The sequence below is a fragment of the Micromonospora sp. NPDC023966 genome (assembly GCF_040639095.1).
Taxonomy (GTDB): Bacteria; Actinomycetota; Actinomycetes; order Mycobacteriales; family Micromonosporaceae; genus Micromonospora.
In genome coordinates this window covers 57,026-112,026 of record NZ_JBEZZJ010000002.1, presented here as the reverse complement: position 1 = coordinate 112,026, position 55,001 = coordinate 57,026, and the positions used below count along the sequence as shown (strand labels likewise).

The following is a 55,001-nucleotide window of genomic DNA, read 5'->3' as shown; positions in this document are numbered from 1 at the left end:
CGGCGGCATGCGGACCGCCTTCTTCGACCAGCGGGACGCCCAGTACCGTCCCGGCCCGGACGCGGTGCTCAACGAGCCGGCCGACACCGCCGCCGCGGTCATGTTCGCCCTCTCCCAGCCGGCCGGGTGCGCCGTACGCGAGATGGTGGTCTGCGCCGAGCAGGAGTCCTCGTACCCGTGATCCTGGTGCTGCGGGCGCTCGGGGTCGGCGACCTGGCCACCGCCGTCCCGGCGCTGCGTGGCCTGCGCGCCGGACTCCCGGGCCGGGAGCTGGTGCTGGCCGCGCCGGCCTGGCTGGCCCCGCTGGCCGAGCTGACCGGGGTGGTCGACCGGGTGCTGCTCACCCCCGGGCTGACCGGCCGGCCGGTGTGGTCCGGCCGGCCGCCGGAGGTGGCGGTCAACCTGCACGGGCGGGGGCCGCAGTCGCACCGGATGCTCGCCGCCACCCGGCCGGGCCGGCTGCTCGCCCACCGCAACGCCGAGGCCGGGCACCTCGCCGGTCCGGCGTGGGACGACGACGAGCACGAGGTGCGCCGCTGGTGCCGGCTGCTGCACTGGTACGGCCTCCCGGCCGACCCCGGTGACCTGGCGCTGCGCCGCCCGCCCGCCGCCGCCGTCCCGGCCGGGGCCACGGTGCTGCACCCCGGCAGCAAGATCCCCGCGAAGCGCTGGCCGGCCGACCGCTTCGCCGCGCTGGCCCGGACCCTCACCGCCGGGGGACACCGGGTGGTGCTCACCGGCTCGGCCGACGAGCGGGACCTGGCCGCCCGGGTGGCCCGGGACGCGGGGCTGCCGCCGGACGCGGTGCTGGCCGGCCGGACCGGCCTGGCCGAGCTGGCCGCGCTGGTGGCCGACGCCCGGCTGGTGGTCAGCGGCGACACCGGGGTAGCCCACCTTGCCACCGGCTACGGCACCGCCTCGGTGGTGCTCTTCGGGCCGGTGCGGCCGGCGCACTGGGGCCCGCCGCCCGACCGCCCCCGACACCGGGTGCTCGGGGTCACCGACCGCGACGGGATCGACCGGGATTGGCCTGGTCGCGGTGGGGTAGGAACCCACCCGACGTTGGCGGCCATCACGGTCGACGAGGTGGTGACCGCCGTGGACGAGGCGGAACGGGCGGTGCGGGTCTCCGGTGCGATTGCGGCGTAGTGATCCGGGCAGGCCGGGGTACGGACGCCGGCGGCGCGGCAAGGGCTGGCTCTTCGTCGACGCGAAGGGCGAGCCGGTGCGCGACCCCGACGAGCTGGCCCGGCTGGGCGAGCTGGTCATCCCGCCGGCGTGGCAGGACGTGTGGATCTCGCCGTACCCGAACGGCCACATCCAGGCCACCGGGATCGACGCGGCCGGGCGCAAGCAGTACCTCTACCACCCGAAGTGGCGGGAGAAACGGGACGAGGCGAAGTTCGACCACGTGCTGGAGGTGGCCCACCGGCTGCCCGTGCTGCGCGACCGGGTCGAGCACGACCTGGCGCTGCGGGGCCTGCGGCGGGAGCGGGTCCTGGCCACCGTCGCCCGGCTGCTCGACATGGGCATGTTCCGGGTCGGCAGCGACCAGTACGCCACCGGCGAGGACGCCACCTTCGGCGTCTCCACCCTGCGCCCGGAGCACGCCCGCTCGCGCGGCGGCTGCGTGGTCTTCGAGTTCCCCGCGAAGGGCGGCATCGAGCAGGTCCGCCGGATCGAGGACCCGGAGTTGTGCCGGGTGCTGACCAACCTGCGCCGCCGGCGGCGGGCCGAGGAGCGCCTGTTCGGCTACTGGGACGGCGGGACCTGGCGGGACGTGCGCAGCGACGAGGTCAACGACTACCTGCGCGACGCCAGCGGCGGGGAGATGACCGCCAAGGACTTCCGTACCTGGCACGCCACCGTGCTGGCCGCCACCGAGCTGGCCGCGGTCGGCCCGCAGCGTTCCACGACGGCCCGCCGGCGGGCGGTGGTGGCGGTGATGCGCTCGGTCGCCGAGCTGCTCGGCAACACCCCCACGGTGGCCCGGACGTCCTACGTGGACCCGCGGGTGGTCGATCTCTACCACGACGGGGTGCTGGTTCCGGTGGAGCCGGACATGCCGCGCGAGGCGGTGGAGAAGGCCGTGCTCGTGCTGCTGGAGGAGGAGACGGCCTGACCGGCCCCGTCGTCAGTCCTGGGGGGAAGCACGGCGGGGCCGGAAACCGGTGTGGCCCGTCGGAGGGCCACCGGGCGGCCGCCCGCGGCGGAACTCGCCGCGGGCGCCTCGCCACGGCCCCCCGATACCAGTGGGCCGCGCCGGTCGCCCGGCTGGCCCGTACTCAGTATGTCCGGCCGGAGTTGACTGCGGACGCCGCCGTGTTGACGATCCGTGCCGCTTCCAGGTGACGCGCCCGGTACGCCTGCGGGGTCTCCCCGTACGCGGCCCGGAACGCCCGGCTGAAGTGGGCCTTGTCCCGGAAGCCCCAGCGCCCGGCGACGAGCTGGATCGGCCGGTCGGCCAGCGCCGGGTCCGCGAGGTCCCGGCGGCACCGCTCCAGCCGCTCGTCCCGGATGTACGCCGCCACGGTGGTCTCCTCGGCCTCGAAGAGCCGGTGCAGGGACCGGACCGAGACGTGGTGCGCGTCGGCGATGGACTGCGGGCTCAGCGCGACGTCGCCGAGGTGCTGGCGGACGTGCGAGCGCACCTGGGCCAGCAGGGCCCGGCGGCGTACCTCGGTGGGCACCGCGTCCTCGGAGACCAGGTGCCGGCCCAGCATGGTGGACACCAGGTCCAGCCCGACGCCGGCCAGCCGCTCCGCGTCCGCCGCGTGGTACTGCTCGGGATGGGCGGTGAGCCGGATGAGGTAGTCGCCGAGCAGGGCCCCGATCCCCTCGTCGCCGGACATGCGGCCGGCGAACAGGGGAGCGAGCCGGCGACTCGGCAGCGGCAGCGACTCGTACGGGATGAAGGCCACGATGGAGCTGACCGGCTGGTCCTCATCGACGCCATGGTGGCTGATCTCCTGGGGACGGGCGCAGTCGTAGAACGTGAAGTCGCCGGGGCGGCAGATGCCGCGCTGCCCCTCCTGGTCGGTGATTCCAGTGCCGGCGAGGGTCAGCGCGAGCACGTAGTAGTCCGCGTCGGAGCGCTGGATCAGCTTCCGGGTCCGGACCGCGTCGAGCGGGGGGTAGCGGTGGCGGACGAGCTGGAGGGGACCCAGGTCGAGGAACTCCATCCGCGCCACGAAGTTGTCGGCGTGCTCGGTGCGGACCCGCATGAGCCCGGGCGTGTGGGCGAGCATGTCCAGCCACAGCCCGAAGCGGTCGGCGGCGGGCACCTGCTCCGTGTCGAAGACCTGCCGCTTCAGTGCTGTGTCCATGCCCGACCCCCGTGGTTCGTCTCGCCTCGTGAAGCAGGACGCCTCATCAAGCAGGACACCCCACGAGGCCGGGAGTTGGCACCCGTGGGGCGTGACATTTCCGTCATTGACGGACGTGACATCTTCTGTTAACAGTCCGGTCAGTCGTTGAGCACGTGCGCGAGCCGGTCGCGGAAGCGCCGCTCCGAGTCGGTCACCACGTCGCCGCCGAGCCCCAGGATGCCGCCGGTGGGGGCGGCGCCCACCACCTGCTCGGCGATCTCCACCAGCCAGTGCCGGTAGGCGCCGGCCTGCCCCTCGTCGACCTTGCCGGCGAGCAGCGCCGACGCCTGCCCGGCCCGGCCCAGCACGTCCTCGATCATCGCCTGCGGGTCGTCCGGGGTGATGACCGGCAGCTCCGCGCCGGTCTCGGGGTCGCCCACCCGGACCACGACCTCCCCGGCGACGGCGGCCACCAGCGGGCTGGCCGACTCGCGGCCCGCGGCGATGGTCTCCAGCCCGGCGGCGTTCTCGGCCATGGTGCGCCGGGTGCCGTCGGACTCGGCCGCGGCCGCCGCGGTCAGGACCGCCTGCGGCAGCCCGACCAGCAGCCCCCACTCGTCGTCGGAGAAACCGAACTCGGTGTACGCCGGCTGCTCGATCACGATCAAGCCCCTTTCGCGGTGGTCGTCGTTGTCGACGGGCGCCGCTGCCACGGCGCCCGGGTCAGGCTAGTCCAGCTCCAGCAGGCCCTGTTCGGACACCACGCGGACGGACAGCGTCTTGTAGCCCACCTCGTCGAAGAGCACGGTCATCCGGTCCTCCTCGTAGCTGAGCAACAGGCCGGCGCCCCACTCAGGGTGCCGGATCTGGCTGTGCACCGGGAACGGCCCGACCGCGCCGTCCCCGGCGACGCTGGTGCCGGCGTGGCAGTTGTCGCAGTGCCCGCAGACCTCGCTCATCTGCTCGCCGAAGTACGCCAGCAGCGCCTGCCCCCGGCAGCCGGTGGTCTCCGCGAAGGCGCGCATCATGTCGGTGCGCGACCGGGTCACCGTCTGCTGCCGCTCCGCCTCGGCCAGCGCGGCTCGGCCGGACTCGCCGGCGGGCGGGGCGTACCGGGGGGCGGCGATCCGCTGCCGGGCGCGGGGCTCGGCGGCGCCCACCTGCTCCAGCAGGGACAGGTACTGGCCGAGCTTGCGCGGCCCGAGGCCGGTCAGCTCCCGCAGCTCCTTCTTGGTCCGGGCCTGCTTGCGCAGCAGGGCGGCGAGTTCCGCCAGCTCCTTCTCGTCGGGCAGGCCGCCGCTGAAGTAGCGCTGGAGACCCACGTCCTCGGCGCGCCAGAGCAGCAGCACCCGGGCGGGCGCGCCGTCCCGGCCGGCCCGGCCGATCTCCTGGAAGTAGCTGTCCGGCGAGTCGGGCAGCGCCATGTGCACCACCCAGGCGATGTTCGGCTTGTCGATGCCCATGCCGAACGCCGAGGTGGCCACCATGATCGGCACCTCGTCGGCGAGGAACGCCTCGTGCAGCTCGTTGCGTGCGCCGGCCGGCATCCCGCCGTGGTAGTGCTTCGCCGGGTAGCCGGCGTCGGTGAGCCGCTCGGCCAGTTCCTCGGCCGCCCGCCGGGTCGGCACGTAGATGATGCCCGGCCGCTTGTCGTCCCGGAGCAGCGCGATCAGCCGCCGCCACCGGTAGTCGTCGGTGGGGCAGTGCGCCACCTCGAGGAAGAGGTTGGGGCGGTCCAGCCCGGACACCACCACCTCGGGGTCGCGCAGCCGCAGCCGGGCGACGATGTCGTCGCGGACCGGCGGGGAGGCGGTGGCGGTCAGCGCCACCACCGGCGGCCGGCCGATCCCCTCGATCAGGTGGCCGAGCGCCAGGTAGTCCGGGCGGAAGTCGTGCCCCCAGGCGGAGATGCAGTGCGCCTCGTCGATCGCGACCAGCGCCGGCTTGAGCGCGCGGACCTCGGCCAGCCGGTCCGGGTTGCTCAGCGCCTCCGGGGTGATGAACAGGAACTCGGCGTGGCCCGACCGGATCTCCTCGATCGCCTCGGCCTGCTGGGCCGCCGTCTCGTCCGAGCTGATCCGGACCGCCCGCAGCTCGGGGCGTTGCCGCTCGTTGAGCGCGGCGATCTGGTCCTGCTGGAGGGCGAGCAGCGGGGAGATGACCACCGTGGGGCCCGGGATCAGGCTGGCCGGGATCTGGTAGATCGCCGACTTGCCCGCGCCGGTGGGGAGCACCACCAGGGCGTCGCGGCGCTTCATGACCGCGCGCATGGCGGCCAGCTGGTTGGGCCGGAGGGCGGTCCAGCCGAAGAGGCTCTTCGCCGCGCGGCGCAGGGTCGTGGAGTGCGTGGTCAGTCTCATCAGTGGCCGCAGGTACCCCTGGCGATCACCGCCGAAACCGGACCGCGCCGGCTCAGCGCAGCCGGGGCAGCACCTCACGCTGGTAGAGGTCGAACAGGCCCTGCCAGTGCGGGCCGACGTTGGCCACGTAGATCTCGTCGAAGCCGGCCTTGGCGTACTTGTCGATCATCTCCAGGTGGGCGTCGGCGTCCCGGCCGCAGACGAACGACTCCTTCATCATCTCCGGCTTGACCAGCTGCGCGGCCTGCTCGAAGTGGCGCGGTGAGGGGAGCACCTGGGACAGCTCGCCCGGCACGCCGGCGTTGGGCCACCGCTCGTACGCGATCCGCGCGCCCTCATCCTCGCTGTCGGCGTAGGCGGCCTTGAACCCGGCCTGGCAGGGCCTGGCGCCGCCGGAGTCGCGAAACCGGCGGACCATGTCGGCGTCGGGCATGGTGCTGATGTAGCCGTCGCCGATCCGGCCGGCCAACTCGATCGACTTCGGGCCGAAGCCGGAGACGTAGATCGGCGGGGGAGTGTCCGGCCGGGTGTAGATCCGGGCGTGCTCGACCGTGTAGTGCCGGCCGTGGTGGTTGACGAAGTCGCCGGCCCACAGCGCCCGGATCACCTCGACCGCCTCCTCCAGCATCTCCAGCCGGACGTCGGTCTGCGGCCACGGGTCGCCGAAGATGTGCTCGTTCAGCGCCTCGCCGCTGCCCACCCCGAGCACGAACCGCCCGGAGTGCAGCACCGCGCTGGTCGCCGCGGCTTGGGCGATCACCGCGGGATGGATGCGGACGGTCGGGCAGGTGACCGCGGTGGTCACCGGCAACCGGCAGACCTGGCTGAGGGCCCCGATGGTCGACCAGACGAAGGGGCTCTGACCCTGCGCGTCGACCCAGGGGTGGTAGTGGTCGGAGATCCACAGTGCCTCGAAGCCGGCCCGCTCGGCGCCGCGCGCCTGCTCCAGCAGCTCCGCCGGGGTGAACTCCTCGCTGGACAGGAAGTAGCCGATCTTCATCGTTCCCCCTCGCCGCGTCCGGGTGCCGGGCGCACGCACGGACAACGACAGCCCTACCCCCGGGAGACGGGATCCGAACGCGGCGGCTAGCGGCGGAACATCGCGCGGATGGCGATCAGCAGGAACAGGCCGCCGACCACCAGGCCGAGCAGGCGTACGCCGGGGATGTCCGCGGCGCTGGTGGCGTCGGCGAGCAGCGCGGGATGCATGGTCGCACTCTCCCACGGGCCGCGCGGCGGTGCCAGCCGCTAACAGTAAGGATTGTTGACTATTTCGGGACACGGTGTGACCATGGCAGCACCGCCGGGGCGGCGGGCCGTGGGGAAGACGGGGGTACGACAGCGCATGAGCGAGCGGATCGTGGGAGCGACCGGAGACCTGGCGGCCCTGGCCGCCGCCGTCCTGCAACCCGGGTTCGTCGGCACCACACCGCCGCCGTGGGTCTGCCGCTGGCTCGGCGAGGGGCTCGGGTCCGTGGTCCTCTTCGCCCGCAACGTCGTCGACCACGAGCAGGTCGCCGCGCTGACCGCGAACCTGCGCGCCGAGCGGCCCGACGTGATCGTGGCCATCGACGAGGAGGCCGGGGACGTCACCCGGATCGAGTCCGCCCGGGGCAGCTCCCGGCCCGGCAACTTCGCCCTCGGCGCGGTCGACGATCCGGCCCTGACCGAGGAGGTGGCCCGCGACCTGGGCGCCGAGCTGGCCGCGGTGGGCGTCACGCTGAACTACGCCCCGGACGCCGATGTCAACTCGAACCCGGAGAACCCGGTGATCGGGGTCCGCTCGTTCGGCGCCGACCCGGCCCTGGTCGCCCGGCACACCGCCGCCTGGGTCCGCGGCCTGCAGGCCGGCGGGGTGGCGGCCTGCGCCAAGCACTTCCCCGGGCACGGCGACACCCGGGTCGACTCCCACCACGACCTGCCCCGCATCGGCGGGGACCGGGCCCGGCTGGACGCGGTCGAGCTGGCCCCGTTCCGGGCCGCGGTGACGGCCGGGGCGCAGGCGGTGATGACCGGGCACCTGCTGGTGCCGGCGCTGGACCCGGAGCTGCCGGCCACCCTCAGCCCGCGCATCCTTGGCCGCCTGCTCCGCGAGGAGCTGGGGTTCGGCGGCGTGGTGGTGACCGACGCCGTGGAGATGCGGGCGGTCGCCGACCGGTACGGCTTCGCCGGTGCGGCGGTCCGCGCGATCGCCGCCGGGGCGGACGCGATCTGCGTGGGCGGGGAGCGGGCCACCGAGGCCGACGCCCGCGAGCTGCGGGACGCCATCGTGGCCGCCGTGCTCGCCGGTGAGCTGCCGGAGGAGCGGCTGGCCGAGGCGGCCAAGCGGGTCGGGCTGCTGGCCGCCTGGACGGTCGCCGCTCGGGCCGGCCGGTCCGCCGCCCGGCCCGGCGACGCCGGCTCGGCGATCGGGCTGGCCGCCGCGCGCCGGGCCCTGCGGGTGGTCGCCACCACGGGCGGGCTGCTGCCGCTGGCCGGCCCGGCGCACGTGGTGGAGTTCGCCCCGCCGCACAACCTGGCCATCGGTGACGAGACCCCGTGGGGGATCGCCGCGCCCCTGACCGACCTGGCGCCCGGCACCACGACCGCCCGATACGCCCGCGAGGAGGTCCCCGCCGACCCGTCCGCCGGCACGGCCGGCCGCCCGCTGGTGCTGGTGGTGCGGGACCTGCACCGGCACGACTGGATGCGGGACGCGGTGTCCCGCGCCCTGGCCGCCCGCCCGGACGCGGTGGTGGTCGAGCTGGGCGTGCCCGAGCTGGTCACCGGCGCGGTGCACGTGGCCACCCATGGCGCGACCCGGGCCGCCGCCGTCGCCGCGGCCGAACTGCTCGCGGGCGCCCGCTGACCCGGCCCGGTCCGGGTCGACGCCGGCCCGGTCAGGGCTCGGGGACCACCAGGTCGGCGTAGTCGGGGTGGCGCTGGATGAACGCTGCCATGAACTGGCACTGCGTCGCGATCCGGTCGCCCCGCTCGCGGATCTGGTCCAGGGTGCCCTTGATCAGCGCCGAGCCCACCCCCATGTTCCGGTAGCGGTCGTCCACCTCGGTGTGCGTGAAGACCAGCACCTCCCCGCGGGGCACGTACTCGGTGAACCCGGCGAGCGCGTCGTCGACCAGGATCTCGAAGCGGTGCTTCGCGGGGTTCTCCTCGACCAGGAAGCTCACCGGGCCATTCTCTCCCCGGCGGCGGCCAGCCGGTCCAGTTCGGCCAGCAAGCGGTCCACCTCCTCGCCGGTGTTGTAGTGGTAGACGCTGGCCCGGACCGCGCCGCCGCTGTCCCGCAGGCCCATCGTCCGGAAGTACTCGTAGGCGTAGTAGTCGCCGGAGGAGAGGCAGACGCCGGCCGCGCCGAGCGCCGCCGCGGTCTCCGCCGGCGTCGAGCCGGCCACCCGGAACGACACCGTGGGGCAGCGCCGGGCCGGCGAGCCGAAGACGGTGACGAAGGGGCGGGCGGCCAGCCCGGCGAGCAGCCGCTCGAACACGGTCTCCTCGTGCGCCTGGGCGGCGGCCAGCCCGGCCCGGACCCGGTCCCGGCGGCTGCCGGTCGCGGCCGGGTCGAGGGTGGCCAGGTGGTCCACGGCCGCGACCACCCCGGCCAGCAGCGGGAAGCTGGGGGTGCCGTACTCGAACCGGTCCGGGACCGCGTCGGAGGAGGGCAGCAGCTTCGCCGGGCGCAGCGCCGCCCAGCGGGCCGGGTCGGCGGCCATCGCCGCCAGGTGCGGCCCGGACCACTTGTAGGCGCTGGTGACCAGGAAGTCCGCGCCGAGCGAGGCCAGGTCGGTGGGGCCGTGCGGCACCGCGTGCACCCCGTCCACGCAGACCAGCGCGCCGGCCGCGTGCGCCGTCTTGGCGATCGCCGCCACGTCCGGCGCGGTGCCGATCGCGTTGCTGCCGGCGGTCACCGCGACCAGCCGGGTGCGCTCGGTGACCAGGTCGGCGTACTGGCCGGCGGGCAGTTCGCCGGTCGCCGGGTCGAACTCGGCCCAGCGCACCGTCGCCCCGGCGGCCTCGGCCGCCTGCACCCACGGCCGGACGTTGGCGTCGTGGTCAAGCCGGGAGACCACCACCTCGTCGCCGGGCCGCCAGGCCGCGCCGAGCGTCCGGGCCAGGGTGTACGTCAGCGCCGTGGCGCTCGGGCCCAGGACCACGCCGCCCGGTTCCGCGCCGAGCAGATCGGCCACCGCGGCGCGGGCCGCGGCGACCAGGTCCAGCGACCGCCGGCCCGGGACGAACGCGGTGCTCCGGTTTCCGGTGGCGGCGGTCATCGCGGCGGTGACCGCCTCGATCACCGGCCGGGCGGTCTGGGTGCCGCCGGCGCCGTCGAAGTGGGCGAAGCCCTCGGTCAGGGCGGGGTAGGCGGCCCGGGTGCGGGCGATGTCGAAGGGCATGCCGGGACCCTAACCCGTCCCGGGACGATCACCGGTGGGTGGCGGGGTGGCCGTCGTCTCGTACCCTTGGCCGGGTGACGAACCGACGCGTTTCCCCCTCGCTGACCCCCACCCGCCGAGCCGCCGGCCTGCTCGCCGGCCTCGCCCTCGGCGTCGCGCTGCTGGCCGGCTGCAGCTCGGAGAACGCCTCCACCGACTGCGGCCTGGACGCCTGCACGGTCACCTTCGACCGCGGCGTCGACGCCAGCGCCACCATCCTCGGGGTCGAGGCGAAGCTGGTCGGGGCCGAGGGTGACCAGGTCACCGTGGAGGTGGCCGGGGAGCAGCTCTCGCTCACCGTCGGTCAGCAGGCCGCCCAGGCCGGCGGCTTCTCGGTGACCCTGGACAGCGTCACCGACCAGCAGGTCGTCATCCGGGTGGCGCGCGACCCGAACAGCTGATCCACCGCGCCGGGCGGCGGCGGCCGACGTTTGGAAATCTTGACACCGGGAGATTGAGGCGCCATGTCTCTCACCCGGAACGCCGGAGCCACCGCCGCCCAGGCCGCGAACAGCAGGTGGCTCGAACTGTTGACCCGGGCCGGCTTCATCGGCTACGGGATCGTGCACCTCCTCTTCGCCTGGCTGGCCTTGCAGATCGCCTTCGGCAGGTCCGGGGAGGAGGGCAACCAGAACGGCGCTCTGCGCACCCTCGGTGCCCAGCCGATGGGCAAGTTCCTCCTGGTCGCCATGGCCATCGGGCTCTTCGCCATGGCGATCTGGCAGGCGTTCGAGGCGGTCATCGGCCACCGCTTCCTGCGCGGCCGGGAGAAGCTCTTCGAGCGGATCGCCTCCGTCGTCCGCGTGATCGTCTTCGTCTGGCTGGGCTGGACCGCGATCAAGGTCGTCCAGGACGCCAGCAGCAACGCCGCCGACCGGCAGCAGCAGCTCTCCGAGAAGCTGATGGCCTCCGAGGGCGGCCGGTGGCTGGTCGGGCTGGCCGGGCTGGTGCTCGCCGCGGTCGGCATCGGCATGGTCATCTACGGGCTGAAGAAGAAGTTCGAGCGCAACCTCAAGACCGGTGAGATGAGCCCGAAGACGCACACCCTGACCCGCCGCCTCGGCATGGCCGGGTACGCCGCCCGGGGCGCCGTTTTCGCCATCGCCGGCCTGCTGATCGTGGTGGCCGCCGTGAAGTACGACCCGGAGAAGGCCCGCGGCCTGGACGCCGCCCTGCGCACCCTCCGGGACCAGTCGTACGGGCAGGTGCTGCTGACGCTGATGGCGCTCGGCATCGCCGCCTTCGGCGTCTACTGCTTCCTCCAGTCGCGCTATCGCCGGGTGTGATCCTGGTCGATACGCGGTAGTCCGGGCACCATTGGGCCTTTGCCCGATTCCGCCCGGGCGGAGGGAGAGAAAGAAACGTGCAGACCTACCTCGTGACGGCCGTCGCCGCGCTCGCCGCGGCGGCGGTCGCGCTGTTGCTGGTCGAGGTGGTGCACCGGGTCACCCGCCGGCTCGGCCGCCGCTCGCTGCTGATGACGGAGCTGACCGACCACTCGCACCGCTCGTTCCAGGTGGCCGCGACCGTGCTGGCCGTGCAGCTCGCGGTCCGGTTCACCACCGGGTACGCGATCGGCAGCCCCTGGCGGAAGCTCGTCCTGCACGCCCTGGTGCTCGCCCTGATCGCCGCCACCGCCTGGCTGGTCGCCTCGCTGCTGGTGGTGGCGGAGGACACCGCGCTGGCCCGGTTCCGGGTGGACGTGCCGAACAACCGGCACGCCCGGCGGGTGCGTACGCAGGTGGTGCTGCTGCGCCGGCTGACCATCGCGGTGATCGTGGTGCTCGCCCTCGGCGTGATGCTGATGACCTTCCCGGCCGTCCGCGGCATCGGCGCCGGCGTGCTGACCAGCGCCGGTGTGGTCGGTGTGGTCGCCGCGCTGGCCGCGCAGAGCCTGCTGGGCAACGTCTTCGCCGGCCTCCAGCTCGCCTTCAGCGACGCGGTACGCCTGGACGACGTGGTGGTGGTCGAGGGGGAGTGGGGCCGGGTCGAGGAGCTGACCCTCAGCTACGTGGTCGTGCAGATCTGGGACGACCGTCGGCTGATCCTGCCTACCTCCTACTTCACCAGCACCCCGTTCCAGAACTGGACCCGGACCGAGGCGGCCGTGCTCGGCACCGCCGAGTTCGACCTGGACTGGGCCATCCCGGTGCAGGCCATGCGCGAGGAGCTGCGCCGGCTCTGCGAGAGCACCGAGCTGTGGGACGGCCGGGTCTGCGTGCTCCAGGTGACCGATGCCACCGGCGGCCTGGTCAAGGTCCGCGCCCTGGTCAGCGCCGCCGACGCTGGCAGCCTGTGGGACCTGCGCTGCCTGGTCCGCGAGCACCTGGTCGCCTGGGTCCGCGACCAGCGCCCGACCGCCCTGCCCCGGCTGCGCGCCGAGGTGGGCGACACGGCCGGCCCGCTGCCCTGGCAGGCGCCGCAGCCGCGCCGGACGGCCCGCCGGCGACCCGACACCGAGGTGCCCGACGACGCCCGCGTCTTCGGCGGCAGCGACGACGGCGAGGCCCGCAGCGAGGTGTTCGTGGGCCGGGAGGAACACGCCGAGGCCCGTCGCTGACCCGTACCCCGTATCGGAGCCCCCGGCCGCCCCTGCGGTGCCGGGGGCTCGGCGCGTCGCCGCTACGTGACCTCGGGCCTGGCCGGCCCGTTGCACCCGCCGGATGCCAGTGGATTCGCGGCATGTCGGGCCGGCTGCGTTTGATCGGCCCGTTATGGGGGACCTGCTGCGCACGCCCCGGTTCCGGCCGCCGTCCGGCGGCCGGGCCAGGAGATGGTGCGCGGCCGGGCCGACCGGCCGCTCCGCGCAGGATTGACGGGCGGCGACTCCGGGCATACAGCGCGGTGATGATGAAAGGAGGACAGCATGGCTGACGTCGCGAGTCGCAGCACGTCCCGGACCGGGCAGGAGCCGTCCACCGCGGAACTGGTGCAGCGGGCCACCGAGCAGGTCACCCGCCTGGTGCGGGACGAACTGGCGCTGGCCCGGGCGGAACTGACCCAGAAGGGCAAGCACGCCGGGATCGGGATCGGTCTGTTCGGCGGCGGCGGGGTGATGGCCCTCTACGGCGCCGGCGCGCTGGTCGCCACGGTGATCCTGCTGCTGGACCTGGTCATGCCGGCCTGGCTGGCGGCGCTGATCGTGGCGGTGGGGCTCTTCCTGCTCGCCGGGATCCTGGCGCTCGTCGGCAAGAAGCAGGTCAGCCGTGCCGTCCCGCCGGTGCCGGAGGCGACGGTCCGCAGCGTCCGGGCGGACGTCGACACCGTCACCGCCGCGGTGAAGGACGGGAGGCGGGGATGACCGGCAACGGAACCGGGGACGTGGCGGCGCTCCGGGAGGAGATCCGCCGGACCCGGGTGGAGCTGGGTGAGACGATGGAGCTGCTCGCCGCCCGGGCCGACGTCAAGACCCTGGTCCGGCACTCCGCCGACCAGGCGAAGGCGCGGCTCCGCCAGCAGGCGGCGCTGACCGTGGCCCGGGTGCGCGGGCAGGCGGCGGAGAAGGCCCGGCGGGTCCGGGCGCAGGCGTACGAGAAGGGTGGGGCGGTCGGGCGCAACCCGGTGCCGTGGGCGGCCGTGGCGGCCGGTGCCATGGCCACCGCGGTGGTGCTGCTGATCCTCCGGGGGAGGCGCAGGTGAGAAGGGGCATCGGACGGGCGGCCTACAAGCCGGCCGGCGTGCTGATGGGTCTGGCCGCCGGTACGGTCGCCGGGGTCATCTTCCGGCAGGTCTGGAAGATGACGGCGGGCGACGGCGAGGCGCCCAGCGCCACCGACGAGGACCGCCGCTGGGGCGAGATCCTGGCCGCCGCGGCGTTGCAGGGGGCGATCTTCGCGGTCGTCCGGGCCGCCGTGGACCGGGGCGGGGCGGTCGGCGTACGCCGGCTCACCGGCCACTGGCCCGACTGAGTCATACGCACGAAAGGCCCCTTTCCACCTTGATGGACAGGGGCCTTTCGCATGGCCCGTACGGCCCAGCCAGTGGATCTACCGCAACCGTCAGGTCACATGTCGGAGAATTTCGTCCGGTAGGCTGTGCGAAGTTTTTGCGTACGTGGTTTGCTGTCTCACGCTGTTGAGAGACGCGTGGGTTGAGAGAAGTCTCCTTCACCGGGGGCCGCCTCAGGCACCGCTGCTCGAAAACGGCCAATCGGCCGCACGGCGTGCTCGGCCGCCAGTTTTAGAAGGAGATACACATGGCGCAGGGAACCGTGAAGTGGTTCAACGCTGACAAGGGCTTCGGCTTCATCACCGTCGACGGCGGGGGTGCTGACGTGTTCGTCCACTTCTCGGCCATCCAGTCCAGCGGCTACCGCACGCTGGAGGAGAACCAGCGGGTGGAGTTCGAGATCGCCCAGGGTCAGAAGGGTCCGCAGGCCGAGCAGGTCCGCCCCATCTGAGTTGACGGAGCACCGGCCGCGCCGGCCGGTGCGTGAGCCCCGCGTCCCTTCCCGGGAGGCGGGGCTTTCCGCATTGTGGACACCTTTTCCCCTCAGCCGCGCCGGCGCCGGGCCCGCATGCCGAACCAGAGCGCGACGAGTCCGATGAGGACCAGCACCGGGCCGACGACCGCCCAGATCCGCTGGTCGGTCAGCACGCTGCCCTCGACATAGCCCAGCCCCGACACCGTCCACAGGGCACCGAGCACGACGGCGAGCAGCCCCACGGTGAGCCGGAACCAGCCCTTCATCGTTCCCCCTCCGACGACGTGCGCCCGGCTCCAGCATGCCCGCGGGCGCCGCCGGCCGGCGACGGCGCGCCGACGGGACGCCGGCCCGGGGTCACCACCGGTCGTGCACCTGCGGCCGGATCAGCTCGTCGTAGGTGGCGCGGACGGCGGCCACCTCCTCTTCGGTCAGCGGCGGCAGGCCGGCCGCGGCGGCGTTGCGCCGGGCCTGCTCGGCGTTGCGGGCGCCGGGGATGACCACGGTGACGCCGGGCTGGTCGAGGATCCAGCGGAGCGCGAACTGGGCCATCGTCCGGCCCTCGCCGACCAGCGGCGCGAGCCGGCGCACGGCGGACAGGCCGAGGTCGTAGTCGACGCCGGAGAACGTCTCGCCGACGTCGAAGGACTCGCCGTGTCGGTTGAAGGTCCGGTGGTCGTCCGCCGGGAAGGTGGTGTGCTCGTCGTACCGGCCGGAGAGCAGGCCGCTCGCGAGGGGCACCCGGGCGATGATGCCCACCCCGGCCTTCGCGGCCTCGGGCAGCACCCGCTCCAGGGGCTTGTGCCGCACCGCGTTGAGGATGATCTGCACGCTGGCCACGCCCGGGCGGGCGATCGCGGTCAGCGCCTGGTCGCAGGTCTCCACGCTGACCCCGTATGCGGCGATGCGCTCCTCGGCGACCAGGGTGTCCAGGGCGTCGAAGACCCGGTCGTCGGCGAAGACCGCGGTGGGCGGGCAGTGCAGCTGCACCAGGTCGAGGGTGTCCACGCCGAGGTTGGCCCGGGACCGGTCGGTCCAGGCCCGGAAGTTGTCCAGCGTGTACGCCTCCGGCGTCTGCGGCACCCGCCGGCCCATCTTGGTGGCCACGGTCAGCCCGTGCCCGGGATGCTCGCGCAGGAACCGGCCGATGAGCTGCTCGCTGCGGCCGTCGCCGTACACGTCGGCGGTGTCGAGGAAGGTCACCCCGGAGTCGACCGCGGCGCTCAGTACGTCGAGGGCGGCGCCCTCGCTGACCTCGCCCCAGTCCGCGCCGAGCTGCCAGGCGCCGAGTCCGATGATGCCGACGTGCCGGCCGAGCCGGTCGAAGCTGCGCTGTTCCACCCGGTCGAGCCTAGTGAGCCGCTTGCCGGGACGCCCGTCGGGCCGTACCGTCCAACAAGACGTACGTACGGTTTGGAGGCTGTCATGTGGGACCCGAGCACCTACCTGCGCTACGGCGACGAGCGCTCCCGGCCCTTCCACGACCTGCTCGCCCGGGTCCCGGCGGAGCGGCCCCGCGCGGTCGTCGACCTCGGCTGCGGCCCGGGCACCCTGACCACGACCCTCGCCGGCCGCTGGCCGGACAGCCGGATCGCCGGCCTGGACTCCTCCGCCGAGATGATCGCGCGGGCCCGCGCCCTGACACGGGTCGGCAGTCTGGCCGGGGCCGGCGTCCTGGCCGAGCCGGTCTCCTTCTCGGTCGGGGACGTGCGCTCCTGGCATCCGGAGCCCGACGTCGACGTGGTCGTCTGCAACGCGGTCCTCCAGTGGGTGCCCGGCCACCGGGAGCTGCTCACGCGCTGGGCCGCCGCGCTGCCGGCCGGCGCGTGGCTGGCGTTCCAGGTGCCGGGGAACTTCGCCGCCTCGTCGCACCGGGCGCTGCGCGAGGTCGCCGGCCGGGACCGGTGGCGGGAAACCCTCGCCCCACTGCTGCGCGAGGCGCCCGTCGACGACCCGGTCGACTACGCCGCGCTGCTGGTCGGTGCCGGTTGTGCCGTCGACGCCTGGGAGACTACCTACGTGCACCTGCTCCCGGCCGCCGGCACCGACCATCCGGTGCTGGCCTGGATGGAGGGGACGGCGCTGCGGCCGGTCCGCGCCGCGCTCGACGCCGGCGGCTGGGCCGACTTCCGCGCCGAGCTGGGGGTGCGTCTCGCCGAGGCGTACCCGGTGCGGCAGGGTCAGGTGTACTTCCCGTTCCGCCGGATCTTCGTGGTGGCCCGCACCGGCGCCCGCGCAGAGGAGAACTCGTGACCGACCTGCCCACCTTCATCGCCGGACTGCCCAAGGTGGAGCTGCACGTGCACCACGTCGGCTCCGCCTCGCCCCGCATCGTGGCCGAGCTGGCTGCCCGGCACGAGGGGCGCAGCCCCGTCCCGGCCGACCCGGAGGCGCTCGCCGACTACTTCGCGTTCCGCGACTTCGCCCACTTCATCGACGTCTACCTGAGCGTGGTGGACCTGATCCGGGACGCCGACGACGTCTGGCTGCTCACCCACGAGGTGGCCCGGGAACTGGCCCGCCAGCAGGTCCGGTACGCCGAGCTGACCGTCACCCCGTACTCCCACGTGCACCGGGGGATCCCGGCGCCGGCGTTCTGCGAGGCGATCGAGGACGCCCGCAAGCGGGCCGAGGCCGACTTCGGCATCGCGCTGCGCTGGTGCTTCGACATCCCCGGCGAGGCCGGCCTGCCGGCCGCCGAGCAGACCCTGCGGATCGCCCTGGACGAGCGGCCGGACGGGCTGATCAGCTTCGGCCTGGGCGGCCCCGAGATCGGGGTGCCGCGGCCGCAGTTCAAGCCGTACTTCGACCAGGCCCGCGCGGCCGGGCTGCGCTCGGTGCCGCACGCCGGCGAGACCACCGGCCCGGAGACCGTCTGGGACGCGCTGCGCGAGCTGGGCGCCGAGCGGATCGGGCACGGCATCTCCGCGGCCCTCGACCCCGCGCTCCTGACCCACCTGGCCGAGCGGCGGATCCCGCTGGAGGTCTGCCCGACCTCCAACGTCCGGACCCGGGCGGTGGCGACCATCGAGGAGCACCCGCTGCCGCAGCTCGTCGAGGCCGGCGTGCTGGTCACCGTCAACTCCGACGACCCGCCGATGTTCGGCACCACGCTCAACGACGAGTACGCCGTGGCGGCCCGGCTGCTCCGGCTCGACCCGGCCGGCGTGGCCGCGCTCGCCCGCGACGCGGTGAGCGCCGCCTTCCTGGAGCCGGCCGAGAAGGCCCGGATCAGCGGCGAGATCGACGCGTACCTGGCGGCCGCGACGCGCTGATCGGACGGGACGGCACCGGCCGACGGGACACCCGCAGCGGCCGGCGTCGCCCGGCCAGGGCCAGCCCGAACCCGACCACCGCGGCCACCGCGACGGCGACCACGGGTACGACGTTCGTGGACCGGCCCGGGCCGTCCGCGAGCACCGGGTCCTGCCAGGCGGCGAGGGTGAGGGCGACGCCGAGACCGATCACGGCGGCCCAGCGGAGCAGTCGGCGCACGGTCGGCGTCATCACGGTCACCTCACGCCCGGGGTGCGGCTCGACGGGGGGAAGTGGCGCGCGGCGGGAGCGAGGTGTGGGGGGACCGAACTCCCGCCGCGCGCACGGCTCCGCCGACCGGAGTTGTTACGGGGCGTCCCGGCCGACGGAACTGATGGGTTCGGATTGATCCTGGCAGCCCGTTGCGCCGTAGGGGCCGTCGTTAACCCACTCCTAAGGAAGACTTGCGCCGCCCCACAGTCACCGGTTCAGCGCGGGCGCAGCCAGCGCCGGCCGGCCCGCGGCTCCCGGGCGTCCCGCGCCATCCGGCCGACCAGGCCGAACCGGTTCACCTGCCGGGGCGTCGCCTCCGGGTCGGCCAGCAGCATCACCACACTGGCCCCGCCGAGCCGGGCCCTGTCGATGCTCACCGATCCGTTGGCCTGCAGGGCGGCGCGCTTGGCGATGTCCAGCCCCAGCCCGGTGGAGCCCTGGTCGCTGGCGCCCCGGCGCAGCGCCCGGTCCGGGTCGGGGATGCCCGGGCCGGCGTCGTCGATCCGGATCGCCACCCAGCCGTCCCGCCGGCTCACCGCCACCTCGAACGCGGTGCCCTGCGGGGTGTAGCGGAAGACGTTGCCGATGACCGCGTCCAGCGCGGCGGCCAGCTCGGCCCGGGGCACCGGGGCCGGAATCCGCAGCTGCGCCCCGACCACCCGGTGCGGGCGGTTCTGGTCGCCGGCGAGCGCCGACCAGAAGACCATCCGGTCCCGGACCACCTCGCTGACGTCGCAGGTCGCCGGGCCGGTCTCCTGGCTGACCGCCTTGCGGGTGGTCTTGATCAGCTGGTCGACCTCGCCCTCCAGCGTGACGATGGCCTGCCGGATCCGCCGTATCCCCCGGCGGCGGTCCAGCTCCGCCTCGCTGAACGTGCCGATGCTGGTGTCGTCGGACTCCAGCGCCTCGGCGTCCAGCCGCAGCGCGGTCAGCGGCGTACGCAGCCGGTGCGACAGGTCGGCGACGAGTTCCCGCTCGTCGGCGCGGAGTGCGACCAGCCGCTCCGCCATCCGGTTGAACGCGTGCCCGGCCTCGGTCAGCTCCCGCGGCCCGGTCGGCTCGACCCGGACGCCCAGCTCGCCGTCGCCGACGGCGAGGGCCGCCTTCACCAGCTCGCCGGTGGCGTCGACGGCCCGGGCGGCCACCCGGTCGACCACGATCACCGCGGCCCCGACCAGCGTCAGCGCCACCGTGAGCAGCAGCAGCCACCGCCCGCCCGCGCCGGAGTCGAGCACCTCGTCGGGGACGAAGACCTCCACCACGGCGACCCGGTCGCCGAGCACCACCGGGTCCAGCCGGAGCACGCCGCCGGGCACGTCGGTGACCACCGAGCGCCGCTCGGCGCCGGCCCGCTCCAGCGCCGCCGCGTCGGCGCGGCCCGCGCCCTCGTCGGTCCCGATCCCGTGTACGACCGGCCGCAACGCCGGGTCGTCACCGCTGGCCGCCACGGCCCGCCGGACGATCTCCGGGTCGGTGCTGACCGCGAGCGCCCCGGTGACCAGCGCGCTGCGCCGGGCCGCGTCGGCCAGCTTCTCCTCGCGTGCCTGGTCGGACAGGGTGATGCCGAGCGGGATGAGGAAGGCGAGCGCGACGAGGCTGCACATACCGGCCGTGAGCCAGGCCAGCGCGGGCCTCAGTCCGGCGCCACCAGCCGGAAGCCGACCCCCCGCACGGTGCGCAGGTAGCGCGGCTTCGCCGCGGACTCGCCCATTTTGCGGCGCAGCCAGTAGAGGTGAACGTCGATGGTCTGGTCCTCGCCGACCGAGGGCTGCCGCCATACCTCCTCCAAGAGTTCCCGCCGGGACACTACCCGGCCGGGACGTGCGGCGAGATACGCCAGCAGGTCGAATTCCTTGCGGGTCAGGGCCAGCGGCTCGCCGTCCAGCACCGCGCTGCGCTCGCCCACGTCCACCCGCAGGCCGCCCACCGAGTGCACGGCCGGCTGGACGGTACGGCTGGCCCGGCCGGCCCGCCGCAGCACGGTGGTGATCCGGGCATCCAGGTGGGCGCCGGTGAACGGCTTGACCATGTAGTCGTCGGCGCCCGCGCGGAGCAGCCGGACCACCGACTGCTCGTCGTCCCGGGCGGTGGCGATGATGATCGGCACGTCGGTGATGCCGCGCAGCATCCGCAGCGCGTCGGAGCCGTCCAGATCGGGCAGGCCGAGGTCGAGCACCACCAGGTCGGGGGTCTCGGCGGCGACCCGGCGCAGCGCGTCCAGCGCCGTCCCGACGGCGTGCACCGCGTGCCCCCGGTCGGTCAGGGACCGCAGCATCGCGCCGCGTACGACGTGATCGTCTTCGACCAGGAGGACGGTTGCCACGTCAGCACCGTACCCGGCGTGGCAAGTTGATCGCGTTGCGGCACTCCTGCGAACGGGGCAAGCTGGGACGACGATGACGTTCACTCTCTTCCCCGACACCCGCCTCACGCTCGCCCGCGACGCGCTGGCCGGCCTCTCGGTCGGCGACGCCCTCGGCTCCCAGTTCTTCGTGCCCGGTCGACACCCGGCCGACCTCGCCGCCGGACGGCTGCCCGCGCCGCCCTGGCAGTGGACCGACGACACCGAGATGGCCTGCTCGGTGGTGGCCGCGCTGAGCGAGGCCGGGCGCATCGACCGGGACGCCCTGGCGCTCGCCTTCGCGCAGCGGTGCGAGCCCTACCGGGGCTACGGGCCGGGGGCGGTCACCATCCTGCGTCTCATCCGGACCGGCACCCCGTGGCCGGTGGCGGCCGCGTCCGCGTTCGACGGGCAGGGCTCGTGCGGCAACGGCGCGGCCATGCGGGTGGCCCCGCTCGGCGCCTGGTACGCCGACTCCACCCGGCGCGCCGCCGACCAGGCCCGCGCCTCGGCCGAGGTGACCCACGCCCACCCGGAGGGGATCGCCGGGGCGGTCGCGGTGGCGGTGGCCGCCTCGCTGGCCGCCCGGGCCCGGCTCGACGGGGACCGGCCCGAGCCGGCCCGCCTGCTCACCGTGGTGGCCGGCGCCCTGGACCCGGCCGGCGAGGTGCACCGGGGCGTACGCCGGGCCGCCGCGCTGCTCGGCCACCCGGCCGGCGAGGCGGCCGAGGCGCTGGGCAACGGCTCCCGGGTTACCGCCCAGGACACCGTCCCGTTCACCCTCTGGGTGGCCGCCACCCATCTGCACGACTACCCGGCCGCGATCCGCGCCTGCGTCGAGGCGGGCGGGGACGTGGACACCACGGCGGCGATCGTCGGTGGCGTGGTGGCCGCCCACACCGGGGTCGGCACCCCGGGCGGCGTCCCGGACGGCTGGCTCGCCGCCCGCGAACCCCTCCCGGCCTGGCTCACGGCCCCCGCCTGACCGGCTGCGGCGATCCTGCACTCGCTGCCCCCGTCCTGACCTGCTGCGGCGATCTTGCACTTGCGGCCCCGTCGATGTCCGATTCGGGCGGTTCTGCCGGGGCGCGAAGTGCAAGATCGCCGCGGGGACGGTGGGTCAGGCCGGGACGACGGGGCGGTCGTCGGTGGTGGTGGTGGCGGTGGTGTCGGGTCGGAGGGTCAGGGTGTCGCGGTGGCGGCGGCTGAGCAGCCAGCCGAGGGCCGCGCCGCCGGCCAGCCCGGCGAGCAGGCCGCCGCCCAGCAGCAGATCGGCGCTCGGCCCGTCCTCGGTCGGTGCCGGAGGCGGGGCGGCCGGTTCGGCGAGCGGCTCGCCGTGGCCGGCGTGCGCGGCGGCCCCCGCCGGCGCGGGCAGCAGGGTGACCGTCGGGGCGGGGTGCGCCCCGCCGGGCGGGTCGGTCCAGCGGACCACCGTGCCGTCGGCGTACGTCTGGATCACCGAGAAGGTGAGCCGGTCGGTGGCCGGCATCGGGCCCATGCCGAGCGAGAGCCGGGCCGGCCCGGTGCTGCCGGGCATCCGGATCCAGGTCACCGCGTCGGTCACCTGGTTCAGCTCGGAGGCGTGGATGCCGGCGACCGGCCGGTCGAGGGTGCGGGTGGTGATGGTCGGAGCCCAGTCCGGCACGGACAGCGGATAGACCTCGCCGATCGGGGCGTCCGCGGGCATCCGCAGCTCGATCCGGCTGGTCCGGCTGCCGGCCCGCTCCTCGGGCAGCACCACGGCCAGTTCGATGGCGTCGCCCTGGTGCACCTGGGCGGGTGAGGTCGTGAGGGTCACCTCGGCGGCGCTCGCGGCGCCCGGCCAGCCCAGCGGGCCGCCGAGCGCGGCGGCCAGCAGCGCCGTCGCCCACCACCGGCCCCGACGGATCATCGTCATGGTCGTCCCCATCCGTGTCGACGCGGCCGGCAACCGGCTCCGGCCCCACCCGGTAGTTCGGGCGCGCGGGCGGAAAGGTTCAACGCGGGACGGAACTGGTCGGACGGGGGAGCGCGGCGTCGCCGACGGCGCGGGTCCGGGCGACCGATAGCATCGCAGGGGCCGGTACCCGGCACATCAGAACCCGCTCGAAGACAGGAGTCACCGTGTCCGCACCCCGTACCCCCGTCGTGGCCGACCCCGTCGTCGTCGCCGCCGGGACGACGGCGGCCGACGCGGTGGCCGCGGCCGGCCTGCCGATGACCGGCCCCAAGGCGATCGTGGTGGTCCGCGACCCGCAGGGCGTACTGCGCGACCTGGACTGGAAGCCGTCCGAGGAGACCGCGGTCGAGCCGGTCGCCCTCGACAGCCCGGACGGGCTGAACGTGCTGCGCCACTCCACCGCGCACGTGCTGGCCCAGGCCGTGCAGGACGTCTTCCCGGAGGCCAAGCTCGGCATCGGCCCGCCGATCGAGAACGGCTTCTACTACGACTTCCAGGTGGCCAAGCCGTTCCAGCCGGACGACCTGGCGAAGCTCGAGAAGCGGATGCAGGAGATCGTCAAGTCCGGCCAGCGGTTCCGCCGGCGCCGCTTCAGCAGCCTGGACGAGGCGCGGGGCGAGCTGGCCGCCGAGCCGTTCAAGATGGAGCTGATCGAGGTCAAGGGGGAGGGGCTGGACTCCTCCGAGGTGATGGAGGTGGGCGGCGGCGAGCTGACCATCTACGACAACCTCGCCGCCAACGAGGACAAGGTCTGCTGGTCCGACCTGTGCCGGGGCCCGCACCTGCCGAACACCCGGCTGATCGGCGCGTTCAAGCTGATGCGCTCGGCCGCCGCCTACTGGCGGGGCTCGGAGAAGAACCCGCAGCTCCAGCGGGTCTACGGCACCGCGTGGCCGACCCGGGACGGGCTGAAGGCGTACCTGAGGCTGCTGGAGGAGGCCGCCCGGCGCGACCACCGCAAGCTCGGCGCGGACCTGGACCTGTTCAGCTTCCCCGACGAGATCGGCTCCGGCCTGGCGGTCTTCCACCCCAAGGGCGGCGTGCTCAAGCGGGTGATGGAGGACTACGTCCGGACCCGCCACATCGAGGAGGGCTTCCAGTACGTCGGGACCCCGCACATCTCGAAGGAAGGGCTGTTCCACACCTCGGGCCACCTGCCGTACTACGCCGACGGCATGTACCCGCCCATGGAACTCGAGGGCGCGGACTACTACCTCAAGGCCATGAACTGCCCGATGCACAACCTGATCTACCGGTCGCGCGGGCGGTCCTACCGTGAACTGCCGATGCGGCTGTTCGAGTTCGGGTCGGTCTACCGGTACGAGAAGTCGGGCGTGGTGCACGGGCTGACCCGGGTGCGCGGCCTGACCCAGGACGACTCGCACTCGTACTGCACCCGGGAGCAGGCGCCGGCCGAGATCAAGCACCTGCTCAACTTCGTGCTGAGCCTGCTGAAGGACTTCGGCATCGACGACTTCTACCTGGAGCTGTCCACCCGCGACGAAGCCCGGCTCGACAAGTTCGTCGGCTCGGACTCGGACTGGGCCACGGCCACCTCCGTGCTGGAGCAGTGCGCGCTGGAGACCGGGCTCGACCTGGTGCCGGACCCGGGCGGCGCGGCCTTCTACGGTCCGAAGATCTCGGTGCAGGCCAAGGACGCCATCGGCCGCACCTGGCAGCTGTCGACCATCCAGTACGACTTCAACCAGCCGAAGGGCTTCGGGCTGGAGTACCAGGCGGCCGACGGCACGCGGCAGCAGCCGGTCATGATCCACTGCGCCAAGTTCGGGTCGATCGAGCGGTTCATCGGCGTGCTCACCGAGCATTACGCGGGCGCGTTCCCGGCCTGGCTCGCCCCGGTGCAGGTGGTCGGCATCCCGATCCGCGAGGACCACACCGACTACCTCCAGGACTTCGTCACCACGCTTCGCAGGCAGGGGATCCGGGCCGAGGTCGACGCGGGCGACGACCGGATGCAGAAGAAGATCCGCAACGCCCAGCAGCAGAAGATCCCGTTCATGGTGATCGCCGGCGACGACGACGTGGCCGCCGGCACGGTCTCCTTCCGCTACCGGGACGGGTCGCAGCGCAACGGCGTGCCGATCGAGGAGGCGGTGGCCCACGTGCGGGACGTGGTCGAGTCCCGGACCAACGCCGGGCCGTCGGCGGAGGGGACGCCCAACACCTGAGCCACCCGTCCCCCGCGCGGCCGGTGCGCACGGGTGGGCTCCGGTGCGCTGACCGTAGGATCGGCGTGTGACTGGGGCGGAACGGCACTTCGACGGCGGCGCCGGCAGCGGCGGCGACAACGGTCTGGCGGACGGGCTGGAACGGCTCTGGACGCCGCACCGGATGACCTACATCTCGGGCGAGGACCGGCCCGAAGGTGGCTACGAGAAGCCGACCGGCTGCCCGTTCTGCCTCGCCCCCGGCCTGCCGCCGGACGAGAGTCTGGTGGTGGCCCGGGGCGAGCACGTCTACGCGGTGCTCAACCTCTACCCCTACAACCCGGGGCACCTGCTGGTCTGCCCGTACCGGCACGTGGCGGACTACACCGAGCTGGACGTGCCGGAGACCGCCGAGCTGGCCGCGTTCACCAAGGACGCCATGCGGGTGGTCCGGCACGTCTCCAACGCGCACGGCTTCAACCTGGGGATGAACCAGGGCGGCGTGGCCGGTGCGGGCATCGCCGCGCACCTGCACCAGCACGTGGTGCCGCGCTGGGGCGGCGACGCGAACTTCATGCCGGTGATCGGCCGCACCAAGGTGCTGCCGCAACTGCTCGCCGACACCCGGGACCTGTTCGCCAAGGCCTGGCCGGCCTGACGGCCGCGGGCGTGCCTCGGCGCAGCCGACCGGTTCCGTTCCCGGTGGCGGCCGGGCCGTGTCGGCGAGGGTCCCGGCGGCCCGCAGCCGGAAGTACGATCTTGCGCATGGCCCTGCTGCATCGCGCGGAACTGCGCCCCTCGAAGCTCGACCTGCTCGCCTCCTGGCTGCCCGGCCGGCCCTGGTTCGCCGGCACCGCGGGCGCGGAGGTCACCCGCGTGGCGGCCTACCGATTCGACGACCCGGCCGGCGAGGTCGGCATCGAGACCATCCTGGTCCGGGCCGGGGACGGGCCGATCCTCCAGGTGCCGCTGACCTACCGGGCCGCGCCGCTGGCCGGCGCCGACCGCTGGCTGGTCGGCACCACCGAGCACTCCGTGCTGGGCCCGCGCTGGGTGTACGACGCCTGCGGCGACCCGGTCTACCCGCCGGCCCTGGCCGCCGCCGTTCTGGCCGACGCCGGGCAGGCGGAGGAGTACTTCGAGGTCGACGGCCGCCGCGAGGTGCGCCCGCCGAGCATGACCCTGGCCGGCGCCCGGACCGGCACGGCCGCCACCCTCGACGCGGTCGACGAGGTGGTCGACGGCGACCCGGCGCTGATCCGGGCCGGCGGCGTGGAGCTGGCCCTGGTCCGCCGGCCGGCTCCGGTCGACGCCCCGACGCCGGCCCGGCTGACCGGCGCCTGGGCTGGGCAGATCGACCCGGTGCTGCTCGCGTACGCCCGCTGACCGGCCGCCGGCGGCCGGGCGGCCGCTGACCGTCCAACCGCCGCCGGGCGCGCCCGCTGACCGTCCGGCGGTCGGCCCGGCACCCGGGGTGAGGAAGCCGCCCGCGGGTCCGGGGAAGGTGGCAGGATGCGGCGATGGCAGTCAGCACGCGGCCGTTGGGCCGCAGCGGCATCGCGGTCAGCGCCCTCGGCATGGGCTGCTGGGCGATCGGCGGCCCGTGGGCCGAGGGTGCCCGCCCGCTGGGTTGGGGCGCGGTCGACGACGAGGAGTCGGTCCGGGCGGTCCGCCGCGCCCTCGACCTCGGGGTGACGCTCTTCGACACCGCCGACACGTACGGGGCCGGGCACGGCGAGCGGATCCTCGGCCGGGCCCTCGCCGGCCGGCGCGACGAGGCGGTGATCGCCACGAAGTGGGGCTACACCTTCGACGAGCGGACCCGGCAGGCCACCGGGGAGGACGCCTCGCCGGAATACCTGCGGCGGGCGGTCGTCGACTCGCTGCGCCGGCTGGACACCGACCGGATCGACCTCTACCAGTTGCACCTCGGCGACCTGCCGGTGCCCCGGGCCGAGGCGCTGGTCGGCACCCTGGAGGACCTGGTCGCCGACGGCCTGGTCCGGGCGTACGGCTGGAGCACCGACCGGGCCGACCGGGCGGCGGCCTTCGCCCAGGTCGCCCGGGGCGCGGCCGCCGTGCAGCACGGCCTGTCGGTGCTCCGGGACGCCCCTGCCATGCTGGCCCTCTGCGAGAAGCACGAGCTGGCCAGCCTGGCCCGGGGGCCGCTCGGGATGGGGCTGCTCACCGGCAAGTACCACCCGGAGTCCACGCTGCCCCGCGACGACCTGCGCGGCACCCCGCCGAACTGGCTGGAGTGGTTCCGCAGCGGCCGGCCCGCCCCGGAGTGGCTGCGCCGGGTCGCCGCCGTCCGCGACGCGCTGACTGCCGACGGCCGGACCCTGACCCAGGGCGCGCTCGGCTGGATCTGGGCGCGCAGCGGCCGCGCCGTGCCGATTCCCGGCGCTCGTACGGTCGCCCAGGTCGAGGAGAACGCCGGCGCGCTGGCCCGGGGCCCGCTCGCCCCCGACCACTTCGCCGAGGTGGAGCGCCGGCTCGCCGCCCTGCGGTCGGCCGCGCTGCGCGACGCCGACCGCCCGCGCTGGCCCATGCCGCCGGTCCCCGCCGCCCGCCCCTGACCCGCGCCCGCACCGGGGCAGGCCGGGGCGGTGGCGCGGTCAGGAACGGCCGCCGGCCTCCTTGCGGACCTGCTCGGCGAGGTGGGTGGGCATCGGCTCGTAGCGGGCGAACTCGCGCCGGAAGGTGCCGGTGCCGGCGGTCATCGAGCGCAGCTCGACCGCGTAGCGCAGCAGCTCGGTGGCCGGGACCTCGGCGCGGACCAGGGTGCGGCCCTCGGCGTCCGGGTCCGGCTCGGTGCCGAGCACCCGGCCACGCCGGCCGGACAGGTCGCCCATCACCGCTCCCACGGACGGGTCGGGCACCCGGACGGTGACCTCGTCGACCGGCTCCAGCAGCGTGGGCTGCCCCTTCTCGGCGGCGTCCCGCAGGGCGAGCGCGCCCGCGGTCTGGAACGCCGCGTCGGAGGAGTCCACGCTGTGCGCCTTGCCGTCGAAGAGGGTCACCCGCAGGTCGACCACCGGATAGCCGCCGACCAGGCCGCGCTCCATCTGGGTGCGGACGCCCTTCTCCACCGAGGGGATGTAGTTGTGCGGCACCGCGCCGCCGACCACCTTGTCGACGAACTCGAAGCCGGCGCCCCGGGGCAGCGGCGTGACCTCGATGTCGCAGACGGCGTACTGGCCGTGGCCGCCGGACTGCTTGACGTGCCGGCCGTGCCCCTTGGCGCCGGTCGTGAACGTCTCGCGCAGCGCCACCCGGACCGGCTCGGTCTCCAGCTCCACCCCGCCGGCGCGCAGCCGGTCGAGCACCACGTCGGCGTGCGCCTCGCCCATGCACCAGAGCACCAGCTGGTGGGTCTCGGCGTTGCGGTCCAGCCGCAGCGTCGGGTCGCCGGCCACCAGCCGGGCCAGGTTGCGGGCCAGGGCGTCCTCGTCGGCCCGGCTCTTCGCCACGATGGCCACCGGCAGCAGCGGCTCCGGCATCTCCCACGGGGCGATGAGCAGCGGTTCGTCCTTGGTGGAGATGGTGTCGCCGGTCTCCGCGCTGCCCGACTTGGTGATCGCGCAGATGTCCCCGGCCACGGCGGTGGGCACCTCGCGCAGCGTCGCGCCGAGCGGGCTGTAGATGTGGCCGACCCGCTCGTCGGCGTCGTGGTCGGGGTGACCGCGCTCGGCCATGCCGTGCCCGGACACGTGGATCACCTGGTCGGGGCTGAGCGTGCCGGAGAAGACGCGTACCAGGGAGACCCGCCCGACGTGCCGGTCCACGGTCGTCTTGACCACCTCGGCGACCAGCGGGCCGTCGGGGTCGCAGGCCAGCGGCGGCCGGGGCGAGCCGTCCACCCCGGTCACCGCGGGCAGCTCGTGCTCCAGCGGCGACGGGAACGCCGCAACCAGGCCGTCCAGCAGCGCGTCCAGGCCCACGCCGGTCTCCGCGCAGACCGGGACCACCGGGTAGAAGTGGCCGCGGGCGACCGCGGTCTCCAGGTCGGTGATGAGCACCTCGGTGTCGATCTCCTCGCCGCCGAGGTAGCGGTCCATCAGCGTCTCGTCCTCGCTCTCCGCGATGACCCCCTCGATCAGCTCGTTGCGGGACTCGAGGATGGCCGGCAGGTGCTCCGGGTCCGGCGCGCGCACCGCCGCCGGCAGGCCCTGGGAGTAGTCGAAGACCCGCCGGGTGATCAGCCCCATCAGGCCGGCGACCGACTCGCCGTCGTCGCCCAGCATCGGCAGGTAGAGCGGGAGCACGTTGTCGCCGAAGACCCGCTGGCAGAGCGCCACCGCCTCGTCGAAGTCGGCGCGCGGGTGGTCCAGCCGGGTCACCGCGACGGCGCGGGGCATGTCGACCGCGGCGCACTCCTCCCAGAGCGCGGCGGTGGCCGCGTCCATCCCGTCGACGGCGGAGACCACGAACAGCGCCGCGTCGGCGGCCCGCAGCCCGGCGCGCAACTCGCCGACGAAGTCGCCGTACCCGGGGGTGTCCAGAAGGTTGACCTTGACGTCGCGGTGCAGCAGCGGGGCACAGGCCAGGCTCACCGACCGCTGCTGGCGGACGGCGGCGGGGTCGTGGTCGCAGACCGTGGTGCCGTCGGTGACGCTGCCGGCCCGGCCGATCGTGCCGCTGGCCGCGAGCAGCGCCTCGACCAGGGTCGTCTTGCCCGCCCCGGAGTGCCCGACGAGCACCACGTTGCGAACCCTGCCGGGCTCGGTCACCACCGGCGCGCCGCCGGTGACACCCTTCTCCTGATTCTTCTGCGCCATCGCGGCGCACCTCCCTCAACCGGTGGTGGTGGCGACCGCCGCGCGCGACGGGGAAGCGGCCCGGGCGGGCACCGCGGCGATATCTTCCGGTGATCTCCTGGACGACGGGTACGCGGACGGGTGATCCGGTGAACTGGCTCACCTCCCACGCTCGATCTCACACCTGTAACCGGGTCGGCACAAGTACGCCTGGCGGGTCGGTACGACCGGCTGTGTCCCCGGCCGCTGCCGGCCGTTATCGTGGGACAGCCATGGCGAAGATCTTCCAAGTGACGGCCCGCGCGGGGATGACCCGCGTCGTGGAGCCGGTCGCGCGCGGCCTGCTCCGCGCCGGTGTGTCCCCCAACGCGGTCACGGTGACCGGTACCGTCGGCGTGCTCGTCGGCGCGCTCGGCTTCGGTGCCCGCGGTCATCTGGTCGCCGGTGCGCTGATCGTCACGATCTTCGCGCTCACCGACCTGCTCGACGGCACGATGGCCCGGATGAGCGGCGGTTCCACCCGGTTCGGGGCCTTCCTCGACTCGAGCATGGACCGGATCGCCGACAGCGCGGTCTTCGGCGCGGTCGCCTACTGGCTGGCCACCGAGCGCGACCATTCCGCGGTGGCCGCCGCGCTGCTCTGCCTGGCCGCCGGTGGGCTGGTGTCCTACGTCAAGGCCCGCGCCGAGGGGCTGGGGATGACCTCCAACGTCGGCATCGCCGAGCGCACCGAGCGGCTGCTGATCGTCGGCGTGGGCGGCCTGCTCACCGGCCTCGGCGTCGACCCGGCCCTGGAGATCGCGCTCTGGCTGCTCGCCGCCGTCTCGATCTTCACGGTCGGGCAGCGGATGGCCCACGTGTACCGGCAGGCACAGCCGGCCGGCCGGGAGTGAACCTCACCGAGGCGGGCTACGTCGCCGGTTGGCGCCTGGTCCGCGCGCTGCCCCGGCCCGTGGTCGCCGCCGCCTTCCGGGCGGGCGCCGACCGCGCCCACCGCCGGGGCGGCAAGGGCGTCCAGCGGCTGCGCGCCAACCTGCGCCGGGTGGTCGGCCCGGAGCTGCCGGAGGCGGAGCTGGACGAGCTGGCCCGCGCTGGCCTGCGGTCGTACGCCCGGTACTGGCTGGAGGCGTTCCGGCTGCCGAGCCTGAGCCGCCAGGAGATCCTGTCCGGTTTCCACCTCGACGGCCAGGAGAAGCTCGCCGCCGACGTGGCGTCCGGCCGGGGCGCGGTGGTCGCGCTGCCGCACGCCGGCAACTGGGACGCCGCCGGCGCCTGGGTGGCGGCAAACGGCTGGCCGATCACCACGGTCGCCGAGCGGCTCGAGCGGGAGGGCCTCTACAAGCGCTTCCTCGCCTTCCGGCAGGGCCTCGGCATGGAGATCCTGCCCACCTCCGGCGGCGACCGGCCGGCGTTCGACGTGCTGGTGGACCGGCTGCGGGCGGGCGCCGTGGTGCCGCTGCTCGCCGACCGGGACCTCTCCGCCCGGGGCGTGGAGGTGGAGTTCTTCGGCGGCCGGACCCGGATGCCGGCCGGCCCGGCCCTGCTGGCGCTGCGCACCGGCGCGCCGCTCTACGTGGCCTCGCTGTGGTTCGAGCCGGACCGCGCCCGCGCCGCCATCGAGGGCCCGCTGGAGCTGCCAGAGGAGGGCAGCGCCCCGTTGGACGCCCGGGTGCGCGTGGTGACCCAGCGGATTGCCGACGGTCTTGCGGTGGGCATCGCCCGGCATCCGGAAGACTGGCACATGTTGCAGCGGATGTGGCTGGACCAGCGCACGGACCGCTCCACCGCGCCGGCGCCGCCGGCGTCCACCACCGGGACGATCTGAGGGAGCGGGGCGCAATGCGGATCGGCATCGTGTGCCCGTACTCCTTCGACGTGCCGGGCGGGGTGCAGAACCACGTCATGGACCTGGCCGAGGCGCTGCTCGGGCTCGGCCACGACGTGAGCGTGCTGGCCCCGGCCGACGAGGACTCGCCGCTGCCGCCGTACGTGGTCTCGGCCGGCCGGGCGGTGCCGCTGCCGTACAACGGCTCGGTGGCCCGGATCGCCTTCGGCCCGGTCTCCACGACCCGGGTGCGGCGCTGGATCACCCGGGGCGACTTCGACGTGCTGCACGTGCACGAGCCGCTCACCCCCAGCCTGTCGATGCTCGCCGTGCTCTGCGCCCGGGGTCCGGTGGTGGCGACCTTCCACACCGCGATGACCCGGTCCCGGGTGCTCTCCGCCGCGCAGGGGGTGCTCCAGATCCTCCTCGAACGGATCACCGCCCGGATCGCGGTGAGCGCCCTGGCCCGCAAGGTGCAGGTCGAGCACATGGACGGCGGCGCCGTGGAGATCCCCAACGGGGTGGCGGTGGCGAAGTTCGCCGGCGTCGAGCCGCTGTCCGGCTGGCCGGGGGAGTGCGGGCCGGGCACCGGCGGGACCCTCGGTTTCCTCGGCCGGTTCACCGAGCCCCGCAAGGGCTTCCCGATCCTGCGGGACGCCTTCGTCGCGCTCGCCCCGCACCGCCCCGGGCTGCGCCTGCTGGTGGCCGGGCCGGGCGACGCCGACGACCTGTTCGGGCAGTTCCCGGCCGGGCTGCGGGACCGGGTCACCTTCCTCGGCATGGTCTCCGAGGCGGACAAAGCTCGCATGCTGCGCAGCGTGCACCTGTACGTCGCACCGAACACCGGCGGGGAGTCCTTCGGGATGATCCTCACCGAGGCGCTGGCCGCCGGCACCACCGTGGTGGCCAGCGACCTGGACGCGTTCCGCCGGGTGCTGGACGGCGGGCGGGCCGGCCGGCTCTTCCCGACCGGGGACGCGGCGGCGCTGCGTACCGCCCTGGCCGAGCTGCTCGACGACGCCCGGCAGCGGGCCGCGCTGACCGCCTGCGGCGACCAGGTGGTGGCGAATTTCGACTGGCCCGTGGTTGCCCGCCGGGTTCTGGAGGTATACGCAGCGGCGATCGAAGCCACCGACGGCCGGGTCATGGACACCGAATGGGCGGAGCTGGGCTGAACCCGGTGGCCGGTGGGGCCGCTGTGACGAGCGCGTCGACCGGTGCCCGCGCGGGCCGGGCGGGATGAGGAGCAGCACTACGATGCCGGGCATGTGGTGGGTGGTGGGCGCGGTCCTGGTGCTCGGGCTGGTCTCGGCGTACCTGATCTGGACCGCCGGCCGGGTCGAGCGGCTGCAGTCGCGCGCGGAGTCGGCGGCCCGGGCGCTCGACGCGCACCTGCTGCGCCGCGCGGCCGCCGCCGCGGTGCTGGCCGAGCAGCGCTACGGCGTGGAGCTGTACGCGGCCGCCCGGATCGCCCTGGACGCCGTCGAAGAGGAGCGGGAGGCCGCGGAGAACGACCTCACCCGGCAGCTGCGCACGGTGGAGCTGGACCCGGCGGACCCGGCCTGCGAGGCGGTGATCGCCGCCAGCCGGCGGCTGGCCCTGGCGCGGCAGGTGCACACCGATCTGGTCCGGGACGCCCGGGCGGCCCGCGGCCGCCCCCTGGTACGCCTGTTGCGGATGGGACGCGGGCGGGAGTGGCCGCGCTACTTCGACATCGACGACCCCACGGTCATCCCGCGGGCGGACGTCACCACCGGCTGAGCGGGCGGTGCCCCGACCCCGGTGACGCCGACCACAGAGCAGGCCACCGGGGGTCTGATTGGCTGTCGGACCGGCGTTGACCCCGTCGTAGCCTTTTCGCAGCCACCCCCCGAGCACGTCCAAGGAGCGATGACCCGTGCCCGAATCCACCTCCCCGAACACCAACGCCAACCCGGTCGTCGGCACCGCCCGCGTCAAGCGGGGCATGGCCGAGATGCTCAAGGGCGGCGTGATCATGGACGTGGTCACCCCCGAGCAGGCCAAGATCGCCGAGGACGCCGGCGCGGTCGCCGTCATGGCGCTGGAGCGGGTGCCCGCCGACATCCGCGCCCAGGGCGGCGTCTCCCGGATGAGCGACCCGGACATGATCGACGGCATCATCAACGCGGTCTCCATCCCGGTGATGGCCAAGGCCCGGATCGGCCACTTCGTCGAGGCGCAGATCCTCCAGTCCCTCGGCGTCGACTACGTCGACGAGTCCGAGGTGCTCACCCCGGCCGACTACGCGAACCACATCGACAAGTGGGCGTTCACCGTCCCCTTCGTCTGCGGCGCGACCAACCTGGGCGAGGCGCTGCGCCGGATCACCGAGGGCGCCGCCATGATCCGGTCGAAGGGCGAGGCCGGCACCGGTGACGTCTCCAACGCCACCACCCACATGCGCAAGATCCGCCAGGAGATCCGCCGGCTGGCGTCGCTGCCGGCCGACGAGCTGTTCGTGGCCGCCAAGGAGCTGCAGGCGCCGTACGAGCTGGTCAAGGAGATCGCCGAGACCGGCAAGCTGCCGGTCGTGCTGTTCACCGCGGGCGGCATCGCCACCCCGGCGGACGCGGCCATGATGATGCAGCTCGGCGCCGAGGGCGTCTTCGTCGGCTCGGGCATCTTCAAGTCGGGCAACCCGGCCCAGCGCGCCGCCGCGATCGTGAAGGCCACCACCTTCCACGACGACCCGGACGTGCTGGCCAAGGTCTCCCGCGGCCTGGGCGAGGCGATGGTCGGCATCAACGTCGACGAGATCCCGCAGCCGCACCGGCTGGCCGAGCGCGGCTGGTGACGGCGACCGGACGGGGCCCGGACCGGGCCCCGTCCGACGAGCGAGAGGAGCGAGGAGTGACCGCACCCGTCATCGGTGTGCTCGCCCTCCAGGGCGACGTGCGCGAGCACCTCGCCGCCCTGGCCGGGGCCGGCGCGGACGCCCGTCCGGTGCGCCGCTCGGCCGAGCTGGACACGGTCGACGGCCTGGTGATCCCGGGCGGGGAGTCGACCACCATCAGCAAGCTCGCCGACATCTTCGAGATGCGCGAGCCGATCGACAAGCGGATCGCCGGCGGCATGCCGGTCTACGGCTCCTGCGCCGGCATGATCATGCTGGCCGACGAGGTGCTCGACGGCCGCCCCGACCAGCGCGGCTTCGCCGGCATCGAGATGACCGTCCGGCGCAACGCGTTCGGCCGGCAGGTCGACTCGTTCGAGGCGCCGGTGGAGATCACCGGGGTCGAGGGCGAGCCGTTCCACGCGATCTTCATCCGGGCCCCCTGGGTCGAGCGGGTCGGCGCGGGCGTCGAGGTGCTCGGCCGGGTCACCGACGACGACTCCAGGTCGCAGCGTGGCGTCGGACGCGCCGAGCTGGAGTCGTCGTCCGGGCCGGCCGCCGGCCGGATCGTCGCGGTCCGGCAGGGCCACCTGCTGGCCACCTCGTTCCACCCGGAGCTCACCGGCGACCTGCGGCTGCACCGCTACTTCGTGGACCTGGTCCGGGCCGCCGCCTGACCTCCCGGCGGGCCCTTTTGTCCTGGTTGGGACGTCGACTGGCAGGTTTTCCGGGCCCGGCTCGTCGTGCTCCGGCAGGGGCCCCGCCCACCTCGCCGGGCCGGCCGCGGTGCCGGGTGTGACATGCGGGGACGCGACCTCGATAGGATTGCCGCGGTTCGGCAGGGCTCACCGCCCGCCGCCGCCCCCCAGCCGACCGCCCGGCGGTCCCGGTTCGGCGCGGGCGCGGACAGTCGACGCAGGCGTGAGTCAACAGACGGAGGTATGAGATGTCCGGCCACTCAAAGTGGGCGACCACCAAGCACAAGAAGGCCGTCATCGACGCCAAGCGCGGCAAGATGTTCGCCAAGCTGATCAAGAACGTCGAGGTGGCGGCCCGGACCGGCGGCGGGGACCCGGCCGGCAACCCGACGCTCTACGACGCCATCCAGAAGGCCAAGAAGAACTCCGTCCCGAACGACAACATCGACCGCGCGGTCAAGCGCGGCTCCGGGCTGGAGGCCGGCGGCGCCGACTACCAGACGATCATGTACGAGGGCTACGGCCCGAACGGCGTCGCGCTGCTCATCGAGTGCCTCACCGACAACCGCAACCGCGCCGCCACCGAGGTGCGCACCGCGCTCACCCGCAACGGCGGCTCGTTCGCCGACGCCGGCTCGGTGTCGTACATGTTCTCCCGCAAGGGCGTGGTGATCGTCCCGAAGGCCGGCACCAGCGAGGACGACGTGATGATGGCCGTGCTCGACGCGGGCGCCGAGGAGGTCAACGACCTCGGCGAGGCGTTCGAGGTGGTCTCCGAGCCGACCGACCTGATCCCGGTCCGCACCGCCCTGCAGGACGCCGGCATCGAGTACGAGTCGGCCGAGTCCTCCCTCATCCCCAGCGTCAACGTGCCGCTGGACGAGGAGGGCGCGCGCAAGATCTTCAAGCTGATCGACGTGCTTGAGGACTGCGACGACGTGCAGAACGTCTACGCCAACTTCGACGTGCCGGACGAGACGCTAGCACAAATCGAGGTGTAGCCTCCGCCCCGTGCGCGTACTTGGGGTGATCCGGCTAAGCCGGGAGACGGACGAAACCACGTCGCCGGAGCGGCAGCGGCAGGGGTTGACCGATTGGGCCAGGGCCCACGGGCACACCATCGTTGGCTGGGCTGAGGATTTGGACGTGTCGGGGGCGGTACCCCCGTGGGAACGGCCGGAGCTGGGTCGGTGGCTGGGTGACTCGCCACCGGCCCCGTTCGACGTTGTGGCGGGAATGAAGATCGACCGCATTTCCCGTTCCCTGCTGCACTTTGTGCAACTGATCGACTGGGCCCGGGAACACGGGAAGTACGTTGCCGCATACATGGATGCCGTGGACACGTCCACGGATACCGGGGAGCTGGTCGCAAAGGTTCTAGCGATCTTTGCTGAGTTTGAGCGGAAGACGATTGCCGCCCGTTCCGCTGATTCCCGGCGGCACGCCCGCCAGGAGGGCCGTTGGCACGGTGGCAGCGTGGCCTACGGCTACCGGCCGGTGAAGCATCCCGGCGGCAAGGGCTGGACGCTGGCGCACGACACGGAAACGCTGCCGATTCTGCGGGCCATCGTTGCTGATGTGATCGACGGGAAGGCCACTGCCGCTATCGCCCGTGACCTGAACGCCCGGGGCGTTCCCTCGCCCCGTGACCATGCGGCAGCCCGTGACGGGAAGACCCGGGTTCACAAGGACGGGACGCCCCGGAAGCCTCAAGCGTGGACCGACACGACGCTGCGGCGCATGCTCGTTTCCCGGGCCCTGCTGGGCCAACTTGAGCATCAGGGCCGCGTGGTGAGGGGTGATAGCGGGCTACCCGTCCAGCGGGCGGAAGCGTTGATCCCGGAGGCGGATTGGAAGGCGTTGCAGCATGCACTAGACGGGAAGCGCCGGCCAAAGTACCGGGCCGCCCCGGCGGCCCTGCTGAGCGGTCTAGCTTTCTGCGGCGAGGATGGTTCGCCGCTTCACTTTCATTGGATGTTCAAACCTCAGCGGAACCAGGAATACCGCTATTACCGCTGCTCTGCTCGTACAAAACAGGGGGCGGATTGTGCGGCGAAAGCGGCCAGGGCGGAAGAGTTGGAGGCTGACGCCCTGGCGGTGTTTCTGGGCATGGTCGGTGACCTTGAGGTTGAGGAACGGCGGCTGATCCCGGGCGAGGATCACACGGCGGAGCTGGCCCGCGTAGACCAGGCGCTCACGGAGCTACGGGATGACCGGGCCGCCGGTCTGTATTCCGGCGACCGGGGGACCGCTGAGTATCGGGCTATGTACCTGAGCCTTGAGGGGAAGCGGGCCGCCCTGGCGGAGCTGCCCAACGTCCCGGACCGTTGGGACATGGTGCCCACCGGGCGGACGTTCCGTGAGACGTGGGACGCGCTGGCGACGGTGGAGGAACGGCGGGCGTTCCTGGCTGACGCTGGCCTCCGGGTGAACGTCCACGCTCAGCCCGTGCGTACACGGTCCCTGATCCCTGGCACGCCCTCTGGCGAGGCAACCGGGGGCCGGGTGTCGGTTGAGATTCCGCACGACCTACAGCGGCGAGTGTTGGAGCGTGCCGCTAGAACGCCCTGAGAGCCGCTGAGAGCCACGAACTAGCCCCGGTAGGTGTCCCAGCCTGCCGGGGTTTTTCATGCCCCGGTGGCCCTGTTGGGGGCCGATAGAGTAACCGCGCGGCCCCAATTGAGGGCCGCCGCCAATCTTGACGAACCGTTTACACGGCGTGGCTCTGCCATGCCCTTTTACCGGGAGGTTTACGTTGAACGCTGACAGGTGCATTACTTGGCAGGGCCACACCATTTGCGCCCCGGAGGGTTTCAGCGTCGCGGAATGGGCCGACGCTGCCTCTGATGATCCCGCCATGAGTGAGGCTGACGTTATCGGCATCTGGGAGATAGCCGGGGCGTTTGCTGCTGCGGGTATCGAATGACGGCCCCGAGCTGCCCTCACGGCCTCAAGGTGCTTTCACCTGGCCGTGACTACTGGAATTGCCCGGGGCCCGTTGACAGGGCCCCGTGCCCTCCGCAGCGTGTGAGCGAATCTCCCGCCGTTGGTGCCGTGGTCCGTGATTCCGCCCCGGTGGCGACGGGGACCAGGGGGAAGCGTCCCGGGCCCGGGGTGGTGACTCGCCTTGACTGGCTGGATTCCCTCGCGTGGGCAGTGGCGAACAAAAAGGGTGGCCTCACGTCCACTGACCTACTGATCGGGCATGCGTTTACACGGGGTGCGTTTCACTACGCCACGGGCCGCCAGACGGACCACCGTACGTATCCACAGATTGCCACGGCTGCCGGCCTCAAGGGGGATGACTCCGTGGGACGGTTCTTCAAGCGGACCAAAGCGGTTGGCTACCTCCGGGAGATTCCCAACAGCGGTAAGCGGTTCGTTGAGGGCCAGAAACGGCCGACCATGCTGCACCAGCTTTCCCTACCTGATTGGGCCACCCGCTCACCAGCGGAGTAACCACCCGCTCAGGAGCGGAACCATGTAAGTAGTAAGAGAACAAGTAACGAGCCAGGCCGTAAGCCTGGCTCTTTGCCTTGGTGGTTGACCGACAGGGAAACCACCCAACAGGGCAGCCCTTAACGGGGCTGCCCATAGTCGTCTAAACCCCTTCCGCAAACCACCCCGGCTAAACGAAGAGAGTGTTTCGCGGCTACCCGCGAGTAGCTTATGGGTTGCGAGGGTGAGTCACCCTTACCGGGTGACCACCCGCATTCAGCGTCAGTTGAACGCTGCCCGCCGTCCCCGGGCTACCGTGCCCGCCAGTCCCGGCCGCTCGTTCGGCCGTGACGTCCTGGTCAACGTGCTAGCCAACCTGATAGCTGCTGCTGTGGTCTACCTGGCGGCAGTAGCCGCCGGTTACATCACGGCTGACCGCGTAGCTGTCACTGTCGCTGTGGCCCTGGTCCTGTGGCCCGCTTGGGAGATTCTAAATTTCCCGTTCATAATCAACGAAGACATAAACGGCAAACCTCTGCCGAGGTGGGTTAGATGGGCCTTCCTTGCTGGTGACGTGATTTTCTTCGTGCTCGGCCTCTGCTTCCTGGTCTACGTCTGGCGCTGACGGGCAACGGCTAGACATTCCCGGGTTACGGGAAAGGCGGCAGAGCAGCCCCTATGCCTTACCTGTGCCTATTCGGTACGACGCCTCATGGCTTGGTGTAACTCGTCGTACATCACGGTAACCACGCTAGCGAAGAAGTCGTCGTCGTCGTTTTCCGGGTCCGTCGCAAGCGACTTGACGACGGCAGGATTCTTACGTATCTCCTTTACTCGGTCGTACTCAAGCTTTGTGAGCAGATTCCAGACGGGTAAGTCGTCCTCAGGCAAGAGCCAGACCTTTGACAGTACCGATCCGTCGATCTGCGGCAACAGACCTGCCTCGCCTCGCTCGTCCCGGTTGACGATGCCATCCAGGAGATTGCTTAGCTCTCTCAGGATCTCCAACTCAAACGCTGTGCTTCCGGCAGCCTTCGCTACCTGGTACGCACGAATGGCGAGGAAGAGACCGAAGAGTCCTGCCGTCGTTGCAAGGGCGTTGAAGATGAAGCCTGCGTAGTCAATCCAGTCACGATGCACGGCTGTCATCGTGGCAGACAGCGTCAAGGGTGCTCATGACCACGGCAGGCAGGTACAGGGGGAGGGGGACCCTGAAAAGGCTGGGCGACTTTTTCCCCGGACCCATGTCCTTAGGCGAAAGTTTGTGCGCGTGACAACGTGACCGCAGCCGGTCACGGATAGCAAGAATCCGCGGTTGACCTGCATAAACGCGGAATTGAGCGTGACGCCAATTGTGAGACAACGTGACATCCGCATGTCACGTTTTAGGGAGGGAGACTGAGATTCATAACTTCAAGAAATGCCGAGCCTGTAAGGCCCCGGTCAGGGGCAACCGCTATTTCTGTGACAAGACGGAATGCCAACGGAAGGCGGCTGCCGAACGGAAGGCCCGTAGCCGTGCCGGGAGGGGGGCGAAACCTGCCGGCCCCGGTGTGGTTGAGCAGGACCAGGGGGACGGGCTGGATGACCTTGAGCGGTTCCTTGCCGAGTGGGGGGACAAGTGACCACGGCAAAAGATTATCGCTGGTGCTCGGTTCATAGGGTTGGGCACCACCTGGACGCTGGGGCGTGCCCGGACTGGCTGGACGCGCTGCGGACCAGGGAAGCCGTTATTGAGCAACGCCGGCAGGAATGGCGACGCGCCCGCAACCGGGCCCAACGGTGGCGGCAGTGCCTTGTGTGCTCGCGGCGGTTTGACGCCGGGCAACCCCGGCGGGGACGGCCGGTAGAGCTGTGTTCGGCAGCCTGTCAGGAAATCCGGGACAACGACCGGCGGAAGCTACGGCACGCCGGCATCACTACCCGGGTGCCTAAGTCGGGGGCACGGCCCCGGAGTGTGCTCCGAATGTCCCCGGAGGTGGCATCGTTCTTTGATTCATTCGGCAACGAATGGTCCGCCGATTAAATCGCATAGGTAGGGAAGAACCACCGTAAGGGGGTCCGGCTACGGCCGGGCCCCCTTTTCTATTGAAAAGGAGTTGAGAACACATGGACAACCTGACTACCGCTCTCGCGGAGCTGCCGGCCGATGACCTGGATTCGATGATTTCGGAGTTTGTCGCGCGGCTTGAGTTCTGCCTTGAGACTGGCCGCAACGAGTGGGCTAACGCTTATCGGGCACTTGCCGTCGCTGCTATCACCGCCCTTGAGAGCAAGTAAGCGCAACAACTGAATAGACAACTCCAAAACAACTGAATAAGCAACTCAATTCTTTAGCCGTCCCAATCGGGGGCGGCTATTTTTGTTGATTGGAGAAACTGTCTTGACCGCACTTGACAATGTTGCCCTGCACGCTAAGCGGGCGGCACTCGTTAACAACCTGATTCAGATTGCCGACAACCCGGTCCTTTCGATTGAGGCGCGCAACGCCGCCATTGACGCCCTGGACCCGGCGGAGCAGCGGACCACCACCGAGGTTGAGCCGGTGGAGACTCGCGCGGCCGTCCAGGCTGAGCAGCGATCCGCCATCGCCGCCAACCCGGTTGGTCTGCCCGGTGCGCGTACTGAGGTGCGCGCTGGTGACCTGCTCTCCGCTGAGGTGCGGGCCCTGACTGGCGCGTCGGGCATGGGAGCCGTGTTCACCCCGGCTGAGCAGGCCGGCTATGTGCTGGACTTCCTGGCCAAGTCGTCCGTCATCATCCGGTCTGGCGTCAACGTCATTCGGACCAGCGGGGACAGCATCGTTATCCCGCACATGACCAGCGACGGCACCGCCGGTGCTATCGCTGAGGCGGGCACCATTCCACTGTCGGACCCGAACGCTGAGGCGCTTACCGCCGTTCCGCGTAAGTTTGCTCAAGGCACCCGGGTTCCCAATGAGGTTCTGGCGGACAGCAAGCCAGCCGCCCTGGACCAGCTTTCCCGGAGCCTTATCCGTTCGGTTGGTCTGGCGTACGACCTTTCCGCGTTTGAGGGTAACGGCACTGCGCCGGCCCTTCGTGGTCTTAAGAGCGTGGTCGGTATCGGGACCTTCCCGGTTGTCGCTAACGGTTCCGTTCTTAGCAACCTGGACCCGATTGCGGACGCTCTGGGCCTGCTGGCTGAGGCGAACGCTGACGATGAGAGCGCGGTTATTGTCATGCCGCCGCGTACCTGGCGCGCGATTCTCAAGCTGAAGGAGGCGACGGGTTCTAACAAGTCGCTGATTCAGGACAGCGCGGGCAGCGCGTCTAACGGCGTTTCCCGTTCGCTGTTTGGTCGGCCGGTGTTCCTGTCTGGCAACCTGGCGCTCAATGAGGTTGAGGGCACTTCCGGTGCCGTCTGTAACAGCATTTACGTCTACGTGCCTTCCGAGGTTTACGCCGTGGTCCGTGAGGACGCGGTGTTTGACGTCAACCCGTACGTGTACGGCGCGACTGACGAAACCCTCGTTACCGCGAAGATGCGCGCTGACATTCTGGTGCCCAACCCGGCGGCTGTTGTCCGCGTTACGGGCGTCAAGTAATCAACCCACGTAGTGGCCTGGCCCCTTTTGGGGTCGGGCCCCTCTTTGTGTAAGGAGGTGACCCATTGGGTTTCTGGGATCGAATGAGGGAACGTCGGGCGGCACCAGCCGCCACTAGCGGGGCTCTTGCCGCTCTCGCCAATCAGGGGCCTACGTGGGCGGGTGTCCCGGTCAGCCAGGATTCTGCACTTTCCCTGTCTGCCGTTTACACCTGTGTAAGCCTGATTGCTGACGCCGTGGCAGCTCTGCCCGTTGACGCTGTGCGGACCATTGGTGAAACCAGGAAGCCGGCCCCGGGGCCGGTGTGGCTGAGTAAGCCCAACCCGTTTGATACGCCGTTTGACTTCTGGCAGAAAGTGATGACGTCACTTCTGACGGATGGAAACTGTTTCGTCCGGGTGTATCGGAACGGTGGGGGCAAGGTTGTCGCCCTGGTCCCACTCGACCCCCGCACGGTGCGGGTTGAGCTAACCGAGGACGGCAGCGGCGTTCTTTACAAGGTCGCTGATGTGACCTTGTTTGACCGGGACGTTATCCACGTCAAGGGGTTTGCTCAGGCAAACAGTCTCCGTGGTCTGTCCCCGCTGGAGAATGCCCGGCAGACCATTGGTGCCGGGTTGGCTACCGAGGAATTCGGGGCCCGGTTCTTTAGCCAGGGCACCACTCTTTCCGGTGTGGTGGAACACCCCGGCAAGCCCACGCCGGGTGAGACTGCCATCTTGGGCCGGATGCTTAAGAAGTCTCACGCGGGCATCAAGAATAGTCACGCTGTCGGCATTCTTACCGGCGGGGCTACGTGGAAACAGATTAGCGTCACCCCGGAACAGGCACAGTTTTTGGAGACTCAGCGGTTTAACCGGCTTGCTATCGCTGGAATCTTCCGCGTACCGGCTTACATGCTTGACCCCACGGTTGCCAGTTCATGGGGCAGTGGGGTGGAAGAGCAGCACAATTGGTTTGTCGCTCAAACGTTGATGCCGTGGCTGGTTCGGATTGAGCAGGCTTTCTCCGCCATCCTGCCGGCTGGTCAGAGTTTGCATTTCAACGCAAACGCCAGGATGCGGGTTAAGACGTCGGAACGCTATGAGGCGTACCGGGTTGGCATTGAGGCGGGTTTCTTGTCCGTTGATGAGGTGCGAGCCCTTGAAGACCGCGAGCCGCTGGCTGGGGGCGGAGAAGGCGAGGTTCTCCCCTGAGGAAAAGTCCGCTTGGGACACATTTGCAGCGGACCTGCCGCTAGCTTCTGCGGTGAAAGTGGCTTTCCTCCCCCTTCATTCGCTGCGGGGCTCTTGGGACCGGGGACTCTGACGCTCTACTCTCGAACGCGAAGGCAGGCGGTAACCCAAGGTGCACGCAGGCTGTTGGGTTAGCGAGTGCCTGGTTTGGCCTTACGATGGGCCAAGCGCAAGCACCGACACGCCGACGGGCGAGCCCAACTTGACCGAGGCCCGCCCGGCCGGCTGCAATTGATCGCGGTAACGACGTCGTCGCACGAAACCCTCCCTACAGGGGGGCGGAAAGAGCGAACGCCCGGTGGCTAGACCGGGCGTCGCTGGCGACTCCGTTGTTACTCCACCGTGCCCCGGTTTCAGACAAGGAGTCAGCGTGCCGACCGTAGCAACAAACGAGCAGGACGACAACGGGACACGGAATCCGCACTCCGTGATCCTGGACTACCTCAAGACGGCACCGGGCGTGCTCAGCGGGGTAGCGGCTGTGCTCGCTGCCCTGACCGGGCTACTCGCCCTGCTGGTTAGGTAGCGGCGTGAGGGAGGGGCGGTATTGGCCCGCCCCTCCCCTGCCGCCTCAGTCGGTGGCGGCTACCTGGCCAGTCTCAAACGTGGCGAACAGGATTCCGTCAGGGTGTAGGACAACCTCAGTGCAGACAGCCTCCGGGGGGAGCTGGGCGGCCAGCTCCGCCAGGCGGACAGGGGTAACCGGGGGATCAACGTACGTGACAAAGACGTTGGCGGAGTCCTGTACGACTCTCACTGCGTAAACCTCCTGTGCTGTGCAACCCTCCCGCGCTACCGGCGGTTGGCCCTCTTAACTAGGAGCCAGACCAGACCGCCGACGAGCACGGCTGACGACACGACACAACAGAGCACGGCAACGTGCCACGGCTTGAGAGCACCCATGGCGCGGGACCGTACACCTACCCGGCGACGTTCAGGACTTGGCGCAGCCTCCGGGGAGTCACCCCGAGTGCGGAAGCCACACCTTCCCGGGTGGTGCCAGGTTCCGCCAGCATGGCGGCGGCCAGGCGGCGGGTTTCCGCCACCGGGCGGCGAACCCTCCGGGGCTTCACACCTTCCGGGGGCACGGGCCCGCTGGGGCCGTCCGTGGGGGTCACCGCGGATTCGTCAGGCGTCGATTCTTCCGGGGCCGTTTCCCGTTGTGCCACAACGGTTCCCGCTACTTCCGCCGGAACATCGGGGGTCCGCTTCCCGGAACGGGCCAGTACCTCAACCAGCACCAGCAACGCCACGGCGGGCCAGGCAGACACCACGCGGGCCACTACGCCGGGCGGAGCAGCAATCACGTTGGCCGCGAGGCTGGCGGACACGCCGAGGATGAACGCAACCCAAGCCGTGAAGCGGCTACGCCTACCGTCACCAAGGGCCAGGGCCCCAACCAGGGTGAGGCCATCGACGGAGAACGGGAGCAGAGCGGCCAACAGGGCCGGCTGACCGGCCCGTTCGGCAACCACCCGCATGTGATCGAACGAGGCCACGGCGGCGATCACGGTTACCGCCACGGTGCCAGCCATGCTGGCGAACCTACGGGCGTTCAACGGCCACCGGCCAGGGCCTCAGAGCGGCACGGGCCACAGTTGCCCCGGGGGCTGCCCCGGTGGCTGGGGCACTGCTCCGCCCTGTCAGCTACCGGCAGAGCGGCCCCACGCCGCTCCGGGTACCCGTACGGCTGCCGCTGCTGCTGCGGGTTGTTGCTCTTGGCTCCGGGGAGGAATCGGCGGAGCGCGCCAGCGCGACCCTTCAACTTAGATTGATCTTCAAGAGCTTCCCGTGCCAACTTCCCGCTATCCGTGGCAGACCCGGCGGCCTGGTTGGCAGTGTCAGGGCCCGGAATGGCAGACCCCGGGCCCGTGGGCGTCACAGCGTCAACAACCAGCCGGTAGACGTTCGACGCGATCCCGGCAACCTTGCTCACGACCAGGCGGCCAACGGCGACTAGCCGGGACAGCACGCGGTGAACGGTCCGAGGGCTAACCCCGGAGTAGTCCGCGATGGTCTGGACCGAGGGCCACGCCTGGCCCTCCCGGTTGGTGTGGGCGGCAATGGCGACCAGCACCAGCCGCTCATTGGGGCGGAGATCCTTAGACGCCAACAGGGCAGCCTTAACAGCCTGGCTCATCGGGCACCGCCACGGGCCCGGAAGGTCGCCAGCACGGCGGCAACGTCAGAGGGCGTCAGGGTGTCCCGGCGGGCCCAACCCGCCAGCAGGGCGGCAGCCTCACGGCGGTTACGGGGGCGGAGCGGGGTGAGAGCGTCCACCGCAAGGGCGGCGGCAGGGGTTAGGGTTTGCATGTCGGGGTACCTCCCGGCCAGGGCCCCGGGCGGTTGCCAGACCGCGCCGGGGCCGTTCAGTTTGGGCGGCACCCCGGGGAGGGCGGTTGTGATCCCGTGTCCCCCGACGTCTCCGACGAGGTCATGGCCGCGGTCGGCTGAGGTCGCCGGACGCGCCGCCGAGCCGACCATGCGTCGGTTCGGCGGCGCGTTTTCCGTACCCGGCGGCTCGCTGAACCGGCCGCCTGGGTCAGTCGCTCTTCGTGCGCTCCACGATGGCCGGCAGAGCGTGCACGAACGAGGCGAGGCTCTTGTGCGGCTCACCGTCCAGGACCCGGGCGGCCAGCCCGAACGGGAACCCGGACACGCCGAGCGCCGCGACCGCCGGCGCCCCGCGTGACATCTCGTGCTCGACCCACTCGCCGGCGTAGGCCCGGATGACGACCTCGCCCGTGTAGGCGCCGATCAGCTGCCACCACAGGTCGAGGCGCTCCTCGGCGAGCGGCCCGTCGGCGAGCAGGTCGGCGCACACCTCGTCGAGCGTCGACAGGCTCTCGGGTGACCAGTCCAGCCGGCGACCGAACTGCCGGGAGACCAGGTCCACGCATTCGCCGGCGAGGGCGTGCAGGTACGTCGGGTCGGCACTCATGGCTGGCGATCCTCGCACAGATCATGTCACGCTACCGCCCCGCCGGGACGGTGGTAATTCCGTCTCGTCCACCGTCTCCGAGTGGTCGTGACCTCGGTCGGCCGACCTCGACCACGATGCGTACCGGTCGCGCCGGGCGACCTGGTCGCCCGGCGCCCGGTTGTGCCCGAACCGGAGTTCAGCAGGACGGGCCCTGTCGGAAGCCGCGCTCCACGTAGGACGCCGGCCCGGCCTCGAAGTAGCCGACCCCGGGGCGGATCGGGTGGCCGGTGAACAGCTCGACCCGGGACCCGAACCGGACCAGGTACGCCTCGGCGTTCCCGGCATCGTTGCGGATCAGCGCGCCGCGCCGCCCGTAGATGCGCTCCAGTTCGGCGAAGGACATGCCGACCGATGCGCCGGCCGGGGAGCTGGGGACGGTGGCCGTGCCGACCGACACCAGCCGGCCGTCCCGGAAGGCCAGCAGGATCACCCCGGCCCAGGCCCCGGTGGCGCCGGCGTGCAGCATCCCGGCGCACCCGGGCGCCGTCCAGTCGATCAGGCCGGCCGCCGCGAGCCGGTCGAGCCGGGCGCCGATCCGGTACGGGCCGGCGCCGCGGACGCTGAGCACCTCGACCGCCGCGGCGGCCGCCGGACCGCCCACCGGCGCGGGGTCGGCGGTCGCCCGGGTCGCCGGCACACCGGCCGCGGCCGGGGAGGCGACGGTCACCGGGACGACGGCGGTGAGGGCCAGCAGTCCCGTGAGGACGATGGACCAGAGTCGGTTCATGACGGGTTTCCTTCCGTTCGGTTCTCCTGCCCTGTTGGTCTCCGGCCCGGCCGGTTCGGTTCGTCGGGTTTCCGACCCTCCGGCGCGGGGCCGCCGGTCGACTCCGCCGGGAGTGCCGCCGGCCGGCTGCGGCGTCTACCGTCGAGGGAACGGCGGCCGGGGTGGCCATCCCGGAGGTGATGCGATGACCGCGCCGACGCGGATCGGGGCCTACCGGGTGGAGCGGCTGCTCGGGGCGGGGTCGTTCGCCACGGTCTGGCTCGCGTACGACCCGGTGCTCGACGGCCGGGTGGCGATCAAGGTGCTGGCCGAGAACTGGTGCCACGACCTGCGGGTGCGGGAACGCTTCCTCGACGAGGCCCGGCTGCTGCGCCGGCTTGACCACGACCGCCTGGTCCGGGTGCACGCCGTGGGCGAGCTTCCCGACGGCCGCCCGTACGCAGTGCTGGCCTGGGCGGACGGCGGCAGCCTCCGGGACCGGCTGGCGGGGGGTCCGCTCCCCGCGGCCGCGGCCGTGACGCTGCTCGACGAGATCGCGGCGGGGGTCGCGGTGCTGCACCGGCACGGCATCGTGCACCGTGACCTCACTCCGGGCAACATCCTCTTCCGGTCGGGGCCGGGCGCCGAACGGGTGCTCATCGCCGACCTGGGGCTGGCCAAGGCGCTCGCCGCCGCCTCCGGGCTGACCGCCCGGGCGGGCACCCCCGGCTACATGGCGCCCGAGCAGGACGACCCGCTCGCGGTCGTCGACACCCGCGCGGACGTGTTCGGGCTGGGCCGCCTCGGCCTCACGCTGCTCGGCGACGCCGTGCGGGGCGGTCCGCGGGAGGACCGGCGGGTTGGCCCCGAGCTGCCGCGGCTGCGGGCGGGCGTGCCGCCCGCGGTGGCCGCCGTGCTCCGGACGGCCACCGCCGCCCGCCCGGCTGGCCGCTATCCGGACGCGGCCGCGTTCCGGGCGGCACTCCGCCGCGCCGCGGCGACCCCCGCCGACGGTGCGTCCCGGCCGCCGCGGCCGGACCGGCCGCCGGACCGACGTCGACTCGTCCCGGCCGGGGCGGTCGCCCTGGTGCTCGTCGTGCTGGGTGCGGCGGCGGGTGATGCCGGAACCCGGAGCCCGGCCGGCGCCGCGGGGCGCAGCGGGCCGCTCACCGTCGCCCTGCCGGCCGGCTGGCGGGCCGACGGCACCGGCTGGGCCGGGCAGTACGGCGACGACGGCGAGCTGGAGCCGGCGCTCGTGGTGTCCCCGGACCCGGGCCGCTGGGCGGCGGATCCGGGCGTGCCCGGCGCCTTCGTCGGCCTCTCCGCTGGCACCGCCCGCCGCACCACCCCGGAGGGCTTCCTGGCCGAACGCCCGCACGCGGACTGCGCCGCGGCGCCGGTGCGGCGCACCCGGCAGGGCGGTGTCGACTGGATCGTCGCCGCGTTCGCCTGCCCCGGCGCCCGGCCGGTGATCGTCGAGGCCGCCGGGCGGGCCCCCGGTCCGGCCGGCGTGCTCTACGTGCAGCTCACCCCGCCGACGGGCAGCGGCCCGGGCTTCGTCGACGCCCTGCTCGCCGGGGTCCGGGTTGGGTAGGCCGCCCGGTCAGACCACCACCACCGTGATCGGGTACGTCCGGCCGTCCTGCGGGATCGTCACCACGACGGTGCCGGCCCGCACGAACCGGATGTCCACCACGCCGGCCTCGTAGCTGCGGGAGACCAGGTCCTCCCGGTCCACGCTGACCTGACCCGGCCCGATGCCCCGGATGCGCAGCACCCCGCCGGTGGCGAAACAGAGCGACTTCACCAGCGCCAGTTCGGTCTCGGCGAGGACCAGGTCGTAGCGGACCGCGCCGAGACACGCGCTCGGCAACGCGGTCGGCGCCGAGGTGGCCGGCCGGGCCGTTCGGCTCCGGGTCGCCGCGGGCGGCGCGGGGCGCCGGCTCAGCGGCGTGACCGTCGACGGTTCCGGGGTGGGTGCGGTGGAGGTGGACGGCGCGGCGGCGGCCTCGGTGCTCGCCGCCGCCGCGGGCGGCCGGACCGGCAGCGGCGAGACCGGGCGGTCGGCGCAGGCCGGCGCCCCCGCGAGGACGACGACGGCGGCGAGGGCGGGGGTCGCGGCGGCACGCCGGCGGCACCGGCGGGGCGGCTCAGCCATCGGACATCCGCTGTCGCACCTGCCGGCGGGCCTGGTGGATCCGGGACTTCACGGTCCCCTCGGGCAGGCCGAGCAGGCCGGCGATCTCGCGGTAACTCAGCCCGAGCACGTCCCGCAGGGTCACCGCCTCGGCCAGGTCAGGCGGGACGGCGTCGAGCGCGTCGAGCAGGTCGAGCCGGGTGCCCGCCACCACGCTGGTCCGTCGGGGATCGGGCGGGTCGGGCAGCGGCACGCCGCCGGCCTCCAGCTGCCAGCGTCGGCGCAGCACCCGGTAGGTGGAGCGCGCCCGGTTGGCGGTGAGCCGGTACAGCCAGGTGTGGAACGACGACCGCTCCTCGAACCGGGTGATCCCCCGGGCCAGCGCCAGCAGCGCGTCCTGGCAGGCCTCCTCGGCGTCCTGGCGGTGGGGCAGCAGGCGGGCGCACTGGCGCAGCACCTCGGGCCGCACGGCGACCAGCAGCGCGTCGAGGGCGTCGCGGTCGCCGCGCGCGGCCGACCTGGCCAGCTCGTCGGTACCGTCCGGGAGAGGCATCAGCTCGTCCAGTGCTCGCCGGTGGGGCGGGATTCCAGGCTATGCCGACCACCGCCCGAACAGCCCGGACGAGTCCGGCAGCCGACGCAACCCCCCGGCGTGCAGCACGGGATCGCCGGGAAACCCGGCTGACCGGCCGGCCCCCGCGCCCGTACCCTGCCGGCATGCTCGTCCCCGACCTGCCGCTGCGCACCGATCGCCTGCTGCTGCGCGCCTTCACCCCCGCCGACCTGGCCGTCCTGCGCGACTACCGCGGCCGGCCCGAGGTCTGCCGGTTCCTCTACCACGAGCCCTACGACGACGCCGCCGCCCGGGCGGCGATTGACCGGATGGTGCGCCGCACCGCACTGCGCGCGCCGGGCGACGTGCTCAACCTGGCCCTGGTGCTGCCGGAGACCGGCGAGTTCGTCGGCGACGTGCTGCTCAGCTGGACCAGCGGCGAGCACCGGCAGGGCGAGATCGGCTACGTGGCGCACCCCGACCACACCGGCCGGGGGTACGTCACCGAGGCGGCCCGGGAGCTGCTGCGGCTCGGCTTCGACGGCCTCGGGCTGCACCGGATCGTCGGCCGGCTCGACGCCCGCAACACCGCCTCGGCCCGGGTGCTGGAGCGTCTCGGCATGCGCCGCGAGGCCCACCTGCGGGAGAACGAGTTCGTCAAGGGCGAGTGGACCGACGAGGCCGTCTACGCCCTGCTCGCCCGGGAGTGGCGGGCCCTGGCGGCCCGCGCCTGAGCCCTGCCGCGAAGCGGCCGGCGCGCCCCTCGTGAGGGAGGGCGCGCCGGCCGGCGGCGTGCGGTCAGTCGGCGGCCTTACGGGCCTTGACCGCGCTGTCGATCACGTCCCAGACCACGACCACGGCGGTCACCACGGTGGCGATCTGGGCCACGTCCTCCGCGCCGCCCTCGCGCAGCCAGGCGAACCGCTCGATCAGCGCCGGGTTGAGCAGCCGGTCGGTGAGCAGCAGCCAGACCAGCGGCACCGCGAACGCCAGGTTGAGCACGGCGTTGACCGCGACCAGCGGCCAGGTCCACCGGCCCGCCCGATACTTCGCGATCTCCAGGCCCATGGTGGCGACCAGCACCACGATCAGCGCCGGCAGCCAGAAGCTCCAGAGCGCCGGGTCGATCATCGGCAGCCGCGAGCCGTCCCCGGAGAGCCAGGGCTGGAAGTGCTGCCAGGGCAGGATCGCGATGGTGGTGAGCAGGAACACGATCGAGGCGCCGGCGTCGACCAGGGTGACCTGCCGCTCCCGGGTCTCCTCCGGCAGTTGGTCGACCGTCCACTTGGGCAGCTTCAGCGAGGTGTCGGTGCGCTCCAGCACGGCGAAGCTCAGGGTCACCCAGAAGGCGATCTGCACCGCGGTCTGCAGGCCGCTCGCGATGCCCGCGCCGATCGCCGCGTCCGGTTCGCCGCCGACCGTCGCCTTGACCACGCCGGTCACCACGCCGACGATCGCCGGGATGAAGGTGAGCAGCAGCCGCAGCACCCGCCACCAAACCAGGAAGTAGCGCGGGCCGATGAGCTGGAGGCGGCGGTCGGTGTAGCGGGCCGCGAGCTGCTCGGGGTTGCCCAGCTCGGTGAGCACATCCCGCTCGGCGGCGCCGCGGTCCTGCCCGCCGGCGGCCCGGTCGTCGATCATGTCCTCGATGGAGGCGCGCAGCTCGTCGGCGAGTTCCGTTCGGCGCTGCGTCGGCACGGCCCGCAGCGTGGCCGCCAGATAACGGTCGGTCAGGGAACTCATCGGTCCACTCCTTCGATCAGCTGGGTGACGGACGTCTGCACCGCGCCCAGTTCGTCGAGGAGGCGGCCCAGCACCGCTTCGCCCTCGTCACTGGTGCGGTAGAACTTGCGCGGCCGGCTCTCCTCGGTGTTCCACTCGCTGGTCAGCAGCCCCTGCTCCTCCAGCCGCCGGAGCAGGGGATAGAGGGTGTTGGCGTCGACCGGAAAGCCGTGCGCGGCCAGCCGTTGCAGCAATGCGTAGCCGTAGTCGGGCCGGCGCAGGGCGACCAGGCTGGCCACCACCACCGTGCCGCGCCGTAGCTCCTGGAGATGGGTCCGAAGGACCTCCTCGCTCACCATGCACCACACGATAGTGTGTGTCACACACCATGCGCAAGCGATACAGCATCGTGTGCGCCAGCACCATCGGGACGGAGAGACCCGGGCCACCCTCGGCGCGGACGATGGAGCCCGCCGGATCGCCTCGGTAGGGTGGGTCGGTCGACTCCGACCCAGCCTTGATCCACACCCCGGGGGGCGCCACGCATGGGCGATTCGTTCGCGCATCTGCACGTACACACCGAGTACTCGATGCTCGACGGGGCGGCCCGGCTCAAGGACCTCTTCGCCGAGGCCGCGCGGCTCGGCATGCCGGCGGTGGCGATCACCGACCACGGCAACATGCACGGCGCGAACGACTTCTACAAGCAGGCGATGGCCGCCGGGGTCAAGCCCATCCTCGGCGTCGAGGCGTACGTGGCGCCGGAGTCGCGCTTCCACAAGCAGCGGGTCAAGTGGGGCCGCCCGGAGCAGAAGAGCGACGACGTCTCCGGTAACGGCGCGATCACCCACATGACCATGTGGGCGGCGAACCGGGACGGCCTGCACAACCTGTTCAAGCTCAACTCGCGCGCCTCCATGGAGGGCCACTACGTCAAGTGGCCCCGGATGGACATGGAGCTGATCGCCGAGCACGCCGAGGGCATCATGGCCACCACCGGCTGCCCGTCCGGCGCCGTGCAGACCCGGCTGCGGCTCGGCCAGTTCGACGAGGCGCTCAAGGTCGCCGCCGCCTACCAGGACATCTTCGGCAAGGACAACTACTTCCTGGAGATCATGGACCACGGCCTCGACATCGAGCGCCGGGTCCGGGACGGGCTCACCGAGATCGCCCGCAAGCTCGACATCCCGCCGGTGGTCACCAACGACTCGCACTACACCCACGAGACGCAGGCCGAGGCGCACGACGTCCTGCTCTGCGTGCAGACCGGCAGCAACGTCGCCGACCCCAACCGGTTCCGCTTCGAGGGCGGCGGCTACTTCGTCAAGTCCGCCGAGCAGATGCGCGCGGTCGACTCGTCCGAGCTGTGGCAGCAGGGCTGCCGCAACACCCTGCTGGTCGCCGAGAAGGTCGACCCGGCCGGGATGTTCGAGTTCCACAACCTGATGCCGCGGTTCCCGATCCCGGCGGGGGAGACCGAGGAGTCCTGGTTCCGCAAGGAGACGTTCAAGGGGCTGGAGCGCCGCTTCCCGAACGGCATCCCGGAGGGGCACGTCGTCCAGGCGGAGTACGAGCTGGGCGTCATCATCCAGATGGGCTTCCCGTCCTACTTCCTCGTGGTCGCCGACTTCATCCAGTGGGCGAAGAGCCAGGGCATCGCCGTCGGCCCGGGCCGCGGCTCGGCCGCCGGCTCGCTGGTCGCGTACGCCCTGGGCATCACCGACCTGGACCCGATCCCGCACGGCCTGATCTTCGAGCGGTTCCTCAACCCCGAGCGCATCTCGATGCCGGACGTCGACATCGACTTCGACGAGCGCCGGCGCGGTGAGGTGATCCGCTACGTCACCGACAAGTGGGGCGAGGACAAGGTTGCGCAGATCGCCACCTTCGGCACCATCAAGGCGAAGGCCGCGATCAAGGACTCGGCCCGGGTGCTCGGCTACCCGTACGCGGTGGGCGACCGGATCACCAAGGCGATGCCCCCGGCGGTGATGGGCAAGGACATCCCGCTCTCCGGCATCTTCGACCCGAAGCACCCGCGCTACGCCGAGGCGGGTGAGATCCGCGGCCTCTACGAGTCCGACCCGGACGTCAAGAAGGTCATCGAGACCGCGAAGGGCATCGAGGGCCTGATCCGGCAGACCGGCGTGCACGCCGCCGGCGTCATCATGTCCGCCGAGCCGATCATCGAGCACATCCCGCTGATGCGGCGGGACGCCGACGGCGTCATCATCACGCAGTTCGACTACCCGACCTGCGAGTCGCTCGGGCTGCTGAAGATGGACTTCCTCGGCCTGCGCAACCTCACGATCATCGACGACGCGGTCAAGAACATCCAGCTCAACCACGGCACGGAGCTGGACCTGCTGGGCCTGCCGCTGGACGACAAGTCGGCCTACGAACTGCTCGCCCGCGGCGACACCCTGGGCGTGTTCCAGCTCGACGGCGGGCCCATGCGCTCGCTGCTGCGGCTGATGAAGCCGGACAACTTCGAGGACATCTCCGCTGTGCTGGCGCTCTACCGGCCCGGCCCCATGGGTGTGGACTCGCACACCAACTACGCGCTGCGCAAGAACGGCCTCCAGGAGATCACGCCGATCCACCCGGAGCTGGAGGAGCCGCTGCAGGAGATCCTCGCCCCCACCTACGGCCTGATCGTCTACCAGGAGCAGGTGCAGCGCGCGGCGCAGATCCTCGCCGGCTACACGCTCGGCCAGGCCGACCTGCTGCGCCGGGCGATGGGCAAGAAGAAGAAGGAGATCCTCGACAAGGAGTTCATCCCGTTCCGGGACGGCTGCCGCGAGCGCGGCTACTCCGACCAGGCCATCCAGGCGGTGTGGGACGTCCTCGTCCCGTTCGCCGGCTACGCGTTCAACAAGGCGCACTCCGCCGCGTACGGCCTGGTGTCGTACTGGACCGCCTACCTCAAGGCGCACTACCCGGCCGAGTACATGGCGGCGCTGCTCACCTCCGTCGGCGACGACAAGGACAAGATGGCGCTCTACCTCTCCGAGTGCCGCCGGATGCGCATCCAGGTCCTCCCACCGGACGTCAACACCTCGGCCGGGCCGTTCACCCCGGTCGGCGAGGACATCCGGTTCGGCCTGGCCGCGGTGCGCAACGTCGGCGCGAACGTGGTGGCCGCGATCATGCGCTGCCGGGAGGAGAAGGGCGAGTACGCCGACTTCTACGACTTCCTGTCCAAGGTGGACGCGGTGGCCTGCAACAAGAAGACCATCGAATCGCTGATCAAGGCGGGCGCCTTCGACTCGCTGAAGCACACCCGCAAGGGCCTGCTCGCCGTGCACGCCGACGCCATCGACGCGTACGCCGACGTCAAGCGCAAGGAGGCCGTCGGCCAGTACGACCTGTTCGGCGCCGGCTTCGGCGACGCGGACAGCGGCGGCAGCACCACGGTCATGCCGGTCATCGGCGAGAGCGAGTGGGACAAGCGGGACAAGCTCGCCTTCGAACGGGAGATGCTCGGCCTCTACGTCTCCGACCACCCGCTCTTCGGCCTGGAGCACGTGCTCGGCGCGGCGGCCGACACCACCATCGCCGCGCTGTCGGAGGAGGGCACCGTGCCCGACGGCGCGGTGGTCACCCTGGCCGGCATCCTCTCCGGCGTGCAGCGCCGGGTCACCAAGCAGGGCCGGGCCTGGGCCTCGGCCACGCTGGAGGACCTGGCCGGCGGGGTGGAGACGCTCTTCTTCCCCAACACCTACGAGGTGATCGGGCAGTACATCGCCGAGGACGCCATCGTGGTGGTGAAGGGGCGGGTCGACCGCCGCGACGACACGCCGCGGATCATGGCGATGGACATGCAGATGCCCGACATCAGCAGCAACCCGGCGAACAAGCCGGTCACCCTCACCATCCCGGTGCACCGCTGCACGCCGCCGCTGGTCGAGAAGCTCAAGGAGACCCTGGTGCTGCACCCGGGCGACACCGAGGTGCACGTCAAGCTGCTCAACGGCGGCAAGGTCACCACGCTGCGCCTCGGCCCGTTCCGGGTGGCACCGACCACCG

At 72.2% G+C, this 55,001-nt stretch carries 57 protein-coding genes (2 of these 57 running past the window's edge); 34 read left to right on the top strand and 23 right to left on the bottom strand.

The genetic code is table 11. The annotated features are described in order from the left end of the window. The 3 genes in view from AB0F68_RS04655 to AB0F68_RS04645 are tightly spaced (each overlapping or abutting the next) and all read left to right on the top strand, a layout consistent with a single transcriptional unit that may run on beyond the window. Positions 1 to 181 carry the 3' end of an SDR family oxidoreductase gene (locus tag AB0F68_RS04655; RefSeq protein WP_357332997.1) on the top strand. Its footprint begins 527 nt before the window's first position, so the window shows 181 of its 708 coding nt (coding positions 528-708); its start codon lies off the left edge, out of view; the stop codon is at positions 179 to 181. Next, entirely contained in the window at positions 178 to 1,149 is a 972-nt protein-coding gene (locus AB0F68_RS04650) for a glycosyltransferase family 9 protein (RefSeq protein ID WP_357332996.1), read from the top strand. The genes AB0F68_RS04655 and AB0F68_RS04650 overlap by 4 nt, the downstream gene beginning before the upstream one ends. Beyond that, on the top strand, positions 1,133 to 2,122 hold the full coding sequence (locus AB0F68_RS04645) for a DNA topoisomerase IB (protein ID WP_357332995.1): 990 nt from the start codon (positions 1,133 to 1,135) through the stop codon (positions 2,120 to 2,122). Before AB0F68_RS04650 ends, AB0F68_RS04645 begins: the two co-directional genes overlap by 17 nt. 163 nt (positions 2,123 to 2,285) lie before the next feature. Here AB0F68_RS04645 and AB0F68_RS04640 read toward each other — a convergent pair whose 3' ends face one another. The 5 genes from AB0F68_RS04640 to AB0F68_RS04620 form a co-directional block, all read right to left on the bottom strand. After that, the gene (locus AB0F68_RS04640; RefSeq protein WP_357332994.1) at positions 2,286 to 3,326 is read right to left on the bottom strand and encodes a helix-turn-helix domain-containing protein; all 1,041 of its coding nucleotides are present in this window, start codon (positions 3,324 to 3,326) and stop codon (positions 2,286 to 2,288) included. 140 nt (positions 3,327 to 3,466) lie between these two features. Further along, positions 3,467 to 3,970 (bottom strand): hypothetical protein, encoded by a 504-nt coding sequence (locus tag AB0F68_RS04635; protein WP_357332993.1) that lies wholly within the window; start codon positions 3,968 to 3,970, stop codon positions 3,467 to 3,469. A 66-nt stretch (positions 3,971 to 4,036) separates the two neighbouring features. After that, positions 4,037 to 5,668, bottom strand: a complete 1,632-nt coding sequence (locus tag AB0F68_RS04630) for an ATP-dependent DNA helicase RecQ (protein WP_357332992.1) — start codon at positions 5,666 to 5,668, stop codon at positions 4,037 to 4,039. Between the two features lie 52 nt (positions 5,669 to 5,720). Next, complete coding sequence (locus AB0F68_RS04625) at positions 5,721 to 6,668, bottom strand: TIGR03557 family F420-dependent LLM class oxidoreductase (RefSeq protein ID WP_357332991.1); 948 nt, start codon at positions 6,666 to 6,668, stop codon at positions 5,721 to 5,723. Between the two features lie 86 nt (positions 6,669 to 6,754). Continuing rightward, positions 6,755 to 6,877 carry a hypothetical protein gene (locus tag AB0F68_RS04620; RefSeq protein ID WP_256566104.1) on the bottom strand — a complete coding sequence of 41 codons (123 nt, stop codon included), beginning with the start codon at positions 6,875 to 6,877 and terminating at the stop codon, positions 6,755 to 6,757. A 136-nt stretch (positions 6,878 to 7,013) separates the two neighbouring features. Between AB0F68_RS04620 and AB0F68_RS04615 the strand changes: the two genes are divergently transcribed. Further along, complete coding sequence (locus AB0F68_RS04615; RefSeq protein ID WP_357332990.1) at positions 7,014 to 8,516, top strand: glycoside hydrolase family 3 N-terminal domain-containing protein; 1,503 nt, start codon at positions 7,014 to 7,016, stop codon at positions 8,514 to 8,516. Positions 8,517 to 8,547: 31 nt separating this feature from the next. Here AB0F68_RS04615 and AB0F68_RS04610 read toward each other — a convergent pair whose 3' ends face one another. Together AB0F68_RS04610 and AB0F68_RS04605 are read right to left on the bottom strand one after the other, a co-directional pair. Continuing rightward, on the bottom strand, positions 8,548 to 8,835 hold the full coding sequence (locus tag AB0F68_RS04610; RefSeq protein ID WP_357332989.1) for a GNAT family N-acetyltransferase: 288 nt from the start codon (positions 8,833 to 8,835) through the stop codon (positions 8,548 to 8,550). Then, complete coding sequence (locus AB0F68_RS04605; RefSeq protein ID WP_357332988.1) at positions 8,832 to 10,058, bottom strand: cysteine desulfurase-like protein; 1,227 nt, start codon at positions 10,056 to 10,058, stop codon at positions 8,832 to 8,834. The genes AB0F68_RS04610 and AB0F68_RS04605 overlap by 4 nt, the downstream gene beginning before the upstream one ends. A gap of 74 nt (positions 10,059 to 10,132) precedes the next feature. Here AB0F68_RS04605 and AB0F68_RS04600 point away from each other — a divergent pair, with 74 nt between their 5' ends. The 7 genes from AB0F68_RS04600 (at position 10,133) to AB0F68_RS04570 (ending at position 14,496) form a co-directional block, all read left to right on the top strand. Further along, the gene (locus tag AB0F68_RS04600; RefSeq protein ID WP_357332987.1) at positions 10,133 to 10,498 is read left to right on the top strand and encodes a hypothetical protein; all 366 of its coding nucleotides are present in this window, start codon (positions 10,133 to 10,135) and stop codon (positions 10,496 to 10,498) included. 63 nt (positions 10,499 to 10,561) lie between these two features. Next, positions 10,562 to 11,383 carry a DUF1206 domain-containing protein gene (locus AB0F68_RS04595; RefSeq protein ID WP_357332986.1) on the top strand — a complete coding sequence of 274 codons (822 nt, stop codon included), beginning with the start codon at positions 10,562 to 10,564 and terminating at the stop codon, positions 11,381 to 11,383. A gap of 77 nt (positions 11,384 to 11,460) precedes the next feature. Then, positions 11,461 to 12,657, top strand: a complete 1,197-nt coding sequence (locus tag AB0F68_RS04590; RefSeq protein ID WP_357332985.1) for a mechanosensitive ion channel domain-containing protein — start codon at positions 11,461 to 11,463, stop codon at positions 12,655 to 12,657. A gap of 306 nt (positions 12,658 to 12,963) precedes the next feature. Then, positions 12,964 to 13,398, top strand: coding sequence for a phage holin family protein (locus AB0F68_RS04585; RefSeq protein WP_357332984.1), 435 nt, complete (start codon positions 12,964 to 12,966; stop codon positions 13,396 to 13,398). Further along, positions 13,395 to 13,736 carry a DUF3618 domain-containing protein gene (locus tag AB0F68_RS04580; RefSeq protein WP_357332983.1) on the top strand — a complete coding sequence of 114 codons (342 nt, stop codon included), beginning with the start codon at positions 13,395 to 13,397 and terminating at the stop codon, positions 13,734 to 13,736. Before AB0F68_RS04585 ends, AB0F68_RS04580 begins: the two co-directional genes overlap by 4 nt. Next, positions 13,733 to 14,005, top strand: a complete 273-nt coding sequence (locus AB0F68_RS04575; protein ID WP_357332982.1) for a DUF4235 domain-containing protein — start codon at positions 13,733 to 13,735, stop codon at positions 14,003 to 14,005. The genes AB0F68_RS04580 and AB0F68_RS04575 overlap by 4 nt, the downstream gene beginning before the upstream one ends. Before the next feature lie 287 nt (positions 14,006 to 14,292). Beyond that, positions 14,293 to 14,496 (top strand): cold-shock protein, encoded by a 204-nt coding sequence (locus AB0F68_RS04570; RefSeq protein WP_091424054.1) that lies wholly within the window; start codon positions 14,293 to 14,295, stop codon positions 14,494 to 14,496. Between the two features lie 92 nt (positions 14,497 to 14,588). Here AB0F68_RS04570 and AB0F68_RS04565 read toward each other — a convergent pair whose 3' ends face one another. Continuing rightward, positions 14,589 to 14,786 (bottom strand): hypothetical protein, encoded by a 198-nt coding sequence (locus AB0F68_RS04565; RefSeq protein WP_357332981.1) that lies wholly within the window; start codon positions 14,784 to 14,786, stop codon positions 14,589 to 14,591. Positions 14,787 to 14,877: 91 nt separating this feature from the next. After that, positions 14,878 to 15,861: an aldo/keto reductase gene (locus AB0F68_RS04560; protein WP_357332980.1), complete on the bottom strand. Its 984-nt coding sequence runs from the start codon at positions 15,859 to 15,861 to the stop codon at positions 14,878 to 14,880. 84 nt (positions 15,862 to 15,945) lie between these two features. Between AB0F68_RS04560 and AB0F68_RS04555 the strand changes: the two genes are divergently transcribed. Then, positions 15,946 to 16,773: a trans-aconitate 2-methyltransferase gene (locus AB0F68_RS04555; RefSeq protein ID WP_357332979.1), complete on the top strand. Its 828-nt coding sequence runs from the start codon at positions 15,946 to 15,948 to the stop codon at positions 16,771 to 16,773. Next, positions 16,770 to 17,795, top strand: a complete 1,026-nt coding sequence (locus AB0F68_RS04550) for an adenosine deaminase (RefSeq protein WP_357332978.1) — start codon at positions 16,770 to 16,772, stop codon at positions 17,793 to 17,795. Before AB0F68_RS04555 ends, AB0F68_RS04550 begins: the two co-directional genes overlap by 4 nt. Here AB0F68_RS04550 and AB0F68_RS04545 read toward each other — a convergent pair. From AB0F68_RS04545 to AB0F68_RS04535, 3 genes are all read right to left on the bottom strand, one after another. Next, positions 17,752 to 18,027, bottom strand: a complete 276-nt coding sequence (locus tag AB0F68_RS04545) for a hypothetical protein (protein WP_357332977.1) — start codon at positions 18,025 to 18,027, stop codon at positions 17,752 to 17,754. The two genes, AB0F68_RS04550 and AB0F68_RS04545, sit on opposite strands and share 44 nt — an antisense overlap. A gap of 236 nt (positions 18,028 to 18,263) precedes the next feature. Next, entirely contained in the window at positions 18,264 to 19,652 is a 1,389-nt protein-coding gene (locus AB0F68_RS04540; protein WP_357332976.1) for a HAMP domain-containing sensor histidine kinase, read from the bottom strand. Between the two features lie 29 nt (positions 19,653 to 19,681). Next, positions 19,682 to 20,371, bottom strand: coding sequence for a response regulator transcription factor (locus tag AB0F68_RS04535; RefSeq protein WP_357332975.1), 690 nt, complete (start codon positions 20,369 to 20,371; stop codon positions 19,682 to 19,684). Positions 20,372 to 20,444: 73 nt separating this feature from the next. Between AB0F68_RS04535 and AB0F68_RS04530 the strand changes: the two genes are divergently transcribed. Next, a complete protein-coding gene (locus AB0F68_RS04530; protein WP_357332974.1) occupies positions 20,445 to 21,374 on the top strand; it encodes an ADP-ribosylglycohydrolase family protein in 930 nt (309 codons plus the stop codon). Positions 21,375 to 21,509: 135 nt separating this feature from the next. Here AB0F68_RS04530 and AB0F68_RS04525 read toward each other — a convergent pair whose 3' ends face one another. Further along, a complete protein-coding gene (locus AB0F68_RS04525) occupies positions 21,510 to 22,286 on the bottom strand; it encodes a DUF1775 domain-containing protein (protein ID WP_357332973.1) in 777 nt (258 codons plus the stop codon). Between the two features lie 206 nt (positions 22,287 to 22,492). Between AB0F68_RS04525 and thrS the strand changes: the two genes are divergently transcribed. The 4 genes from thrS to AB0F68_RS04505 all read left to right on the top strand — a co-directional run bounded on the left by thrS (position 22,493) and on the right by AB0F68_RS04505 (position 27,075). After that, positions 22,493 to 24,517 carry a threonine--tRNA ligase gene (thrS, locus tag AB0F68_RS04520; protein ID WP_357332972.1) on the top strand — a complete coding sequence of 675 codons (2,025 nt, stop codon included), beginning with the start codon at positions 22,493 to 22,495 and terminating at the stop codon, positions 24,515 to 24,517. A gap of 124 nt (positions 24,518 to 24,641) precedes the next feature. Further along, positions 24,642 to 25,154 carry an HIT domain-containing protein gene (locus AB0F68_RS04515; protein ID WP_357333325.1) on the top strand — a complete coding sequence of 171 codons (513 nt, stop codon included), beginning with the start codon at positions 24,642 to 24,644 and terminating at the stop codon, positions 25,152 to 25,154. 107 nt (positions 25,155 to 25,261) lie between these two features. Further along, entirely contained in the window at positions 25,262 to 25,882 is a 621-nt protein-coding gene (locus tag AB0F68_RS04510; protein WP_357332971.1) for a hypothetical protein, read from the top strand. A gap of 134 nt (positions 25,883 to 26,016) precedes the next feature. Further along, entirely contained in the window at positions 26,017 to 27,075 is a 1,059-nt protein-coding gene (locus AB0F68_RS04505; protein WP_357332970.1) for an aldo/keto reductase, read from the top strand. A gap of 39 nt (positions 27,076 to 27,114) precedes the next feature. Here the strand turns inward: AB0F68_RS04505 and AB0F68_RS04500 are convergent, their stop codons facing one another. Continuing rightward, positions 27,115 to 29,277, bottom strand: coding sequence for an elongation factor G-like protein EF-G2 (locus AB0F68_RS04500; protein ID WP_357332969.1), 2,163 nt, complete (start codon positions 29,275 to 29,277; stop codon positions 27,115 to 27,117). Positions 29,278 to 29,528: 251 nt separating this feature from the next. On the opposite strand from AB0F68_RS04500, the gene pgsA reads away from it, so the two are divergent. The 9 genes from pgsA (at position 29,529) to AB0F68_RS04455 (ending at position 38,696) form a co-directional block, all read left to right on the top strand. Then, entirely contained in the window at positions 29,529 to 30,149 is a 621-nt protein-coding gene (pgsA, locus tag AB0F68_RS04495; RefSeq protein WP_357332968.1) for a phosphatidylinositol phosphate synthase, read from the top strand. Next, entirely contained in the window at positions 30,146 to 31,081 is a 936-nt protein-coding gene (locus AB0F68_RS04490) for a phosphatidylinositol mannoside acyltransferase (RefSeq protein WP_357332967.1), read from the top strand. The genes pgsA and AB0F68_RS04490 overlap by 4 nt, the downstream gene beginning before the upstream one ends. Before the next feature lie 14 nt (positions 31,082 to 31,095). After that, positions 31,096 to 32,256 carry a glycosyltransferase family 4 protein gene (locus AB0F68_RS04485; RefSeq protein WP_357332966.1) on the top strand — a complete coding sequence of 387 codons (1,161 nt, stop codon included), beginning with the start codon at positions 31,096 to 31,098 and terminating at the stop codon, positions 32,254 to 32,256. Between the two features lie 82 nt (positions 32,257 to 32,338). Then, a complete protein-coding gene (locus AB0F68_RS04480; protein ID WP_357332965.1) occupies positions 32,339 to 32,842 on the top strand; it encodes a hypothetical protein in 504 nt (167 codons plus the stop codon). A 136-nt stretch (positions 32,843 to 32,978) separates the two neighbouring features. Beyond that, positions 32,979 to 33,896, top strand: a complete 918-nt coding sequence (pdxS, locus tag AB0F68_RS04475; protein WP_357332964.1) for a pyridoxal 5'-phosphate synthase lyase subunit PdxS — start codon at positions 32,979 to 32,981, stop codon at positions 33,894 to 33,896. Between the two features lie 56 nt (positions 33,897 to 33,952). Then, entirely contained in the window at positions 33,953 to 34,612 is a 660-nt protein-coding gene (gene pdxT / locus AB0F68_RS04470) for a pyridoxal 5'-phosphate synthase glutaminase subunit PdxT (protein WP_357332963.1), read from the top strand. A gap of 269 nt (positions 34,613 to 34,881) precedes the next feature. Continuing rightward, positions 34,882 to 35,634: a YebC/PmpR family DNA-binding transcriptional regulator gene (locus AB0F68_RS04465; RefSeq protein ID WP_357332962.1), complete on the top strand. Its 753-nt coding sequence runs from the start codon at positions 34,882 to 34,884 to the stop codon at positions 35,632 to 35,634. A 10-nt stretch (positions 35,635 to 35,644) separates the two neighbouring features. Next, positions 35,645 to 37,204: a recombinase family protein gene (locus AB0F68_RS04460; RefSeq protein WP_357332961.1), complete on the top strand. Its 1,560-nt coding sequence runs from the start codon at positions 35,645 to 35,647 to the stop codon at positions 37,202 to 37,204. Positions 37,205 to 38,333: 1,129 nt separating this feature from the next. Next, a complete protein-coding gene (locus tag AB0F68_RS04455; RefSeq protein ID WP_357332960.1) occupies positions 38,334 to 38,696 on the top strand; it encodes a hypothetical protein in 363 nt (120 codons plus the stop codon). Positions 38,697 to 38,764: 68 nt separating this feature from the next. Here AB0F68_RS04455 and AB0F68_RS04450 read toward each other — a convergent pair whose 3' ends face one another. Beyond that, positions 38,765 to 39,211, bottom strand: a complete 447-nt coding sequence (locus tag AB0F68_RS04450; RefSeq protein WP_357332959.1) for a hypothetical protein — start codon at positions 39,209 to 39,211, stop codon at positions 38,765 to 38,767. 969 nt (positions 39,212 to 40,180) lie between these two features. Here AB0F68_RS04450 and AB0F68_RS04445 point away from each other — a divergent pair. From AB0F68_RS04445 to AB0F68_RS04430, 4 genes are all read left to right on the top strand, one after another. Beyond that, positions 40,181 to 40,351 carry a hypothetical protein gene (locus AB0F68_RS04445; RefSeq protein ID WP_357332958.1) on the top strand — a complete coding sequence of 57 codons (171 nt, stop codon included), beginning with the start codon at positions 40,181 to 40,183 and terminating at the stop codon, positions 40,349 to 40,351. Positions 40,352 to 40,454: 103 nt separating this feature from the next. After that, positions 40,455 to 41,636, top strand: a complete 1,182-nt coding sequence (locus tag AB0F68_RS04440) for a phage major capsid protein (RefSeq protein WP_357332957.1) — start codon at positions 40,455 to 40,457, stop codon at positions 41,634 to 41,636. An 83-nt stretch (positions 41,637 to 41,719) separates the two neighbouring features. Beyond that, on the top strand, positions 41,720 to 42,832 hold the full coding sequence (locus AB0F68_RS04435) for a phage portal protein (protein ID WP_357333324.1): 1,113 nt from the start codon (positions 41,720 to 41,722) through the stop codon (positions 42,830 to 42,832). Between the two features lie 409 nt (positions 42,833 to 43,241). Then, positions 43,242 to 43,397, top strand: coding sequence for a hypothetical protein (locus tag AB0F68_RS04430; RefSeq protein WP_357332956.1), 156 nt, complete (start codon positions 43,242 to 43,244; stop codon positions 43,395 to 43,397). A 394-nt stretch (positions 43,398 to 43,791) separates the two neighbouring features. On the opposite strand, the gene AB0F68_RS04425 is transcribed toward AB0F68_RS04430, so the two are convergent. The 4 genes from AB0F68_RS04425 to AB0F68_RS04410 form a co-directional block, all read right to left on the bottom strand. Beyond that, on the bottom strand, positions 43,792 to 44,406 hold the full coding sequence (locus AB0F68_RS04425) for a DUF2637 domain-containing protein (protein WP_357332955.1): 615 nt from the start codon (positions 44,404 to 44,406) through the stop codon (positions 43,792 to 43,794). A gap of 20 nt (positions 44,407 to 44,426) precedes the next feature. Then, entirely contained in the window at positions 44,427 to 45,011 is a 585-nt protein-coding gene (locus AB0F68_RS04420) for a helix-turn-helix domain-containing protein (protein ID WP_357332954.1), read from the bottom strand. 402 nt (positions 45,012 to 45,413) lie between these two features. Beyond that, positions 45,414 to 45,812: a hypothetical protein gene (locus AB0F68_RS04415; protein ID WP_357332953.1), complete on the bottom strand. Its 399-nt coding sequence runs from the start codon at positions 45,810 to 45,812 to the stop codon at positions 45,414 to 45,416. Positions 45,813 to 45,990: 178 nt separating this feature from the next. Beyond that, positions 45,991 to 46,581 (bottom strand): hypothetical protein, encoded by a 591-nt coding sequence (locus AB0F68_RS04410; protein ID WP_357332952.1) that lies wholly within the window; start codon positions 46,579 to 46,581, stop codon positions 45,991 to 45,993. 184 nt (positions 46,582 to 46,765) lie between these two features. Here AB0F68_RS04410 and AB0F68_RS04405 point away from each other — a divergent pair, with 184 nt between their 5' ends. Next, positions 46,766 to 48,154 (top strand): serine/threonine-protein kinase, encoded by a 1,389-nt coding sequence (locus AB0F68_RS04405; RefSeq protein ID WP_357332951.1) that lies wholly within the window; start codon positions 46,766 to 46,768, stop codon positions 48,152 to 48,154. Positions 48,155 to 48,163: 9 nt separating this feature from the next. Here the strand turns inward: AB0F68_RS04405 and AB0F68_RS04400 are convergent, their stop codons facing one another. Then, complete coding sequence (locus AB0F68_RS04400) at positions 48,164 to 48,718, bottom strand: hypothetical protein (RefSeq protein ID WP_357332950.1); 555 nt, start codon at positions 48,716 to 48,718, stop codon at positions 48,164 to 48,166. Then, entirely contained in the window at positions 48,711 to 49,250 is a 540-nt protein-coding gene (locus AB0F68_RS04395; protein ID WP_357332949.1) for an RNA polymerase sigma factor, read from the bottom strand. Before AB0F68_RS04395 ends, AB0F68_RS04400 begins: the two co-directional genes overlap by 8 nt. 164 nt (positions 49,251 to 49,414) lie before the next feature. On the opposite strand from AB0F68_RS04395, the gene AB0F68_RS04390 reads away from it, so the two are divergent. Then, on the top strand, positions 49,415 to 49,984 hold the full coding sequence (locus tag AB0F68_RS04390) for a GNAT family protein (RefSeq protein WP_357332948.1): 570 nt from the start codon (positions 49,415 to 49,417) through the stop codon (positions 49,982 to 49,984). 64 nt (positions 49,985 to 50,048) lie between these two features. On the opposite strand, the gene AB0F68_RS04385 is transcribed toward AB0F68_RS04390, so the two are convergent. Both AB0F68_RS04385 and AB0F68_RS04380 read right to left on the bottom strand, forming a co-directional pair. After that, positions 50,049 to 50,993, bottom strand: coding sequence for a permease prefix domain 1-containing protein (locus AB0F68_RS04385; RefSeq protein ID WP_357332947.1), 945 nt, complete (start codon positions 50,991 to 50,993; stop codon positions 50,049 to 50,051). After that, positions 50,990 to 51,331: a PadR family transcriptional regulator gene (locus AB0F68_RS04380; RefSeq protein ID WP_357332946.1), complete on the bottom strand. Its 342-nt coding sequence runs from the start codon at positions 51,329 to 51,331 to the stop codon at positions 50,990 to 50,992. Before AB0F68_RS04380 ends, AB0F68_RS04385 begins: the two co-directional genes overlap by 4 nt. Before the next feature lie 186 nt (positions 51,332 to 51,517). Between AB0F68_RS04380 and dnaE the strand changes: the two genes are divergently transcribed. After that, on the top strand, positions 51,518 to 55,001 hold the 5' portion of the coding sequence (dnaE, locus tag AB0F68_RS04375; protein WP_357332945.1) for a DNA polymerase III subunit alpha. The gene runs 50 nt beyond the window's last position; the window shows 3,484 of its 3,534 coding nt (coding positions 1-3,484); it begins with the start codon at positions 51,518 to 51,520; its stop codon lies off the right edge, out of view.

What these genes read in the sequence shown, in the direction of transcription:
- AB0F68_RS04640 (WP_357332994.1), bottom strand. Translation starts at nt 3,326, where the DNA reads ATGGACACAGCACTGAAGCGGCAGGTCTTCGACACGGAGCAGGTGCCC.
- AB0F68_RS04630 (WP_357332992.1), bottom strand. Translation starts at nt 5,668, where the DNA reads ATGAGACTGACCACGCACTCCACGACCCTGCGCCGCGCGGCGAAGAGC.
- AB0F68_RS04625 (WP_357332991.1), bottom strand. Translation starts at nt 6,668, where the DNA reads ATGAAGATCGGCTACTTCCTGTCCAGCGAGGAGTTCACCCCGGCGGAG.
- AB0F68_RS04620 (WP_256566104.1), bottom strand. Translation starts at nt 6,877, where the DNA reads ATGCATCCCGCGCTGCTCGCCGACGCCACCAGCGCCGCGGACATCCCC.
- AB0F68_RS04615 (WP_357332990.1), top strand. Translation starts at nt 7,014, where the DNA reads ATGAGCGAGCGGATCGTGGGAGCGACCGGAGACCTGGCGGCCCTGGCC.
- AB0F68_RS04605 (WP_357332988.1), bottom strand. Translation starts at nt 10,058, where the DNA reads ATGCCCTTCGACATCGCCCGCACCCGGGCCGCCTACCCCGCCCTGACC.
- AB0F68_RS04595 (WP_357332986.1), top strand. Translation starts at nt 10,562, where the DNA reads ATGTCTCTCACCCGGAACGCCGGAGCCACCGCCGCCCAGGCCGCGAAC.
- AB0F68_RS04585 (WP_357332984.1), top strand. Translation starts at nt 12,964, where the DNA reads ATGGCTGACGTCGCGAGTCGCAGCACGTCCCGGACCGGGCAGGAGCCG.
- AB0F68_RS04580 (WP_357332983.1), top strand. Translation starts at nt 13,395, where the DNA reads ATGACCGGCAACGGAACCGGGGACGTGGCGGCGCTCCGGGAGGAGATC.
- AB0F68_RS04570 (WP_091424054.1), top strand. Translation starts at nt 14,293, where the DNA reads ATGGCGCAGGGAACCGTGAAGTGGTTCAACGCTGACAAGGGCTTCGGC.
- AB0F68_RS04565 (WP_357332981.1), bottom strand. Translation starts at nt 14,786, where the DNA reads ATGAAGGGCTGGTTCCGGCTCACCGTGGGGCTGCTCGCCGTCGTGCTC.
- AB0F68_RS04555 (WP_357332979.1), top strand. Translation starts at nt 15,946, where the DNA reads ATGTGGGACCCGAGCACCTACCTGCGCTACGGCGACGAGCGCTCCCGG.
- AB0F68_RS04545 (WP_357332977.1), bottom strand. Translation starts at nt 18,027, where the DNA reads ATGACGCCGACCGTGCGCCGACTGCTCCGCTGGGCCGCCGTGATCGGT.
- AB0F68_RS04540 (WP_357332976.1), bottom strand. Translation starts at nt 19,652, where the DNA reads ATGTGCAGCCTCGTCGCGCTCGCCTTCCTCATCCCGCTCGGCATCACC.
- AB0F68_RS04530 (WP_357332974.1), top strand. Translation starts at nt 20,445, where the DNA reads ATGACGTTCACTCTCTTCCCCGACACCCGCCTCACGCTCGCCCGCGAC.
- AB0F68_RS04525 (WP_357332973.1), bottom strand. Translation starts at nt 22,286, where the DNA reads ATGACGATGATCCGTCGGGGCCGGTGGTGGGCGACGGCGCTGCTGGCC.
- AB0F68_RS04510 (WP_357332971.1), top strand. Translation starts at nt 25,262, where the DNA reads ATGGCCCTGCTGCATCGCGCGGAACTGCGCCCCTCGAAGCTCGACCTG.
- AB0F68_RS04505 (WP_357332970.1), top strand. Translation starts at nt 26,017, where the DNA reads ATGGCAGTCAGCACGCGGCCGTTGGGCCGCAGCGGCATCGCGGTCAGC.
- AB0F68_RS04500 (WP_357332969.1), bottom strand. Translation starts at nt 29,277, where the DNA reads ATGGCGCAGAAGAATCAGGAGAAGGGTGTCACCGGCGGCGCGCCGGTG.
- pgsA (WP_357332968.1), top strand. Translation starts at nt 29,529, where the DNA reads ATGGCGAAGATCTTCCAAGTGACGGCCCGCGCGGGGATGACCCGCGTC.
- AB0F68_RS04485 (WP_357332966.1), top strand. Translation starts at nt 31,096, where the DNA reads ATGCGGATCGGCATCGTGTGCCCGTACTCCTTCGACGTGCCGGGCGGG.
- AB0F68_RS04480 (WP_357332965.1), top strand. Translation starts at nt 32,339, where the DNA reads ATGCCGGGCATGTGGTGGGTGGTGGGCGCGGTCCTGGTGCTCGGGCTG.
- AB0F68_RS04465 (WP_357332962.1), top strand. Translation starts at nt 34,882, where the DNA reads ATGTCCGGCCACTCAAAGTGGGCGACCACCAAGCACAAGAAGGCCGTC.
- AB0F68_RS04445 (WP_357332958.1), top strand. Translation starts at nt 40,181, where the DNA reads ATGGACAACCTGACTACCGCTCTCGCGGAGCTGCCGGCCGATGACCTG.
- AB0F68_RS04435 (WP_357333324.1), top strand. Translation starts at nt 41,720, where the DNA reads ATGAGGGAACGTCGGGCGGCACCAGCCGCCACTAGCGGGGCTCTTGCC.
- AB0F68_RS04425 (WP_357332955.1), bottom strand. Translation starts at nt 44,406, where the DNA reads ATGGCTGGCACCGTGGCGGTAACCGTGATCGCCGCCGTGGCCTCGTTC.
- AB0F68_RS04420 (WP_357332954.1), bottom strand. Translation starts at nt 45,011, where the DNA reads ATGAGCCAGGCTGTTAAGGCTGCCCTGTTGGCGTCTAAGGATCTCCGC.
- AB0F68_RS04415 (WP_357332953.1), bottom strand. Translation starts at nt 45,812, where the DNA reads ATGAGTGCCGACCCGACGTACCTGCACGCCCTCGCCGGCGAATGCGTG.
- AB0F68_RS04410 (WP_357332952.1), bottom strand. Translation starts at nt 46,581, where the DNA reads ATGAACCGACTCTGGTCCATCGTCCTCACGGGACTGCTGGCCCTCACC.
- AB0F68_RS04405 (WP_357332951.1), top strand. Translation starts at nt 46,766, where the DNA reads ATGACCGCGCCGACGCGGATCGGGGCCTACCGGGTGGAGCGGCTGCTC.
- AB0F68_RS04400 (WP_357332950.1), bottom strand. Translation starts at nt 48,718, where the DNA reads ATGGCTGAGCCGCCCCGCCGGTGCCGCCGGCGTGCCGCCGCGACCCCC.
- AB0F68_RS04395 (WP_357332949.1), bottom strand. Translation starts at nt 49,250, where the DNA reads ATGCCTCTCCCGGACGGTACCGACGAGCTGGCCAGGTCGGCCGCGCGC.
- AB0F68_RS04390 (WP_357332948.1), top strand. Translation starts at nt 49,415, where the DNA reads ATGCTCGTCCCCGACCTGCCGCTGCGCACCGATCGCCTGCTGCTGCGC.
- AB0F68_RS04385 (WP_357332947.1), bottom strand. Translation starts at nt 50,993, where the DNA reads ATGAGTTCCCTGACCGACCGTTATCTGGCGGCCACGCTGCGGGCCGTG.
- AB0F68_RS04380 (WP_357332946.1), bottom strand. Translation starts at nt 51,331, where the DNA reads ATGGTGAGCGAGGAGGTCCTTCGGACCCATCTCCAGGAGCTACGGCGC.